Genomic DNA, 45069 nt, shown 5'->3' with positions numbered 1-45069 from the left:
CCCAGGCCCCCGTTGCCTCCCAGGCACCCGCAACGCCCGTCCGCAAATGGACGCGTGGCATCAACCGCGCCGCTGCTGCGGCTACCGCCTGAGGCCATGGAAACGGCAGCGCCAGTCCGCCGGAGCCTTTTCTCCCAGCCTGTGGGGGCTTCGGCTGACGGTGCTCCTCCCGCCCCTCCCGCCCCCCCCGCGCCTCCTTCGCAGGTGCGCAGTGCTCCTGCTGCAGCGCCTCCCCAGAAGCGGGCCGGTGGCCCTGGTGGCTCGGGTCGTGGGGCTGCAAAGGCTTCCGATGTGCGTGGCGATGAACTCGGCCGACTCAAGCGGCTCGGATTCAGCACGCTGGCTGAATGCTTGCTCAGCGCACCCAAGGAATACCGTGACTTCACGTCTTCGGTCCTTGAGATCAATGATTCGCACGTGGGCGCCACCGCCTACTTCGAACTCAAAAGCCAGTCGATGGCCCTCTTCGACAACGACAGCAAGCCCGTCAAGAGCTGGCAGAACTGCTTCCGCCTTGAGATCACCTGCACCGACTTGGCCGGTGTTGAGGTCAGGGTGGTGGTTTTCGGCAATGTGTGGCCATACCGAGAGATGGAGCTGGGTGAGACCTTGCATCTTTTCGGCACGCTGGACTATTTCCGGGACCGCCTCTGCCTGCAGCGAGTAAGCCCGGTTCCCCGTGAGCAGCGCGGAACCATTGCGACCATCTACCGAGGCAAGGCCGGCCAGGTGTCGGCTGAGTCACTTGCCGCCGGCGTCGCGCGCGCCCTTCACCGGCTGGATGAGGCCGCAGTCCTCATGCTCGCGCAAGCTGGGCTGCGTGACAGCGAGTTCAGGGAGACGTACAAGGTGCTGGACCCAAAGGGCCTCCTGTACGCATTGCATCGCCCGAAATCGCTCACCCAAGGCAAGCGCGCGCGTCAGATTGCCCGTCAGATGTCCTTGGACACGGTGGTGCGGCGCGCGGTGGCCGCCAAATCCAGGCCGGCAGTCGCCGGGTCGGCGGTGACCATCGACAAGAAGTTCCTGGCCGGACTGGTCGCGGATCTTCCCTACCCTCTCACGGATGACCAGCGTCAGGCGGTCAACGAGATCGTTGACGACTTGCGCAGCGCCTTCCCAATGCGCCGCCTGCTCTCTGGCGATGTGGGCACGGGCAAATCGATCACATTCATGCTTCCGGCGGCTGCGGCGTATGAAGCTGGTGCCGAGGTGGCCATCCTGGCGCCGTCGCAGCTGGTTGCCGAGCAGATCGCGAGCGAGTTCGGTGAGCTTTTCCCGGGTCTGCCCGTGTGTCTGGTCCTGGCTGGCGGGAAGATCGGCGAAGGCATCTGCGTGGGCACCACCGCCCTGCTCTCCGCAGCCAAACGAGCCAAGAAGGTGTTTGACATCGCCATTGTGGATGAGCAGCACAAATTCAGCGTCGACCAGAAACTGGCGCTGGTGGGCAAAAAGACGAATCTACTGGAGGCAACGGCCACCGCCATTCCTCGGACGCTTGCCCTGGTGAACTTCGGCGGCATGGACGTCTCTCTCCTGCGCCAGTCGCCCGTCAAGAAAAAGATTGAAACCGTGCTCGTTGACGATGAAGCCATGGGCGATGTTCATGACTTCATCAAGAATGACATTGTGTCCGGCGGCGGCCAACTGGCCGTGATCTACCCGCTGGTGTCTGATGACGGTGGTGATGGCGAGGGCGGAAGCCGCACGGTCAAGAAATCGAACGAAGGACTGGAATCAGTCATTGGTGCCGCCCAGCAATGGGAAAGGCGGTACCCAGGACGCGTTGGCGTTCTCCACGGTCGGATGACCAGCGACGAAAAGACCGAAGTCATCAAGGCTATGCATGCCAAGAAGCTCTCCGTCCTGGTGTCGAGCTCGGTGATCGAGGTCGGGGTGACGCTGCCCAGTCTGCAGGCGCTTTTGATCGAGTCGCCTGACCGCTATGGCCTCTCCCAGCTTCACCAGCTGCGCGGCCGGCTTGCGCGAAAAGGCGGAGAGGGCACGTTTTTCCTTCGCGTGAACAAGAACACCCCTGCAGATGCCATGGAGCGGCTGCGGGTGCTTGAGCAAGTCGACGATGGATTTACCCTGGCCGAGCGCGACATGAGCCTTCGAGGCTTCGGCGACGTTGAAGATGACTCGCAGTCGCAGACGGGGTCCGCTCGCACCCTCTTCCATGGCGTCGGTCTCACCCACAAGGAGATCCGCGACACCGCCAAGTCCATGGGGCTGGTGGTCTGATCGCCTGCGCTAAGGCGATGCCGCCGATGGATAGAGGTGGTTTGGTTTCGCGGCCCACATTGGGTATCTTGTGTATCACTTACACCGCAAAAATCATTCGACATGAACGACAACACTCCCCCCCGCCACATGCAACCCGATGACATCAGCGGAAAAAGCAATGAGTTGATCGTTGTCGAGGCGACCAATGCCCATGGTGCCGGGCGCTCTGTCCAGATTGAGGTGCTCGATGCCGACGAAGGCGATGACGGTGTACAGCGTGTCGAGCGCCACGACGTTCTGGAGCCTGGTTGCTACTGGCGCGTGAGGGCCGAATTCAAGATTCAGGACAAACGGTGGTCGCACCACCATGTCGTATTCCCGGTGGGCGATGTACATCTGCTGCTCAGCCTCAACCACTTTGAGGATGAACTCCACTCCATCGAGTTGCTGGAGCACCCTCGCGACGGAGCGCGCGACAGCTACACCATCCTGATTCACGACTTCCTCGATCACTTCGATCCGATCTCGGATCAGGAGGCCGAAGATGTTCGCCGCGGCGAACAGAACGCCATCATGGCCAATGTGTCTCAGATGCAGGAGGAGATGGCTCAGGCCCAGATCAACCCGCTGGCATTGCCTGAGGTGCGGGAGGCCGCCGAGAAGGCTGTGGAGGACTACGAACAGGCCGAAGTCAACCGCGCGCAGGCCGACTCTCAATCTGCCGAGAAGCGAGCGCAGGACATCCGGCGCATTCATCGCCGTGCTGGCCGGCGTTCCGCGGCGAAGGGAAACCCCTTGGCCGTTCGCAAGACCACCATTTCCGATCGCCTGGACGTGATGATCTCCGAGGGGATCACCTCCGATGGCGTTCGCGAACTCAGCCTGGAGGCGGGCAGACGCATTGCCATTGCGCAGGCGGCTTCGACCTGGCTCTCCAAGCGCGCCGAGCATATGGGGCAGTACCTGAAGACGCTCGCTCCCTACTACGCGGAAAAGCCCCAGGTTGCGCTGGCCAAGTCGCGTGAAGCGATCACGCTGGTCAAGACCCTTTCCGAGGGCATCGAGAGCCTGAAGCTCTACACCGGCGACTCGGTGACGGTTGTGACTCTTGCCACCGGCGCAGGGGCCGTAACGAGCGAGCCCCTGACTCTGGTTCAGGGAAAGCGGTTCATGGATTCTGAACTCGCGGTGTGGGCACACGTCGAAGACAGCTTTGACTGGAGCAGCCGCCCGGTGTTCTTCGAGCAGCTGCTCAAGAACAAGGATCTGCAGGATCAGTTGCTGCCCACTCAGCGATGTGTTGTCTCCATGGCGGTGACTGAGCGCGAGGTGGGGTACGGCGAGAAGATGAACCCGTACGAACGGCTGATGAACAAGCTGGAGAATCAGCGGGTGTTTCTGCTGGTGAGGGACGGCGAGAACATCCACGTCGTCTACTCTCAAGAGCCATCCCACGAGGCCGCGCCTCGCCTCTTCCCCACCCGGGGTGATCTCAAGACGCCTTTCAACGGGTTGGACGGCACCGAGATCGGTCTGAAAGACGTTCGCTTCGCCAAGTCATCGGCTCGATTCGATGACATGGCGCTGCTGTACAAGCGCTTCCTGATCCTCCTGTGTGGGCTGGATCACCGCGAGCAGCTCTTTGGCGACTTCTACCCTCGCGAATTGGGCCTCAAGTTCATGTCGCTGGACTTCCAGCAGCAGTATTTCCGGTTCCTCGAAGACGATGACAGCGGGCGAATGATCGACAGCGGGAAAGTCGTGCCGGTCATGGACTGGATTGATGAGCGAAACAGCTTCCTTCGCTCAGGCTCGCAGATCGTCGTGGCACCTGGCGCCTCCATGCGAGCGGTGACGGCCGCCATTTCCGGGCGCCGCAGGATGCGCCTGGATACAGGGAGCCTGCCTTCAACTTTCATCGCCACCGTCTCCAAAGGGTTCCACCGCATCCAGGTGCCCTATTTCGATGTCGACGATACTGACCACAAAGTCATGGCCACGGCCTGGCTGGATGGCCCAGACCACAAAAAGGACGAAGGCAGCTGGTTCCTTTGTGTTGACCGGGTCCGCCTGGCCGATGTCCGCTACTACCTGTACAGCCGCCGCCACCGCACCTCGGATCTTTCCTGGCTGCGGACACTGCGCCGTGTCGAGCAGGTGCTTGAGGATGACCAGAAGAGCCAGGCAGAACTGCGCGCCTACCTTCGCAAGTCCGCTCTCGATGCGAAGGTCCTGACCGAGGTAAATGCCGACGACGCCATTGACCAGGCGGTCGCCACCTGGCGAGCTGATCGCCGCGGCGCACCGGCCCCTCAGCTCACCGAGGTCAAGTCAGTCAACGAGATCCTGACCCTGATGTTTCCCAAGGGGTCGCTGGCAAACACCCTGGAGGGGATGGCCCAGGCTCTGGCCGCGAAACTCAATCAGGTACCGCTTCGCTTCGCTCGCAACGGAAAGGCACGCTTTGCGCTGTACACCGAGGTGCCCGAACAAGAACGACAGTCCTATGGCACCGGGATTGGCTGGAGCTGGGTGTACCGCCATTCGGTCGCGGAAAAGCGCGGGGCCCTGGTGTCGACCTCCAAAGCCCTGGTTTGGCTCAATGCGGCAGCACAAAGCGCGGCTGAAGAAGTAATCGTCGACTGGCCAGAGCTTCAGCCTTGGCTCAATGAGTGCGTGGAACCCGTTCGCCCGAGCGACGTGGCTGGCTTCGTTGCGGCCATGGAAGCCGCGACCTCACAGGGCGAGCTTCTCGCGGCGTCCCGGACTGCTCGGCATGAAGGCAGCTCCATTGATCCGGACTTCTTCGCCACCATGACCAATGAATGGCTTCAGAAGGTCAAAAAGCTCACCTATTACGCGAGCGGTTGCATTGCAATCCCGGTGGGCATGTACCAGCGGCGAAAGGATCTTCCACCGGTCTACGTGTACATGCGCGTTCCCGTGACTCAGTACGTGCGTCGTTACGGCAGTGCTGAGCAGGCTGCTGCCTTTGCGCGGCTTCTGCACTCTTCACGAGCATGTCAAGAGGAGGCTCGAATGAGCCCGACCTGGAGGCTCTTTGGCATGAAGAAGCCTATCAACCAGACGGTATTCACCATGAATGCTTTGAATGACACACGCACGCTGAAATGGACGCAACAGGAGGCAAGACGGCCGGGTGGGCTCAAGCGAAATGAGTTGAGATCCGAATACTTCCATCGCACGAAGAAGCCCACGCGCCGCCAGCGCCGTGAAGAAGGCGGACAACCGCTCCTTGCTCACAAGAGCGAAGTCACGGTCTCGTTCAATCGGGCCTTCGACAACCTCATGGCGGTCAACCCGGCACTCAAACGCGCCTTCTACAAGTCGGTCGAAGAGCGGGTTCGCCGTGAATCCCCCTTCGGTGACGACGCCAAAGAGCGGCGTGCCGAGCAGCGCGTTGCACGCTACGTGCCTAACGTGCCTGATTTCAGCATGCTCTCACCGCTGGTGTGGGATGCAAAGCGCAATCGTGGGCTGGCAAACCGGATCTTCTCCAGCGCAACATAGGTGATGGGCGTCCATGGGTAGATGGAGATCGACTCTGGAAAGATGGAATACTCAGAAAAGGAACGACCCATCGCCCGCCATGGGCACAACGACTGAGCCCGCCCATGACCTTCATTGCCTCGCTGGAGCTTCTCAACGCCATCAAGAACGCTCTTTGGGCTCCAGAGCGGCGCAAGCCTATAGCGAGCCCAAGTTGGGCGAATCGCGTTGTTGAAGAAGGTTGGCTTACGCTGACGGAATTCGGCGATCGAATGGAGTTTGAAGACCCCCGTTTGTACGGCCTCGATCGACACTGGAATGAGGCTTGCGCCGCCTTTGGGTTGCCCGTGCGATTCGCGACTTCCAAGCCTCGCAGCCATCGCAGTGATGCCATGCTGCTGGAGAGCATTTCAGCTCTTGACGCGGCCGCAATGATGATCCGGCTTCAAGGCCTTGGCTTCACGGTCGATCCCAGCGCTTTGGCCGGCATTCTCGCCAAGAAGCTGGTTTCGCAGAGACGCCTCTCAGAATCCGAGTGTCTGGTGTACTTTGAAGCCAAGACACGGGGCCGTGATCTGCTGCGAATCAGAACGGATCCCCCCAATCTTCTGTCGGCCACCGAGTCCTTGATAAATCAATCTGGCTACAGGATCAAGTGGTGTTCAACCGGCGACAGCGCCGAAATTGAGGTGCGCGGGCCCAAATTCCAGCCGCAGAAGACTCGCGCCAATATCACCTGCGATTACTGCGGCTACGAGAGAACTTCTGGGGACCTCGAGTCTTCGCTCGCGCATCGCGCGTACCACCACCGCATCCAACGCTGCAGAGATCCGAAACCCCTTGCGGCCTTTGCGCACCGACTTGCCACATCAGCCACGGCGGACGTCGTGACGAACATGTCCCCAAAATGGGCGCACAAGGAGATGTATGAGCGCGCGGTGATGTTCAAACGTGAGATGGGGTTCGACTTTCCCCAGTGGACCGATCCGCCGGCGAAAGGCAGGACCACCGAAGAAGGCGTTGGCTACCTTCTGGCCGACTCAAGGGAGCCGGCGACCATTGCGGGTGCATGCGCATTCCGTCAGCGCGATGGAACTTGGACCCTGGATTGGGCCTGGCTCGCGCCAAAATATCGACGCACAGGCGTCTTGCAACGGTACTGGACTCGATTTGTCGCGGCCTACGGCGACTTCGACCTCGAGTACCCGCTTTCCGATGCGATGAGGGATTTTGTTCTCAAGCATGGGACAGCAGTTCAACAGACCAGGCTACGCAACGCAATGGCCGGGCGCTGAACACCGAACTGGAGTGTTCGGCCGTAAAGTTGGCGAACGCGCGTTGAGTGTGTATCCTTTTTATTAGATACATCATACGCAGCACGGAACTCCAAGTGAACGCCTACCGCTCAATCATGCCCCTGATCCTGGAAGACGCGGACCGTTTTCGCCAAGGTGATGTCTGGACGTCACCCCAGGGCGCCGACTACCGCGTGCAGGAAGTTGGCCGCTCTGGTGATGGCGAAGTTGCTGTCCTCGAGGAGCTGCGAAACGGCCGGTTTTTGTCGAACTACGTGATGCGGATCGCCACGGATACAGGGCGCGATGGCGCGGCCTGGCGTCGCAAGGTGGCCAACGACCAGGCCGGGCGCCGCAAACGCGGCCGCATGGAGATCGAGTTCATGGCGATTTCAGGCGCTCTTGAGTGGGAGGCCGAAATGTTCGCCGAGCGGCGACACGGCGCCATCAACCAGCGCATGAAGTACACGGACGAGCCCTACATGGCGCATTTGCGCGCCGTGGTGTTGGAGCTGGAGACTGTTGAGCACACGCCCTACATGAAGGCTGCCACATGGCTTCACGATACGATTGAGGACACGGGCACTCGAATTGAAGAGATCCTGAGTGACTTTGGCATCGAGGTCTGCGCTCTGGTGTCCGAGGTGACCAATGTCAGCAAGCCTGAAGATGGAAACCGCGCAGCGCGCAAGGCAAAGGATCTCGCGCATCTGAAAAAGGCTACTGCACGAGGTCAGACCCTCAAGGTCTGTGACGTCCTGGTCAATACCCGAACACTCGTGGATCTCGACCCTGCCTTCGCCGCAATCCGTCTGCCCGAGTGCCTGGAACTTGTCACCGCCCTCGTGAAGGCAGATCCCGTTCTTCGCGCTCGCGCCTTGAAGCAGATCAATGCCGGCCTGGACCGCCTTGCCCGACTTGCCCAAAATTCCACTGTCGCCTGAAAGACTGAAGATGAGCGTTACCTGCACCGGCACCGAATTCGCCAAGTTCTACTCGGACCCGAAGTATTGGATCAGCGGAAGCACCGACGATTCAACGTGGCACGACGACGCTGTTGTCTACGTCAACGGCGTGCAGGACGATGACATCGACCTGGCCAACGTCAAGCCCGAGGACATTCTGAAGATCGAGGGCGGCGTGGTTTTCGGACCCGTTGTGGGCGGCGCCGAGCCGTCGCTGGAAACCTACTTCAAGCGCTGGCGCAAGGAGCAGTCCACTGCAGTCTTGATGGCCGAGGTGCCCAAAGACCTGGTGGACGCCGTCAAGGCTGCCATCATTGCCGCCGGCGGCAAAGTCATTGGCTGACGACGGTTCTTCAGCATTCGCGACCCAATATCACCATGGCAGCAACATCAAAGCCCCGGCGCGATCGAAAGCCCATTCAGGTCATCGACATCCGCCCTGCTGGTCCTGGAGACCAGGTTGTAACGCTCGAAGGCGGCTCATTCAGCTACCGTCGAAAGCCCTGCGGCGGGTGCCCCTGGGTTGTGGAAAACGCCGGCACGTTCCCAGCTGAGGCCTTCAGGCACTCCGCTTCCACGGCGTTTGACATGAGCACGCGGTGCTTTGCCTGTCACGAGTCCGGAGTGAAGAGCCCTGCAACATGCGCCGGCTTCCTGCTTCGAGGCGCCGACCACAATTTGCGCGTCCGCCTCGGCCGAATGAAAGGCGAAATCGCTGAAGATGTGACCGACGGCGGTCGACTGCTCTTTGATGGCTACAAAGAGATGGCGATCGCCAACGGCGTACCCGAAGATGACGCGGCAATCGCAGACTGCAGGTAACCACCTGCCCCTCAGCAGATTCCTGAAGAATTCGCCATGCATGACCCTTTCCGACCCCACGGCGGCCCCGCACAGGCCATCTACGACGCATTCCAGAATGAGGCGGCCAAACGCAAGTCGAGGCCCGGCCTCACCTGGATCGAGCTTGAGCGCGCAACCGTTCATTCCGCAGCCACTGAGCAGGCGATGGCGAACGGTTGGTCGGCGCCCTCTATTGCCGATGTCGAGCGGTTTGAGGCCTGCGCCTCGGGTCACACCGACTACGGATCGAAATGGGCGCTCTACTTGGTCGAGTTCATGCGCAAAAATGCGCAGCAAGCCGTCGCGTCCTGATTTCCGATGAGCGATGACTCTCTTTTCGACCCCGATGACCAGGTCCAGGTGTCCGAGGACGGACGAACCGTCTGGGTGCATGGCAATGACGGGTCTTCCGTGGGCAGGTTCTCCAAGGTTTTTGGCCTTGACGTTCACACCACGGTCACTCAGCAGATGGAGGGTGCGCACCAGTGCCTGCATTGCACTCACGAGGCAGCCGGCCCAGAAGACTGGGCCAAGTTCGTTGAGCTCATGCGCGAGCACCATGGGATCAACGTCCCGCCCGAGCTCATCACCTTCGATCCCCCGCCACCGAAGAGGACCCGCCCACGGGGAATGTGAACGTTTTGTCGAGTGGTTTTCGATGTGCTTATTGGATATCTTATATCCATACAGACTGCACATCGAAGCATGGAACACGCTGCAACTCTCAACCAGATCGAACTCTTCGAGCCCTTGCTCAGCGGCGTAACGCAGGTTCACTCTGCTGTCATTCCGGTTGCAAAAGAGGCCCCTGTCGACGCTGCAAAACGTCGAATCCGTCAGATCATTCTTGACGGTCACGGTACTGTATGCGCATACAGTGGTGGCAAGGATTCTTCAGCGCTGGCAAGCCTTCTGCTCGATGTTGCTACAGAAATGTTGCAGGAAGGGTTATTCGTCACGCCGATCATCATGGTGCACTCCAACACCGGTGTCGAGAATCCAGAAACATCGGCGCTGGCGATCGATGAACTCAAGAAAATGAAGGCATATGCCATCGCGCGCGGCATCGATCTGGACGTTCGCGTTGGCAAGCCAACGCTTAACTCAGCCTTCCCCGCACGGGTCATCGGCGGGCGCGGCCTCCCGAGTTTCCCTGACAACGGCAGTTCATGTAGCACCGACTGGAAGGTCGCCGTTAACACGCGCCTCGTAAAGCAAGCCTTCAAAGCCTTGGGGAACAGTCCTGATTTGAAGGCGCCAGTCATCATGACCGGCGTGCGCCAAAGCGAATCCGGCGTGCGCGATCGGCGCATCGCAACGCGAGGCGAGGTGGCCGAAGGGCTCTGGACCAACGACCACGGGCATCTGCGCGCTTCGCCCATTCTGGACTGGTCGACAGACGACGTCTGGGAATACCTTGGGCTGTGTTCGGCCGGCGTCTATGACTCCTACTCTGATTTTTCCGATGTCATGCAGATCTACAGGTCTGCGGGTGGATCGAGTTGCGTCGTCGTGGCGGACATGAAGCTGGCACAGCGCTCGACAGGCTGCTCGGCCAGGACCGGCTGCTGGACGTGCGTGAAGATGAAGAACGACAAGTCCATGGAGTCGATGATCGAGACGGAGCCAGAGCGCTACGGCTACATGCGACCGTTGTCTGCGGTGCGAGATTTCATCTCGCTCACTCAGTACGACTGGAGCCGACGCCAGTTTGTCGGCCGCACCATCGATGAGAACGGAACGCTGGCCATCCAGGCCGACACGTACTCACCGAACATGCTCATGGAGCTGCTTGGCTACTGCCTGACCGCCCAGATCGAATCCGGCGTCCAGATCATCGACTACCAGTCATTGGTCGCGATTGACGCCAGGTGGTCGCTTTACGGGTTCCATCCTCCATTTTCGGCGTTGAAGTTGTTCTTTCAGATCGAGGATGAAGGCCTGCGCATGCATCCGCCTAAACTGGCGCGATTTCCGAAGACAGATGTGCCGCGTTTGGGGCGACTCTTTGTCGGCGCCCAATGGTCCGAACAAGGTGGCCCGCTGCACGGCCTGAGAAACGTGGCCCGTGAAATGCATGCGGAGTCATGCGGCCTGGAGATGAAGGTGCTCACCAGCGGCAACATCGTGATCGATGACGAAGCCGATGATGGCGTCGACGTGGATCTTGAAGGTGCGACGGACTTCGTTGAGTTCTTCGGCCGCGAGATGGTGGGCAAGTATTGCAATGCGACCAGTTCTGACTGGACCCATGGGTACATGACCTACCTCACATACGGGACCATCTCGGTCTCAAAGGGAAAATCTCGACAGGTGGATGAGATCCTGCGCCGCACACAGTGGCGCCAGGAGAATGGACTTCATGGCCAGGTTGACATCGAGGCGCTGAAGTCTCGCCTGGATTCCCAGGCCTGTGCAGCTCCTCATTTTGAAGCTCCCGAGCTGGAGGTCGCATGATCCCGCTCCACTGGCCAGCCTTCGTCCCCAAATCCGTCCTACACGTAGGGCGCCTCGATCCAGGCGCAAAGGGGGCGACACACAACACCATGAGCCTTGAAGGCAATGGGCTGTCGGTGTCGGAGGTCCCGGATGCCTGGCGTGAAATCGCGCGTCTTGGCGATGCCCCAACCTGGTTGCTTCGGCCCCCTGGCTCTGCAGCCCAATTCCTTGCCGTCAATGCGCTTGAGGCAGCCCACAGGGATGTTGTCACATCATGGGCTGAACTCCGGGGCTACCTATGTGACTCGCGTCTGGCTGCAGTTTCCTGGAACGATGCGGATGATGGTGCCAGGCGCGAAATGACCTTCGATCTTGGGGCAGAAGATGGACTTGGCCATTCGATTCAGGATGCAGAGGCCGAGCTGGAAGAGGTGCTTGACCAGGATGGTCGCATTGAGCTCAGGCAAGGGTGCGCCGCTACGGCATTGTTGAACCAGCGAATTGGCTACAAGGTTCCTCCCGCCCTGGCATTCGACATGGCGCTCACCACCTTTGTCGAAGACCTTCTCTTTCCTGAACTCGGATTTCAAGGGGCGTGGTGGCTCGACGCCTTGGATATCCCGAAGCTCTCCGCGCCACGCGGGGTGTTGCACCTGTCCGCGCTACCCTTCTGGTCCAGGGAGAAGCAGGAAGAGATCAAGCGGCCACGGCCGCGGCGTTGACGAACTCGGTCGCACCCGAAAAGTTGGCGAAGATGGACCGATTGGGTATCTTGTACTCATGAAAATGAGAACGAGCATCTCCTCTGCAGCAGCGCTTCACATTGCCGTGTTTACGCTGGCACTTGCCTGGTTTGCGTCTGGTGGCGTTTCCCCTGCGTCTGAGCAGAATTCGGGTGCCACCTCAAAGCGCGCCGAGGTCACCGGCCCTGTCGCTGCCGCCCAGTTGAATGAGAACCTGGTCTACAGCCTCGCAGGCCTCATTTCCGAGGATTGGCGCATCCCCTTGGACCAGTCAGCGAACCTTGTGCGCAAATCGTTCAAGGCCGCAGCCGAGCACTCTCTGGACCCGCTGCTCGTGTTAGCCGTCATCGCCCAGGAATCTTCCTTCCGCAACTTTGGGAATGCCCACGCCTGGTTGCGTGACAAGGATGGCCAGAACGCCATCAACCCGCTGGCCGCACATGGGCCCATGCAGGTCGCCGGCCGATGGCATCTTGAGAAGATGCCGCGCGACGAACAGGGCAATGTGCGCATCACTTCAGTCGAAGAAAATGTGCGTGTTGGTGCTTGGATCCTCAAGGAGTATCTGCAGCGCGATCGCGGTGATCTGCCGGCGGCTCTTCAGCGCTACAACGGAAACCGCGCCGATCCCGAGAAACGTTACGCCAATGGCGTTCTGACCAAGCTCGGCCGCCTGGAGCAGGCGCTGCACTGACCGACTTCAAGCAACACGAAGGGAGCCATGCCATGAGCGGCATTCACCAAATTCTCTCGGCTCTGCAAGAGTTCGAAATCAGCAAGTCGCGTGCCGTTGAGTGCCTTGAGGCGCTGGCCGCTGGGCGCTTTGATGGGTCGATGCTGCCTGAAATCCAGGCCAATTTTGGACTCGACGAGATTCCCATGGAGACGATTCAGTCATTGAGGTCGGAGTTGGCGAGCACCAAGCTTCAGCTTGAAGAGGCTGAGATTTCCTGGGTGCCTTACAAACCTGGCGTCGAAGCGCAGCTGGCAAAATCGGCGAAGCCTCGCGGCGACGGGACATTGGCTGATCAGGTTTTCTGGCTTGCGCTGGACAACGGCAGCGTCGCCTCTGGAATCTACGAGTGGCAGCAAGGCTGGAGCTCCGAGGGTTTCAACACCGTTTCGATGGGCCGCATCGCAGCACAACGCGTGCACCACATTGCCTTGCATGTGACGCCTGTACACCCGGCCAAGCGATCATCTAATCGTGCCGCCATCGACTCTTCGTTGCAGCCCTGATCCACGGCCATGTCAAAAAATCGTTCGCGTGCCGCGCGACTCTTGACCTCGATGCCCAGAAGGCATCTCCCGCGAGGCGTGCACCCTGCCTCGGCGTTAAATCTCGCTGGCGCCAGTAGGACCACCAAGTCAGAACAGCTTGTTCCCACCATGGGCATTGCTGTCGGAAGGGCCTCAAGAATTCCTGAGTCCACGATCACCTCTTTCCAACTCATTCTCGACCGTGCTCTTGCTGGCTTGGGCGATCCAGCTTTATCTGAGCAGAGCCTGCACGATCTGCGCTTTGCTTGTGTGGTGTCCTCTCAAATTGAGCTCATTGGCATTGTCAAGGGCCTCGGCCATGTGTTCAAGGCAGCGTCCACGGCGATTGAAGGACTCTTCGATCGCTGCAGCATCACGGGCGACTGGCTTCACCAGACACCGACACCCGAGGAAATGACCATTTTTCGAGAGTTGGTCGAGATGAACGTTTTCCAACTCAGCCAGCTCAGCAGGGCCGAGTTTGAACGGGTGTTCCAGAGGTCTAAAAACTCATTTCAAATGCGTTCGGCCAGCACGCCAGCGGCGGCTCGCATGAATCCATCTGGCAAGTCTTGAGTCCCATTTACGGTGGGCGTGGATGGGCGGAAACCCGGTGAGTTTGCTGAAATAGGTGTTTAGGATATCCTTTACGCATCGCCAGCACGCTTGCGGCGTCCATTTTGGAGCGTAGAGATGATGTTCAGATGCCCGGATTGCCGCACCCGTCGCAAGGACTACGGTCTTTTCACCCAGCACCTCAAATCCAGTGGCCACCGCAAATGCGGATGTGGCGGGTATCCGTATGCTCATCGGCCGTGCTCACGGTACTGCCACAAGAGTCAAGCGTCTGTGTACCACGAAGCAGCACGCCGCGGCGAGTCGCACGAAGTCTTGCATGAAATCGCCATCGAGTTGATGTTGGACGCGACGTTTTCAACGGAGCGGCGAAAGCCGGCCCTGGCCATCCGCGTCGAGGCCGAATTGGGCGAACTGGCGGACTGCCCATTCTGAGAGCCCGTCATGACCGTATACGTTGACGACATGCAGGCGGATTTTCGCGGCATGAAGATGTCGCACATGCTGGCATCCACCGACGAAGAGCTTCACAAAATGGCTCAAGCCATTGGTGTGGCCCGCAGACACTGGCAAAGCCCCGAGAAGACGTCGGGCAGCCACTACGACATCTGCCAGTCCATGAAGAAGCGCGCCATCAGCCTGGGCGCAGTCCCCATCACCTTGCGGCAGGCGGCACTCATGAACTGGCATCGAAAGCAGCACGGCAACCTCTGCACGCCCGAGGAGGCGGCCGCGGCCTACGAAGACCGCACGGGGCGAAAGCTCGATTGCGCCAGGCCTGCCCAAGCCCAGCACACCCTTTTCTGACACACCTTCCCCCCAGCTCGAAAGTCCCACGAATGAACCTCAGCATCACCAACGACATCGCACACTTGCCGGACGGCCAGCGAATTTCCCTCGCCCAGATCCGGGCGGCATGCGCCAGCATCCCCGCCGCGGCCGCAGCGTTCAGCCAACTGACCGGCGCCATGGCGGCTGGGGCGAGCTCCACCCAGGTTGCAGCCGCTCCACGGGTGTTGATCACGGTCTCCGGAGGGGTCGCCGACTACATCGCCGATCAAGGTGTCGAGGTCCGGATCTATGACCGCGACAACGCATTGGAGGGCGCCGTTGATCCCGTGCCCGCCACCTGGGCCGATCTGGCGCGTCCCAGCGAAATTCCGGTCGAGGGTGACGATGTGGATGCAGACGTCGACGGCAATGGAGACGATCTGGTTGCCGATCCAGTGGTCGATGTTCCCCGCGCACGCTCACCTCGAATGCGATAGAGGGGTCGAGTGGTTTTGAAGTCCTTGATCGGGTATCTTTTATGTGTAAGAGATATACCGTTTAAGGACACACCATGGCCCATCTGACCATCACGCACATTGAAGAACTTCTTGCCAATTTGCCGGCCGATCGCGATCACATCCGAGTCGAAACCGGACGCTACAAGCCGTTCATGCCGGCGAGCGTTGAGGCCGCACGACGCCGTGGCATGAAGGTGGAGAGCCCTTGTGGTGGCGTCTACCTGATTCGCCGGGCGCCGGCGGCAGCTGTGGCCCAGGCGTAATCACCAAGCCAGATCGAACACCACAGAACAGGAATGCCTCGTGAGCCTCATCGTATCTGCCAAAACCCTCAGGATCACCAAGTCCGAGGCCCTCAAAGAGCATCGTGAACGCCTCGATCGCTTTCAGGACTCGGATCGTGAGGTGGTGATTCCCGCGTCAGATCTGACTGATGACGTCCTGGCAGACCTCGCACTGGCATCCGATGAATCCAAGGACAACAAGCTTGCGCGCGCGGTAGCGGTAATCGTCTCTGCGCGCACGGGAGACTTCAGGCACCCGATCCCGAACTTTTCCGCCTTCCATTCCGCACTCATCTCCTACCTCCAGTCGGCCTTGATCGACGGCTGGATCTATGTCGAGGGCGAAGACGGATCGATGCTGCCAGAGTTGATTGTGTCGGTCACTTTCAACGAGAGCGAATATCGCCGAGAAAAGAACCCGCGCGTGCTGATTTCGACCATGGCCTATGGCCAGGACTCTTCACGCAACGAAGCGGGTGTCGGCGCTCGCGGCCGGAGCTTTTCCTTCTTCCCGGCCAGCGTGGTGAGGAGACGTCTTCCTGACATTCTTGCGGCCGCCGGTCTGTACAAGGAAACCGAAGAGCTCAAGAATGAGTATCAGGAATCCATGACCCGCTTCGGCGATCTGGTTCGTCCAGGCTTCGCCAAGCAGTTCCGAACCAAGGGCAAGGCCTTTGCATTTGATCGGTACGATGGACGCAACAAAGGGGACTCCATCAACGGTCGACGGGTCATCCACGATCTCTCCGACGATCTGTACGGCGCTCTTCACGCGAGCATCGAATCGCCGTTTCTCGATGACGTCGAGTCTTTCAATGGGATCGGCAGCATCCCCGAGCACGCTGTTGTTCGTGTTTTCGACCTGAAAAGCCATGACTTCATGTGGGTCCACGCTGACAACATGGAGCCCTACGTCTACGACAAGAACTTGCGCGACAAGCTCGTTCTGCCGGACACCCACCGCGATCTGCTCGACGTGATGACCACGGACATCGATGCCTTCGTCGGTGACTTCGTTGAGGGCAAGAGTGCCGGGAATGTGATCCTGTGCACGGGAGAGCCTGGCGTTGGGAAAACGCTGACCGCCGAGGTGTACGCAGAGCTGATCGAGTCCCCGCTGTACGCCGTGCACTCTGGAACATTGGGCACCACGCCGCAAGAAATCCAGCGCAGCCTGCAGGAGATCTTTGCCAGGGCGCGCCGATGGAGTGCCACGACGCTAATCGATGAGTGCGATGTCTACGTCGCAACCCGCGGCAGCGACATTGAGCAGCGTGCCATCGTGGCTGAGTTCCTGCGAACCCTCGAATACTTCGAGGGCTTGCTCTTCATGACCACGAACTCGACGGAAATTGATGATGCATTCATCAATCGATGTGCGGCCATCATCAAGTACGAGGCCCCAAGCAAAGAGCTCGCCGGCGAAATCTGGCGCGTCATGTCCAAGCATTTCGACGCCGGCCTCAAGCCAGAACTGATCGCGGAGCTGATCGAGACGTTTCCGGCCATCCGCCCTCGCGACATCAAGATGCTTCTGCGCCTTGCGTTGCGCGTGTCCCTTGCGAAAAAGACAGCTCTCGACATCGGCGTATTCCGGCAGTGCGCCATGTTCCGTGCCATCTCGATCAGCGCACCCGAGGCGAAGGCGGCGTGATCGGGAGCATCGAGTGACAGCACATTCTACGAATTGGAGCGAAGGCCAGATTGTCCGCTCGGTCGCCCGTCAAACCTTCAACAGGAATGCCCTGGTCATGGTTGACCGGTGCCGCTGGACTGGCAACGAATGCGATGCCCTGGTGGTCACCATGGACCTGAGGATCATCGACCTCGAGGTCAAGATCAGCCGGTCTGACCTCAAGGCGGACGCGAAGAAGGACAAGTGGTGGAAGACCAGCCCCAAGGACTGGGCGCTCCGGCCTGACGGGACCATGGGGGCAGTCGATACCCCAGACAAAAAGCTGACGTGGCCACCCAAGGTCTGGAAGCACTACTACGTGATGCCCCGAGACATCTGGCGGCCAGAACTTGAGGGTTCGCTACCCTCGGAGGCAAGTGGCATTCTGCTGGTGTCAGAGCAGCAGGTTGGAGACACGCCATATGGCATCAGCCTGTACCGGCGCGCAAAGCCCAACCGTGATGCCGAGAAGCTCCTGCCTCAGCAGGTGATGGACATCGCTCGCCTGGCCAACATCCGCATGTGGGATGCCTACGACATGAAGGCGAGCGCTCAGGAGACTCAAGCATGCTCCTGACGATTTACGGGCATCTGCCGGGGTACCTACACCGCTGGCGCATTTGTGGCCTTGGAAGGGTAATGGTTCGGCTGCACAGGATCCTGGACATTGATCGCACCCCCTTCCTGCACTCACACCCCTTCCACTACATCTCGCTGGTGCTTCGCGGTGGATACGATGAGCGGGTGCTTGGGCAAGACGGGGCCCTCAAGCTGGTGAAGAGGAAGGCTGGGTCGATCGTTTTTCGCCGGGCCGGTCAGCTGCATCGGATTGATGCGGTGCAGGGCCGGTGCACGACGCTGTTCTTCACCTGGTCGCTTCCTGGCGGCACCAGGTCACAGAACTGGACCCTGCGGCGTCACGCCGACGTGGCGGCGCCCGTGGGCTACCTAGATGCCCCCGATGGCGTCTACGCGGTCCCTGATGGCTTCCGAAAGCGATTCGAGGGGGTTTGGTATGCCCTGAGGGCTTCAGCCCTCGACGCGCAGGCATGCTCTCGCGTTTCCATCCACCAGCACCTCACCGATTTTTTCACTATCCCCGAAGCCTCACATGAACAGCATCGAACTGCCTGCCAATGAATTGACCGGTCCCGCTCTTGACTGGGCGACGGCCATCGCACTTGGATGGGCCGATGTCCAGATCACCGCCTACTATGACCCGGACAGCCTGGATGAACCCTTTTTTCGTCCGGCCAAGGTGGTCGACGGCATCGAAGTCTGCGGCTCTGGCAGCCGCTGGCGGCCTTCAAGTGATGCCGCTCAAGGTCATTTCATCCTGAGCAAGCTCATCGAACTCGGCTACATCATCGAGAAAGCCGACCTCGATCTCGGCGTGAAGATCTGGCGGCACCAGGACGATGTGCTTCAGGTTTGCCACGGGCCCACGCTGCTGATCGCCGCGGCTCGTGCGCTCTCCTCGCACTGCCTGGGAAAGAACATTGCGGTCCCGACCATCACCACAAGCAGCGAATCCTCGGCCGCTGCGCTGGCCCCGAAAGCCCCTAGACCATAACGCTGAAACGGCAGTTACAACGGTAGTGATGGCGAGCCGGGTCATGAGTTGTTTACAGCTCCTGCATTGGGTATCTTGTACTCACAGGAATACGACATGAACTCAACCCCACGCTCATCCAAGCCCGACGTCCGCAACCCCCTTCTCGCCATCCCCGAGGTGCAAGAAGAGTTCGCCCGCCTCACACCCGAATCTCGCCGCGCTCTTGAGAATGCGCTGCGCGCGCTGAGCCGCGTGTTCCACAAGAAGGGCGATGAGGCCTGGGCAAAGCGAAAACCCCCTATTGCGGCGTACTGGCGCGCCAGTGGTGTCAATGCCCGGCACCTCGCCCTCGCCGCACGAGCTACATCCCTTCAACTGGACCAGGCATGATCACGGCGAAATCTGCGCTCCCTGAGCCCATCTTGAGTGGCATGAGGCACGAAGCCATTCTGGAGTTCGCCCTGGGACAGCCTATGGGTACGAACGACGATCGAGAGCGAAGCCTGCTGGCCTTTGTTTTGCCGCCTTGGCAGCGCCCTGAAGTCTGGGAGGTGGACCGCAAGCGCCGCTTCATCGAGGGGATCTTCCTTGGGCTGGGCACCGGCACCTACGTGCTTCACCAGTTGGACTGGGATAGCGAAGGCAAGCCCAAGCCGATGGCCGGCTGGCTCATTGATGGCCAGCAACGAATGTCCGCCATCCGCGATTTTGTTCACGGCGGCATGACGATCTTCGATGGCGTGTCGTACGCCGATCTCGATGACGCCACCCGCAAGCGCAGGTTTCTGCGCCAGGTCTTCCCGTACCACGAGATCAAGTACACCCCGGATGAAGCCCGCTTGAAAACGCTTTATGAGCGCCTGAACTTTGGCGGCATCCCGCACACGCAGGCTGATCTTGAACACCTGAACTCGACGCCGGCCACGGCGCAGAACACTCGAAAAGGACCCCGTCCATGAGCAGCCTCGATGCACTCCCTCCATTGGCTGACCGGTGCGCAGAAATCATCCACTGGCACCGCACTGGCGTTCTCGAGGGTGATGCCCTTCGAACCATGGCCGCGGCCCAAAAGGGCGACCTTATGGGCGATCTGCGCATCGCTGAAGGCAAAACTGCACTCGAAGCCATGGCCCTTGTCGTGGCTCATGCTGCAACAGCTGCCGCCACTGTGAGCTCAGTCGCATGAGTCTGAACCCCATCTTCCCGGGCGACCTGTTCGCCACGACTTTAGTGGCACCCGAGCCCACCTCGGCCGCGACGGCGCTCAACCCGGATCTTCACCAGTGGTTCACGCCGGCCTGGGCGGCAGAGGCGATCGTCGAGCAGGAGTTCGGCTGGCTGCGCCCTGGCCATCGAGTTCTTGAGCCATCCTGTGGCGATGGCGCATTCTTGGTTGCCTTCCCGCAAGAGGTGGATGCCATCGGCGTGGAGATCGACCCGAACATGGCAGCGCGCGCCGCGAAGAACTCCGGCCGCGAGGTCGTTGTCGGTGATTTTCTGAGCCTGCCGGCGGAGCGGATCGGCAAGGTGGATGCGATTGTCGGAAATCCGCCGTTTTCTTCTGAGTGGGTGGGCGCCTTTGTTGAGCGCGCGGCCGGCCTTCTCGATGAGGGAGGGCAGGTTGGCTTGATCCTTCCGAGCTATGTCTTCCAGACCAGCTCCCGTATCGAGGTGCTCAGCCGCGATTTCAGCATCCATCAGCAGATGCTGCCGCGCAACCTGTTTCCCGGCATCAAGCTGCCCCTCATCTTCGCCAAGTTCATCAAGGAGCAGCACCGCCGCCTGTTCGGCTTCCTTCTGTACCGTGAAGCCCAGGACATCCGTGAGTTGGAGAAGGGCTGCATCAAGGCTGTCACCCTGGCGCGCGACCCGCGTGGGACCTGGCGGCAGGTCGTTCTCTCCACCCTCGCTGCCCTGGGCGGCGAAGCCGATCTGAAATCGATCTATGAGGCCATGGCCACCCGGCGGCCCACCGAGAACGCCTTCTGGAAGGAGAAGGTTCGCCAGGCGCTGCAGCGATCCTCGGATTTCGTGCGCACAGGACCCGGCCGGTATGCGCTGGCCAGCGCCTAAACTCTCGGTCCCATCATGAAATCACAACTCGACCCCATGAACCCAGCCGACATTGAGCAGGCCTTGCGCACGCTCACTGGGGGCGTGGAGATCCATGGCGACCCCAAGTTTTCAGACGAAATCAATGAGCGGCTGTTGACGGCTGGCGAGACAGCGCAGGCAAACGCCGGGCGCGCTGACCCCGCTACATCGCTGCATGTTCGCCGGCTTTTGTCGGTCGCCATCAAGGCGCCCACGAATGCCAAGAAGGTGGCCTGGTTGCACAAGGCTGCTGACACGCATGCCGCGGCCATCGGCCCTCATGCGGCATGCCATGACGGGTGCAGTCATTGCTGCCACGTTCCAGTTGCGATCTCCCGGCTGGAGGCTTTGGCCATGGGGCGCGCGATCGGTCGCTCGATCATTGAGCCCGAGTATCACGAGCCCCTTGCTTTCCGGGGGTATGAGGCGCCCTGCCCCTTTCTCGTGGACAACCGCTGCAGCGTCTACAACGCTCGCCCGGCAGTCTGCCGAACCCACTTCAATCTGGACGCCGACGATCTCCTGTGCCGCCTGACACCTGGCCAGGACGTTCCCGTGCCCTACTCCGACACCAGGCTCTTTGTCTTTGCGGCCACCGAGATGGAGCCCAATCCCGGGAACTGGGCGGACATCCGGCAGTGGTTTGGGTCGCCGGCCCGCGCCGAATCCGTGTGAATGGTCATCGAGGTGAATGACGCGGCAGTGACCTCAAAAAGTGCGGACGTGGCCTTGTATCTGGACCTGGACGGTGTTGTGCACCATGAGGCCGTCTACATCCACCCCAAAGCTGGCATCTACATGAGCCCGAAAGAGGCACCTGGCAGAGTCCTCTTCGAGTGGCTTCCCATCCTCATCGATCTCTTGGAGCCGTATCCCGACCTCAAGCTCGTACTCAGCAGCACCTGGTGCATCCGCCCGGGCTATCGCAAAACCCTTGATCGACTGCCGCTGACGCTGCGCGAGCGCTTTGTCGGTGGCACCTTCCACAAACGCATCCATGGATCCGATCCTGGCTTGACGCAAGCGTTCCAGTCCATGCCTCGCGGTGAGCAGGTGTGCGCAGACGTGGGGCGAAGAATGCCTCGGAAATGGCTTGCCCTTGATGACGATGTTGCCGGCTGGCCAGAGCGCGCGCTGGTGAACCTTGTGGCCTGCGATGGAAGCACTGGAATTTCGGATCTACGCGTACAAGAGGCTCTGAAACTGAAGCTTCAAGACCTTCACATCCCAACTGCTTCAAACTACTCTCTGCAGCCAATTCCCGCAATCAAGCCTACTGAATAGTTCTTGGGGTAACGGAAGTGCACTTCCCGCCAACACACGACTGGACATACGGCTCACGTTGCACGAGCACCTGACCATTGGCCTTCATCCCTTCGCACTGAGCAACTGTCATTTTTTTGTAAACAGGAACTGTTAAAGCCTCAACCAGATCGGAGTTATCCACCACGCCGGCAAAATCGAATACACGATCTGCCGAAGATGGGAAAACTGCTGACAGGTTCCGAATTCCTTCTGCATTCGAAGAAATTGCAGTATCAAGCTCCACGGTTCCACTGAATTTAACTGGAACGGTGCGATGCACCCACCAGTGGTTCGTTTCGGTGACTCCCATCGCCTCGGCCTTCACGGGATTCGAGTATCGAATGGTCTCTGTAAATTCATAGTTTTGCTCTTCTGCCGAGTTCAAACCGACAGTTTGGCTAAAACTTATCGTTGAGTCACCCTTAACAATGAAGTCAAAACCAATTTTTGCATTGACTGAAGTATTGGTTTGCAAGGTTTTGGTTTTGGTGACTTTTGAGCCCAGTCGAACTTGGCGGGTATGCTCAAAAGTGAAGCTTTGCTCAAGCGGCGTACAATTAACGTACGTCACCTTGAATCCAAGTATTCTCGAAGGGATATCCGCCCAATTTGGAAATGCGATGGTTACTTTAGGGTCACCAAGAACCGACACTGGGTCCGAAGCAGTCAGCTTTCCCATTATTGGATTGCATTCAGTTCTAGTGCGCGGGACACAAATGTCACACCATTCAGGACCACATCTCCTGATCCTGCAATATTCACCTATCACGACTTTAGAGCACGATTGACCCAAGGCGTAATCACGAAGTGTTGCCAGCTTCAAATTTACATTGGCCAAAACGTTAGTTTGTGATATCGAAGAGCTTGAAAAAGCTGAAAGCCCAGCCGGACTGACTTTTGGAGTTGAAAAAAATCGCTCCAGTAAATTCTCGTCAGCATATCCCCGGCACTCACAACTCGGGGTTGAACTGCCCGTCCCATTCGCGCAGCTGGCGGATTGACCGGGTCGACAAGTTATCGAGCAATTCTGATCACCATTGTCATTCGTCGCTGTGCAGGAGGACTGCGCATGAGCAACGCCAACCAATGACAGGAAAAGTACGACGAGCAAGAACAAGGATTTCACATGACCCCCCTTCATGCGCTCGCAACGGACTTGGCAGAGCGTCAAAATATTCTCGGACTAGATAGGGGATAAGTAAAGTCTCTTATGACGATCAATGAAGCAATTCATGCAAGGGTATACCCGGACTCAATGCGTCTGAATTCGGGCTTAGGGACTGCCCGTTGCACCTTGCACTGATCTGGATCCAAGGTGGTTGCGGCTTGTCGATCGCATGTGTATGAGATATCTTAAAGGCATACAACCGCGAGGCATCCATGACTACCCTGATCGTCCACTCCACCCCCCAAGCTCACCAGGCAGGTGACTTCACCTTAGCGCTCGAGGAGGCGCTGCAATCCGCAGGAATCGAGTGCGTCATCACCGCAGTAGGGGCGGAGCACCGGGTGCACATTTCCGACGCCTACAGGCCCCGACTTGAGGCGCAAGGCAAGGGCGCATTCGAGGACGTGGTTGAGGCGCTGAGTCAGACGGGTCTTGCTGCGGAGGTGTCTGTGTCATCGAAAGAGCCGGCGCATGTCGTTCCGCGCGGTCTGCAGAACATCACCAGCATGGGAATCCCGCCCGGCGGCATCTTTGGCGGCATTTTTGCGCAGGTCGACACCGCGGCAAATGACCCTTTCTCCGAGCCGCCGGCAGCCCCCGTGAAAGCGACGCCGGTAGCGCGACCGCGACCCCACTGAATGAACGCTGCTGAGCTTGGAGAAACGAGTTGCTATACGGATGAGTCTCTCCCTTCGTTCAACTCCTTTTCACATGAAAACCAAACTCCCCCTGGCCATCTTCCTCGCCCTGTGCACAGCATTCATCCTGGTTCAAATCAGCGTAAATGCCATCGCGCAGAACTACACCGCCGTCCACTTCTTCTTCGGCTTCGCTGCCCCATTGGCATTCGGCTGTGTGCCGTTCCAGGTCTTCAAGTGGAGGGGCTGGACGAAACTGCCGGTGAACTATGAGTGGGCCGGCTGGTCTTGGTCGCCATTGGTCGGCATCGTCACCACGCTTTTTGTGAGCGCCTTCAACGAGGTCTACACGGACCCCATGGAGAACGGAATCCCCTTCCTTCAGGCCTGGCACCACCTCGCGGCAGATGTGGCCGGAGTCGTGTTGTTCTGGGCCGTGTATGTGCTCTTCCTGAGGCCTCGATTCACCCGGCATCCGGCTCCCAAATTCATCGGCTCCACACAATGACCACCAATCCCTTCTACTTCGGCGCACCCAAGGCGTCAGCTGTTTTCACCGATGCCCAGATTCTGGAATTCCAGCGCGAGGCGGCCATGTCGGCGAAGGGGCGTGATGACCTGACGCTGCGGACGGTGCGTATGGCGCTGGATGCGCTGAACATGCGCCCCGACGAAATCCGCAAAGCCAAGGCCTATCTGTGCCCGGACCCTATCGAAGGCGACCGGTTGCCCGCCATTGGCTCGCGTGTCCTGATTCACCTGGCCAGCCAGGACGAATGGGTCGAGCACACGGTCACCGGCTTCTACGTCTGGGGCCCGCTGGCTGGCGTCAGTCCAGCCTACTCCCGTGTCTTCGTGACCGTGATCTCAGACGACGGCTACCCGAACTCTCGGTTGCTGGCTGATGTCCGACCCACCACGGGCGCCGCCAGTCCAGATTCTTGTGGCCCAAATACCACCGATGGTGAGTCACAAGCCGCGTTGACGCTCACGGATGAGGCTCGAGTGGCCGTTGCACAACTCACCATGCCGCCTTCGGGAACGGGGATTTCCACGATGAGCTTGCCCGGAGCCCATGACTTGCCTCCCGGTGATCACTTGCTGTTCGCGGACCCCATCTGCGCGGCGTCTGCAAATGCCATGGTGCACGCGAGCTCGCAATCAATCCTCCCATTGGCGATCATTTGCGTGTCTGCGGGCTCCCTCCGGCACCAGTTGAATGTGATCAACCAGGCGTTCCGCATGCCCGAGGGGACGTACCAACTGTTCACGACGCCAGCTCCCGGCGCGGCACCACGAGTCCAGTCAGTGGTTCCGATGACAGTTCCGGAATTCGAACGCTTGACCAAGAACGGTGTTCGCTTTGCACGCGAGCACGTGGCCAACGCTTCGACCGCAGCAGGTGGCATCGTCTCGCCGGTGCTGATGAGTGCACCGATCGCACACATCGACGTCGAAGCCTGGGGCAATGGAGCGGACACCGCGCACTGCTTCTCCAGCATGCCGTTCCCGGGATCTGAGCCCGTGTTCCTTGAGATCGCCCAGGTCGCTCAACCCATCTTGGACCTCTGAAAAATGCACATCATCCTGCAGTCACCATCAACGGGGGAGACCATGGCCGTACGAACGGCTGTGATGCTCCAGGATTCGGGGGCCGCCACGGTGCACGCCGCCACCACTGAGACCCTCGAGGCCAAGGAGACGATTCTGCGTGCCGGCGCAATGCCTGTCGGTAGCGTGGAATTTGTGCGCCTGGCGATGAAGCTGGCCGGCATCAAAGAGCCCCAGAACCTGTCCTACCCCCCTGGCTCCGCCCGCTTCCTCGGCCGCTGGCTGCAGGTGCACGGCATTGGTGAGGCCCTGGCATCGACGGAGCCGATCTTCATCAAGCCTTTGACCACCAAGATGTTCAACGGATTCGTCTACCAACCCTTGGCGCCCAGCCATCTGCTCTCCGAGCACGATCAAGAGCAACTCACCGTGGCGCGCGGCCTGAAGCCGGAAACCCTGGTCTACGTCAGCCCCCAGGTGCAATTCCTGAGCGAGTGGCGGTTTTACATCCAGGGCGGGACCGTCGTCGGTCAGGCTCGGTATGACGCCGACGGGCGCGACGATGCGCCTGAGCCCGATTTCTTCGTCGTTCTCGACTGCATTCAATCGCTGGCGATCGATCACCCATACGCCTTGGACATGGGCGTCCTTGCGGATGGCACAACGGCGTTGATCGAGACCAACGATTTTTGGGCCCTGGGTTTTTACCGCGGCGCCATGAAGCCCAAGCAGTACCTCGATTGTCTTGTTGATCGCTGGAAATCTCTTGTAGGCGCTCGAGCCATGGAAAGCGCAGCAGCATGAAAATCCTTCCCGTCCTGCACTATCTTGACACCGAAACCACCATCGCCCAGGTCCACCTGGCGCGCAAATGCGGCGCCGACGGCATCTTCCTGATCGATCACAACGGTGATGACGACAACCTATTGACGGTGGCGTCGCTGGTTAAGCTGACTTTCACCGGATTTCCAGTTGGCATCAACCTCCTGTCGCGCTCCGCGGCATACGCAGCCCGAAGCGCCAAGGATCTGGGGCTGGACATGGTCTGGGCCGATTCCATGGGCGTGAGCAGCGCCGGCCTGACGAGTTCTGGCCTGCAGCTGCGGGACATGGCCGCACAGGCGCCTGAACTCACCTTTTTTGCATCCGTCGCTTTCAAGTACCAGCCAGTTGAGTCGGATCCAGCCGAGGCCGCTCGGCAGGCGCGCTCGGCAGGCTTCGTGGCCACCACCAGTGGTACGCAGACCGGCGTGCCGCCTTCACTGGAAAAGATTCGGCAGATGTCGGAGGCCGCCGGCGGCAAACTGGCGATCGCCAGCGGCATGACGCCAGAAAACATAGCGCAGTACGCCCCCTTCCTGTCCCACGTGCTCGTGTCCACCGGCATTTCGGTGGACGACTCCCATTTCGACGAACTCAAACTCAAGGCCCTCATTCGGGCCGCGCGGGATAATGCGCAAGCTCCACTCACCCCTTGAAGTCATCATGGCCAACTCTGATCTCACGCCTTCCGCCCCCACGCCTCAGGAGCTGTTCGAGGCCGATGTGGTTCAGTGGGAAAAGGATCCTGAATCTGTGTCCATGGAAAACGAGGTTCATGTGTATTTCGGCCGCATGAATCTCCTCAACTGCTTTGATGTTGGCGAAGAGGGACTTCGGATCTATAACCGCATCGTTCACGCCGACGGAAACGGCCCCGCAGAGGACGGCTCCGCGATCGATGCCGTGATAAGTGGCGTTGCCGCGGCATCTGCAAACGGCGTCTTCTGCGCACTCTCCCGCGCGCTTGGCGTCAGTCAGCGTGCATTGGAAATTGTTCTGGAGACCTACATCGACGATGGCGACGCCACCCGCCTTGGCTTCCAGGAGTTCGAAAAGCGGGTGGCCAGCGCTGAGGCCGAATACGCCGCTCGAGAACCAGCCACTCCTGCGCGGCGTCCACGCGTCTGATTCCAGAGGGTTTCCTCATGACTTCATTCATCGTCGACTCTCGCGAGACCAACAGCCGAATTCCCGTGCACCTGCGTGAGCTGGGTGTCGAGTTCGAGATGCAGGAAATGGCTGCAGGCGACTTCCACGTCGGCGAGTTCCTCATCGAGCGCAAGAGCATCACCGATCTCGCCAAGTCGATCTTGGACGGCCGCCTATTCGAGCAGGCTGAACTCATCGCCCAGGCCAGCGAGCGCCCTGCGATCCTCATCGAGGGCAATCTGCTCGATCTCCCCAACGACATGCACCCCGATGCCATGCCCGGTGCGATCTCGGCCTTGTCCGTGTTCTGGGGGCTCTCCGTCTTCTCCAGCCCCAACCAGCTCGGCACCGCTCGGCTGCTCGCCCGGCTTCACCACCACCAGGTCAACGGACTGGGCTACGAGGTCGCAACACGCGTTTTGAAGCCCAAGGACAAGCCTGATGGTGCCCAGGCTCAGTACCTGGTCAGCGGCCTACCTGGCGTGGGCCCGGAGATGGCCAGGAAGCTCTTGGGGCACTTCGGGAGCGCGCGAGCTGTGTTTGCAGCGTCCATCCACGAGCTCGCCCAATGCAATGGCGTGGGGCCGAAGACGGCGGTAGCTATTGCCACGGCTCTAGATCAGTCGCCGACCAAGTTCCGGGTGACCAAAAAAGCGACTATCTGAAATATCGCCTTTAGCCTGTTAACAGATGGTGATCCCCCAAATACTGGTTTGCAAGCTAAGTGCGGCCAAATTCGAACCTTCACCCATCCCCTTGCGAACGGGGCCGCCCAGCATTAAAGAGCTTCATAGCCTTCTCAGGGATCAATCCCTGGTCAATGGCGTCATCCATGGTTGAGAGTGAATCAAGAAGCATGCGAAAAGGTTGAAAGTTATGCTCCAGAATTGAGTCTTCCCTGTCTCCTCCCGTGTGTAACCTTGCTGATAGAAACGGAATATCAAGAAAAAATATCGTCCAGTCCCCGACCCCCTTCCAACCACTACTTGGAAAGAGACTTCTAGATCCCAAACGTCCTTGTATCGAGTCCCTTTCAGCTCTCTCAAGCGCTTTGATATGCTTGGATCCATCCCTACTTTCGCGAACATGGAAGTAAAGTCTCGTACCCATACCCTCATCATTTACCGAGACAAACGCAAAGGTCGACGAGTCCAAAAGTTGCCGAAGTCTTTCATTGCACTTGGCGGCAACCAATGGCGCATTGACTACAAGCTTCTTGATCCGATGTTCTTCGGCATGTAATTTCTGCTCAGCACGTGCGGCTCGCCGCTTCTCTTTCTCTATTAGCTTTTCCTGACGTTCGTCTTTCTTGTTCTTGAGATCTGGCGGCACAATCTGAAGATCACGAAGAATTCTCAACCCCAAGAGATCAAGATTGCTTTCAATGAATCCCTCAAGTCTGGAACGACAAGCCTCATCAAACCACTCTGTTGCACCGCCCTGATCAGCGGATACCAGCTCACTCTTCAAGCGCCATTTGACAAAAAGTCGATGAAGTGATTTTTCAATATCGAGCGCCGCCTTCTCGGTGGCTGCCTCAATAGCAATCGAGGCTTTCAAGTCAAATTCATCTAGCCCTATGCTGCGAGCTCGATGGAAGATATTGTTGGCTTTCCCAATCTTGAATCTAGGCTCTGATTTGTGCGCAAGAATATAGATGTGCGATGTCATCGGAGGCGCCTTTTTCGGGATGAGAAAGGTGACGACTAGATCTCACTGATGACCTGGGCGTTGGCGATGACCAGCCCAGGTTGAGCTGGGCCTCGAATCATGTGCTGCCTCGTTCCATCGGGGAGATGGCGATCCGCGATGACAAAAGCGCCAGCAGCTGTCCACCAGTGCGGCGGATTCATCGGCACCCAATCCATGACTTCATGCGGTTCGAACGTGACTTCAGTCGTCATGGCTTTGCCTTCGGATTGCAGATTGGGATGTGTCTGAAGAGGTGGAGCAAACGAGGCCGTCTCGATCGCAGGTAGCGTCTGCGAGTTGATGCGAGCAGGCGGCTTGTTTTGATGCTGCGTATTCTATATCTTGTAGGCATCTGACGATATACCGCAAAGGAGCCAAAACCATGAGCAACAAACCTGAATTCATCACCTTCACCGGCGTGGATGACGACACCGATCCGGCCGCTATGGAGCGGCTTTCCAACGACTACGAAGGGCGCATCGAGTGGGGGTTCCTCTTCTCGCCGAAGCGCCAGGGCCTGGATCCGCGCTACCCTTCAGTCCAGACGATCCAGCGGCACGCCGAAGAATTGCTGCCGAAGCTTAGGTATGCCGCACACCTTTGCGGAGACGATGCGCGCGAGGTCATCGACACCGGCAAGTCTCGGCACGAACACCTTCTTCGAGGATTCCAGCGAGCGCAGATCAACACGGCCGACCCGAAAGTCCAGCCCTCACAGATAGGCGACTGGGCAGCCAGGCGAAACCTGCGCGCCATCTTGCAATGCCGCGGTGAATTCCCTCAAGTGGCATCCGTCGACGTGCTGTTTGATGCCAGCGGTGGGCGCGGCGTCGTGCCGAGCGATTGGCCTGTTGCCGTGCACACCACCTTCTGCGGTTTCGCTGGCGGCTTGCGGCCGGAGAACGTGGCTGACGCAGTTGCCGTCATCGGCCAGCGTGCCGCTCGATACTGGATCGACATGGAAACCGGGATCCGCGATGACAAAGACCGGTTCGACGTCAGCATGTGCCGCGCCGTGTGTGAGGCGGTCTACGGGAAAGCCTAGGCCATCCAGAATCAGTCCGAGCGCCCTGATGGTGAATGGCACACCGCAACTTCACATCGACGGACTCGAAGTACCCGATCCAGCCTGAGGTCCGGCCGACCCCAGGCCAGCAGTCTTCGCCGGCTGCCAAGTCTTTCCGGTGTAGTGATTTCCGAGTCCGGACATCACCCAGTCCTCGACCTTGGCGGCGTCTGCGGCATTGAGGCCAGCTTCTTCGAAGTAGCGGGCCCTGTGCTGGAGCACCTGCATGATCGAATCCTCGACGTCTTGCGCGGCCCCCTTGGCAATGCCCAGTCCACGTGCGCTGCCCATGGCCTCATGGAGCGTGTAAACCTGTCCACGGTCAAGGCAATTCAGGTAATGCCGCTGCGCACCTTGGGGACTGACATCGAACACCGGTGCGATCTCGTAGTGCATCGGGGAACCGGGGCTTTTCAGGAAGCCGAAGTTCTTCAGGTGGTCATCGGTGTTCTGCAGCGCGGCGTTCAGGCACAGGCGACCGAACATCTGGACCCTTGACGCCGCAGGGCTTGTGCAAATGCGCGAGGTGATATCGAGCAGCTTGCTCCAGCTCAGGATGGCCTTGTCCATCGTCGAGTTCAGGAACTTGCTCTGGGGCTCATACGAGGCAAGGGACATCGCGCTCACGTAGTGCCGGCGGCGCATCTTCCCGTCAACGGCGTGTCGATCGAACCGATCAAGCACCAGCACCGTCTGGCCGTTGGCCAGCTCCTCGAGGCGGTGGCCAGGGGTTGTGAAGCCCATGTCGGCGGCCATGCGCAGCGTGGCGATCTCCAGCCGGTTGCGCTCAATGGTGTCGTTTCGCGACTGGAACTTGGCGATCACGGAGCACCCGGGCAAGGCGCCTGGCGACTCATCTCGCAGGATGGCCTTGGGGCGGGCGCCACCGATCGTCCAGCTGCCCCCCAGCATGTCCTTCATCTCATCGGTGAGCTCAGCCCCCTCCTCGAACTTCAAAGCGGCCCTGGAGGCCTTTTCGAGCTGGGACGTGCCGGGGCGTTCTGCCAGGCTCTGGGCCACGATCTCATCGAGGTCGATCTCGCCTGTCGCAGCGTTTGGGGTGAGCACCAGGCCGCCGATGCCGTCGGCGCCGCGCAGGAAGGCGCCGCGAAAGACACGCTGGCGCGCCTCCTCGGGGAGCTGCGCCTGCACCACCCTGCGACCCCAGGCATCAGGTGCCGCGTCAAAGATGGCGCCCACGCGCACGAACTGGGAAGTGCTCGCGAAAAGCGTCTTGCCCAGCGGCATGTTGATCGGGTCGAGCGGAAAGCTGCGCGGGTCCGTCAGGTAGCCAGGGTCGTAGGCAAAAGAGGCCGAGATGCTCTCCCCATCCTCTTCCAGCTCGAGAACCCCGGCCGTGATGAAACCCGATGGCGTCCAGGCGTGCACCCGAAGCTTGCTGTCAATCTCCTTCTCGCGGCGCTCAATGGCTGTGGTTCTCATTCGGATCCTTTTGGCGTTCGCGTCGCGGCTCCGCGCTTGGGAAGATGGCGACGCATCAAGATGTCGGTTGCCTCGTCGCTCTTGGACAGCTCGAACAGCCTGGCCCCCATGTCATAGAGCGTCATCAGGGTGAAGACCTTGGCAATGCTCACTGCCGGGTCCCCTTGCTCAATGCGGGCTACAGTCTGTGAGTGAAGCCCACATCGCTCACCGGCCACCGCCTGTGTGTCCCCACGTGCACGGCGGGCACGCGAGATCTGCTCACCAAGCGCTCGAAGGGCGGCGGTGACCTCGAATGGGATCAAATGGGAATCCGAGCCTTTAGCCATGGCCAAATGTCGCATATAAACGTGATAGAGTCAATTTTCATCGGTTTTATAAGAGTTTCATGAGCGCTGAAAATCAACCCACCATCGAGGATCTTGAAGTTGCCCGCACAAAACTCAAGGAGGTCCTGGAGCGCTGGGATAACTACGATGGCAACAACCCCGACAAGTACAAGGCAGCGATCGCCGACGCAAAAGTCCTCGTGCACGATCTCGAAACGAAGTTGAAGGCCGCGGGAGTTCTGGAGCTCACCGAGGAGGAAAAGCTATTCAAGGTGCTCGATCGACAGTTCCCGAATGCAGGCAGCCGCGACGTGGTTGAGTACGACGGACGCAAGTTCCAGCGCAGATTCACGCCAGTTGCGACCAGCGTCTCTGGAAAAACCGTGAGAGCCTGGCGGCCGTACTGGGTCGAAGTACCCGCATAAGGGTTTTGGCCGCGGCCCTGGCGGGATCAGGACATCAAGCAGCCAGCCGGTGCTCGTAGAAGGGTCGAACCGGGTCCGCCAGAATGCTCAGCTGCTCCTCAAGCCGCGCGGGATCGGGATTCAGCCAAGCCTCCACGTGTTCCGGCTTGATAGAGACGATGCACCGGTCATGGCCGGCGGCCGCCACCTCTTCGGGCGGCTCATCGGTGATGGCAGCAAAGGACAGCAGATCCGGCTCCCCTGGCCCTTTCCAGTGCGACCACAGGCATGCGATCAACATCGGATGCGCAGGCTCAGGGTGGAACTCAAGGACGACACTGCCGCCAGGCCGGTCAACGTTCTCGTAGAACATGTCCACAACCATCAGCCCGTGGGTGACACCAAACTGGCCGCGCCAGAACTTCTGGAGGTTGTCGAGCCTTGCGTTGTAGAGTCCGGGGAACTTCTGATCGTAGAAGGCCGGCTTTCCAGCAGGCCGGCATTGGTAGCGCATGGGTTTGATGACGCGCTTGCCCTCTTCCATCACCATGACTGGCGCCCACACGCCTGGGAAGATCCTGCTGTCCCGATCCCGTGCGTCAGTCCGCGTCAAATCGCGCAGACGCCTCAGGCCCTTGTCGATTTTGTCGGTCGAGATGCGCTGGTCTTCTGTGGCCTTTTTCGTGACCTTCGTCAGCAGCGCGCGTTCCGCGTCGGCCAGCCGCTTCTTCTGCTTGAACAGGTCTTCCTCGATGACTTTGGCCTGGGCAGCATTGAACTCATCGATCGCAGACTTGATGCGAACTTCGCCATCACCATGGGGATGCCGGAACGCATCATCCATCCCCTTGGGCACTTTGATTTTGGGATTCCCCAGTCGGCGAACGTAGAGATCGACGAATTCGCGGATGTCCAGGTGAGCTCCGAATTCACGGACGTATCGTTTGTAGTCTGACCAGACCAGAGCGGAATAGCACATTCGGGCCCCCAGGAAAATGGATGCTGTTCAACCGCCAGCATCAGCCATTTTCATCGCCCACGTCTGGCCTGTCACCCCAGGATTTCTGCGACCAGAATCTTCCCAACAACGTCGCGCTCAGCGCGCAGCTGGCGAACAGCCTGTGCGAGCATTTCCGGGGTGGTCGAGGCTTCGCGAAGCAGCACGAAGCGCATTCCCGAACTGTTGGCAAGGCCCTCTTCGTAGACCACACCGGATTCGGTCACAAAGCCCATTCGCCTGTTTCGCTCCAATGTGGCGGAGGAGAACGTTTCGTCGGTTGGAAGTGGCTCAGGTCGCTTGCTCATCTTTTGGTCTCGGCACATGAAGTTCAAAGCATAGAGCAGCCTGGCCACGAGCGCAGCAATCGCTGGGCATTCTCACGAGGGTCTTCAAGAGAGGACCTGGAGTTCGTGACAATGCAGCCAGCACGCGCCTGGTTGTCCGCGGCCCTTCAAGCTCCCACTGGAGCATTTTGGCGACCTGGTGGGCAAGCCACTCATCGCCGTACATGATCGAGGGCTGCTCGTGCTCGCGCAGAACCGCCTCGGCGGCATCACAAACCCTCATGGCGCATGCTCAGGCAGGCATCGCCACGCATTCGTGGCCACCGCGTTCAATCGGCAGCAACTTGTCCCGGACCCACCTGGCAATGCCTGCTCGGATCAACGGAAGTGATGCCCCGCGCACCTGGCGCCAGGACACATCGAGCTCAAATGCGGCGTCCATCTCGGTCGTTGGAAGCAGCCTGGCCAGCTTTTGGGACATGGTCTCGATGGGCACCAGGCCGATCGACCTCACGTGGTAGTTCACATTCATCTCATCGGCCAAGGCCATCAACTCATTGGCGTCATACCCGGCATGTCGAACCAGCAATCCGATGAGGATCCCAACAAATCGTGGCCCGTGCGCTTCGTCAACGGGGCCGAGCCGGTGTGCGGCCTCATGCAGCACAACCCATCGGCCGCGAGACCATCGAGGGAGCGTGATCCGATGATCATCATGGGCAAGCGCACTGCGCTGACCTCGGTTGGGGCGGGCGATTTCAGGCGCCGGGACTCGGGCTCGTCCATACCGGCCGCGTTCAGCAGACCAGATCGGATTCAGAAAAGCCTGACATTGATCGAGCGTGTCAAATTCGGGAACGTCCAGCCGGCGAACACCGCGCTCGCCGTTCAGCATCCGGACAAGGGTTTTTGATGCCAGTCGTTCCCAGGCGTAGACCTTCGAGCGCTGGTTGTCCCGAGGTCGCGAATAGCTCTTCCTTCGTGTTTTCATGCAGACCTCAGAGTAGCTCAATTTTGCTGACGTGCGGCCTGCTCGCGTTGCCCATGCCACGGAATTCCTTCGATCTCCGAGCTTCCAGGGCTCGCTTCATGGACATGGTCCACGAGAAATTCGATCGCCAGATACCCAGAATGCTCGTGCCGGTGAAGCCGATCTGCTGGACCAGAAGCCCATTGGCGCCCGTCACGTAGGCATAGCTGCCGATGAAAAGGTTGGCGCCGAGAAAGCCGAACCAGCCCCATTTGGAGATGGAGGCATTCAGGGCAAGTAGGTAGGCGCCTGCAAGGCCTGTGACGGCACCCGCCCACTGCAGCGTATCGCTGAACGTCCAGGTTTGGAGCTTCAACAGCGCAAATGCGTGCAAAAGGTCGAGCTGCTCCATCACCACCACGTAGAGGCCCCAGAAATGATGGAGCGAGTTCATCAAGCGCTCGCCCGAAAGCTCGAGGTCGCGGACGCATCCAGCACCACGGGCTTGGTCGACGCCCTCAGGTTCAGATCAGCGCTCGCCAACTGAGGCATCGTCACGGTGCGGTAGGTGGGGACCTCCAGGATCGAGGCCGAAAGCACAAGCTGGCTTTCCACATCGCGAGGCGCCACGTTCGGCGCGCCGGTGCCGAACTTGGCCACTACGGCAGAGAACGCCTTTCGATCGGCCTCGAACGACGCACGGGCGGCATTCACCGCATCGGCGCTACCGTGACCCTCAGCACTTGCAATCACCGCATCAGAGAATGCTTTCTTTTTGCTCAGGACACCGTTGCCCCAGGCGTCCAGCTTGTTTTTTTCAACGACAGACAGCGCCACCATTTCTGCGCGATGGCTCTTTCCGGCTTCATCGAACTGAGAAATCAAACGGCCTTTGAAATCACCAATCGGCATCGATCGCACCGCGCCGGCAGGCTGCACGCCAACGGGCGTGTGGGCAGAGCCTTGGTGCGGCTGCAGGATCACCTGCGGGTAACCGAGATTGCCCTGGTTGGTGGGTTGAGGCTGGACTTGAACCGGCGGGTTCTTGGCTTTCTCGGCCTTCTCGGCAGCGGCATTGCAGATACCGTAGCCGATCGCACCGCCGCCAAATGCGCCAACAGCGGCGCCCAGCGCGCGCTTGTCCCAGGAGTCGCCACCAGCGATGCCGCCCAGAAGGCCGCCGATCGCGCTGCCAAAGCTCGTGCAGTTGCCGGGCGAGACCGGGCTGTTCTGAGCATGAGCGGAACCGGGGGCAGCCATGATGGCGGCAACAACCAGCGCAGCACCCGCAGCGAGCCTGCGCGCGCCATCGCTGACCTGGCTCTTCAGGGCTTCATCGCCTGCAACCTGAAAGAGGATGCTGGATTGGAGTTGGGCAAGTTTGCTCATGGAATTTCCTTCTATGCGGGAGCGTGGGTTTCGATCAAGGGGTCAGTTCAGCGCGGCCAACTCAAGGCGTCCAGCCGCGATTCGCACGAAAGCGTGCAGTGTTTGCAGGCGCCGCTTGGTGACGTCGTAGGGCACGAGGTCATACAGCAACGCATTGGCGCCAGAACGGCCTTCCTTGGCGTCTTGCGCATTGCGCATGTCCGTCTCGATCAGCAGGAGGGCGAAATCGGCGACCTTGGTGTTGTGCGCCTTGAAATCGATGTCGTGAAGCAGGCCGGCTGCATCGATGAAGGCGTCGTCGTCTTCGAACGTCTTTGCAAGAGAGAGAACGACGCCGATATCGACAGTGGCGCGCTTGATAGCCTCGGGGAAGCCGGGTGTCGAGTGCAGAGCTCGACGGAACACCTCTGCATGATGGGCATCCAGCCCGACAACAGCCTCATTCACACACTCCACGATCACCATCTCATCCAGAGTGAGGGTGTCTCGAACACGCTGAGCGATCGTGCCGGCACTGCCCAGTGAAGCCTGGACAAGTAGCTCGATTGACGAACGTGCTGCAGGGGAAGGCTGGAGGCTTTGCAGAATGTCTTTGGTCGCGGTATTCATTGGGTTCCCGGTTGCGTTGTAGACCGATAGCGCAGGTTAAGCGTGAACTATGCGTATAGTGTATCTCTTCCACCTATTTTCGCAACACTCTACCGATTCGACCCGCTGCGCACTCAGGGCGCGCCCATTTCAGATTGAGATCCAAGCTGGGAGGGCGGTGTGCCGGGCGGGGAACTGTAGTCAGTAGGCACTACGTTTTGGCATGCCAATTGGTGGCCCATGGGCTCAGAGTGGGCTTTGGTCTTGAATGGAGATGGTGGATAGGATATGCTTTACGCATACATAGGCCACTGTTTTCAATGCCCGTGCCGCTGACTTCAGGGTCCAACGAGGCAGCCGGCACTCTGATCTGCACAACCACTTCACCCAAGGATTTCTCATGCTGAGCGCAACCCAAGCCCCTGCTTCTCCTTCCCAATCCGTCGCTCCCATTTTGGCCCGAGATGCTGGCGCTGGCGGCGTGAGCACCTCGTACATGATCATTCGCCGAAACGGCTCGGTGGTGCCGTTCGAGCCCGGCAAGATCGCTGTGGCCATGATGAAGGCGTTCCTGGCTGTTCATGGCTCCAGCAGCGCCGCCTCGGCCAGTGTTCGCCAGACTGTGGATGCATTGACCGAGAGCGTCACGAAGGCGCTGATGCGTTCGCGACCAGCAGGTGGCACCTTCCACATTGAGGATGTCCAGGATCAGGTGGAGCTGGGCATGATGCGCGCCGGGCACCAAGAGGTGGCTCGCTCCTATGTGCTGTACCGTGAGCGCCGCGCACAAGAGCGTGCGGCCAAGGGTGAAGTGGCGGTTGCAGCCGAGCCAGTGATCCATGTGGTCGATGGTGGCGTGCGCTCCCCTTTGGACATGGCCCTTCTCAAGGGCCTCATTGAAGCGGCCTGCACCGATCTTGGCAATGACATCAAGCCTGAACCGATCCTGGCGGAGACGAAGCGAAACCTCTATGACGGCGTGCCCCTTCAGGAGGTCTACAAGGCTTCGATCCTGGCAGCACGCACGCTGATCGAGAAGGATCCCGGCTACACGTACGCTACCGCTCGTCTGCTGCACCACACCATCGTCAAGGAAGTTCTGGGTGAAGAGGTTCCCGCGTGGCAACTGCGTGAGCGCTATGCGACCAGCTTCCCTGTGTTCATCAAGAAGGGGGTGGAAAACGGCCTGCTGGACGACAAGATGCTTGAGTTTGACCTTGTTCGCCTGGGTGAGGCCCTCAAGCCTGAACGCGACATGCAGTTCGACTACCTGGGTCTGCAGACGCTGTATGACCGCTACTTCCTGCACGTGCGCAAGACCCGTATCGAGCTGCCGCAATCCTTCTTCATGCGCGTGGCCATGGGCCTCTCGCTCAACGAAGTCGACCGCGAAGCGCGCGCCATCGAGTTCTATGAGCTCCTGTCCTCTTTCGACTTCATGTCCTCGACCCCGACGCTCTTCAACAGCGGCTCGCGTCGCTCCCAGCTCTCCAGCTGCTACCTGACCACGGTCCCGGACGATCTGGACGGCATCTACGAGTCGATCAAGGAAAACGCTCTTCTCTCCAAGTTCGCCGGCGGCCTGGGCAATGACTGGACCCGCGTTCGCGCCATGGGCTCGCACATCAAGGGCACCAATGGTGAGTCGCAGGGCGTGGTGCCCTTCCTGAAGGTGGTCAACGATACGGCAGTGGCCGTCAACCAGGGTGGCAAGCGCAAGGGCGCTGTCTGCGCCTACCTGGAAACCTGGCACTTGGACATTGAAGAGTTCCTGGACCTGCGCAAGAACACGGGTGATGACCGTCGTCGCACTCACGACATGAACACGGCCAACTGGATCCCAGACCTGTTCATGAAGCGTGTGATGGAAAAGGGCCACTGGACCCTGTTCTCCCCCAGCAGCGTTCCCGACCTGCATGACAAGTTCGGCTCCGACTTCGAAACAGCCTACGTTGCCTACGAAGCACGCGCCGAGCGCGGTGAGATCACGCCCTCCCTGAAGATTCAGGCATCCGATCTGTGGCGAAAGATGCTCACGATGCTGTTCGAAACCGGGCACCCCTGGATCACCTTCAAGGATGCCTGCAACGTGCGAAGCCCGCAGCAGCATGCCGGCGTCGTGCACAGCTCCAACCTGTGCACCGAGATCACGCTCAACACCAGCGACACCGAAACCGCGGTCTGCAACCTGGGGTCGGTCAACCTCAAGCAGCACGTGATCGGTGGCGTTCTCGACCACGAGAAGCTGAAGCGGACCATCAAAACGGCCATGCGGATGCTCGACAACGTGATCGACATCAACTTCTACGCCGTCAAGAAGGCGCGCGACTCCAACCTGCGCCACCGCCCCGTTGGCCTGGGCATCATGGGCTTCCAGGACGCTCTGTACGAAATGCGCATGCCCTACGCCTCCAGCGCGGCAGTGGAGTTTGCAGATCGCTCCATGGAGGCCGTCTGCTACTACGCCTACTGGGCGTCGACCGAACTGGCGCGTGAACGCGGTCGCTACGGCAGCTACAAGGGCTCGCTGTGGGACCAGGGCATCCTGCCTCCCGACACCCTGGACATGCTGGCCCGCGAGCGTGGCGGCTACGTCGATGTGGATCGCTCCAGCCGATTGGATTGGGATGCCCTGCGTCAGAAGATCGCTGCCGACGGCATGCGCAACTCCAACTGCGTGGCCATCGCCCCGACCGCGACCATCTCCAACATCGTGGGCGTGGATGCGTCCATCGAGCCCAGCTTCGGCAACCTCTCCGTCAAGTCCAACCTGTCGGGCGAATTCACCATCATCAACGGCTACCTGGTCGAGGATCTCAAGGGCCTGGGCTTGTGGGATGACGTGATGGTCATGGACCTCAAGCACTTCGACGGCTCCCTGCGTTCGATCGATCGTGTTCCGACTGAAATCAAGGACCTGTACGCAACCGCCTTCGAGGTTGAGCCGGTGTGGCTGGTGGAGGCCGCGGCACGCCGCCAGAAGTGGATCGACCAGGCGCAGAGCCTGAACATCTACATGGCCGGCGCCTCGGGCAAGAAGCTCGACGACACGTACAAGCTTGCCTGGGTGCGCGGTCTGAAGACCACCTACTACCTGCGCACCACCTCAGCCACACAAGCGGAGAAGTCGACTGGTCGCACGGGTCAGCTCAATGCGGTCTCTGCAGCTGCTCCGGCCCCTGCTCCCGCCACCAAGGCCCCTGTCGCCACCGCTTCGGACATGACTCCGGCCACGGATGTGAAGTTCTGCGCACTCGATGACCCGGGTTGCGAGGCGTGTCAATAGCATGCCGTCAGGCCGAAGAAATCCGTACCTTTTGTGATTGGAGTCAGAAATGCTTTCCTGGGACGATGAACCCAATGCCGCCGGCGTCAACGCTGTCGAGCGACCTGCCGCAGCGCCCCAGGTGAGCGCTCCTGAAGCAGCGCCGAAGAATGTGGTGGCTTCTGCCGCCGCGCATGCCACCAACGTCGCCCGGCGCATCAACGCGGCCGACAAGCGCATCATCAACGGCCAGACCGACGTCAACCAACTGGTGCCGTTCAAGTACAAGTGGGCCTGGGAGAAGTACCTGTCCACCTGCGCCAACCACTGGATGCCGCAGGAAGTGAACATGAGCCGCGACATCGCGCTCTGGAAAGACCCCAACGGCCTCACAGAAGACGAACGCCGCATCGTCAAGCGCAACCTCGGCTTCTTCGTCACCGCCGACTCGCTGGCCGCCAACAACATCGTGCTGGGCACCTACCGCCACATCACGGCGCCCGAATGCCGCCAGTTCCTGCTGCGCCAGGCTTTCGAGGAAGCCATCCACACGCACGCCTACCAGTACATCGTGGAGTCCCTCGGCCTGGATGAGTCCGAGATCTTCAACGCCTACAACGAAGTCCAGTCGATCCGCGACAAGGACCAGTTCCTGATCCCCTTCATCGAGGCGATCATGGACCCGAACTTCCACACCGGCACGCCCGAAACCGACCAGCGCCTGCTCAAGAGCCTGATCGTCTTCGCCTGCCTGATGGAAGGCCTGTTCTTCTATGTGGGCTTCACGCAGATCCTGGCGCTGGGTCGCCAGAACAAGATGACCGGTGCCGCCGAGCAGTACCAGTACATCCTGCGCGACGAGTCCATGCACTGCAACTTCGGCATCGATCTGATCAATGCTCTGAAGTCGGAAAACCCGGGGCTGTGGACCGAATCCTTCAAGGATGAGATCAAGGGGCTTTTCCACAAGGCCGTCGATCTCGAGTACCGCTACGCCGAAGACACCATGCCGCGCGGCGTGCTCGGCATGAACGCCTCGATGTTCAAAGGCTACCTGCGCTTCATCGCCAACCGCCGCGCGCAGCAGATCGGCCTGGAGCCGATGTTTCCCGCCGAAGAGAACCCGTTCCCCTGGATGAGCGAAATGATCGACCTCAAGAAGGAGCGCAATTTCTTCGAGACCCGAGTGATCGAGTACCAAACGGGCGGCGCCCTCAACTGGGAGTGAGAACGATGAGCAACGTGCTTTTTGACGACGAGAACACCGTCAGTGACCTCATCCTGTGTGCAACGGCGCACGGCAACGAATCCGGCAACGACCACGAAATTGGTGACCTGCAGGGTCTTTTGGAGAAGGCGTGGTCGCTCATGAGCCCCGAGATGCGCCGGGACATGATTTCCTCGCTCGAGGTGAGTGAAATTGTCGAGCTTGGCACCGGCCACGTTCTTCTCACCTCGGTCGACGGGATTGAGCAGGGCGAGTGGGAGTCCGCGTGCGAGGCCTACGGCCTGGACACCTCCTTCCAGTACAGCGACGTCCAGATGCTCGATGCCATCAACCATGCGCGCCTCGCGAATGCCTGCGAGAGCCAGGAAGCCGTCTCGAGCGCCGTCTTGGCTGAAGCCACCACACCTCCTCCCGCTCCCGATCTGGCAAAGCCGCGTCGGATGCGCCCGTAACAAACACCCGAAACATCATGCTCAGCGAAATCGAATTCCGACCCGAGGGCCCTCGTAATGACCCGGTTGCGCTGATTGGCGCCAACGACGTCGTGTCCATCGGACGATCGCTTGCAAGCACCTGTCATTCACCGGCCCATTTGACGATGTTCTACAGCGTGGCCCAGCACAATGTCTTGCTCTCGCGCATCGTTCATCCTCACCTTGCCCTGCAAGCACTGATTGCGCCGCCGCCCTCCTACGCGCGAAAATTCGGGCATCCTGATGTTCATCGTGCGGACCAAATCCTGCAGGCCGCCATTCAGCGCGACCTGATGCCGGCTTCCGTGCGCCGGCTGGACCTCGACAATGACATCACGATCGCCCAGATGCCCTCAAAGATCGTGCCAGCGGATCCTGAAGATGCCTTCCAGATGTTTCTTGCACGGTATCGACTGCTTGCGTACCAACAGACGCAGTTGATCCAGGTGCCGCCGGTGCGAAAAGCGCGAATGGCGGCATAACCCCCGGAATCCCCGGCAACAGTCAAAACTCTTCACGGCACAAATGAGTTTCGTCCTCAAAGGCATGCTTCGCACCATGTGGCGCCGGCGTCTCACGATTTTGGGGACGTTCGGATGCGTCATCGTTTTTTTCGCATGCGCCTTTGTCCTGCTGTTTGCAAGGGTTCCACTGGGCTATTCACTGGCCATTCCCTGGTTCTTGGCCATGTTCCTGTGGCTTGTGGTCATCTATTTCGACGGGATTGAGAATCCTGCCGCGTGACAGCGTTGGTCGGTGGGCGAAAGGTGGCCCATGGGGTATCTTATAAACATGCACACCCGATCAAACACCGTCTCGCGCTCGTATGCGCTGATCACTGCCGTCGCAGTCGTCTCTTTATCGCTGCTGAGCACCCCGGCCTACTCGTTGTCATTGGGTGGTTTTGCCGGCGCGGCAAAGAAGGCGGCAAAAGTTGGCGTTGTAGCCGCAGCTGCAGGCGGTGTTGGCACCGTTGTTGCCCAAGCCGCTGCGGCTCAAGTCACTTCGGCCGCCAACACGCCGCCCATGCCGCAATCAACGGGCAACTTCGGCGCGTGTGCAGACCAGTTCTACGGCGCCACCCTTCCTTCGTACCCTGCCCTTGAGAGGCTCCAGGCCAGGGCGCTGTGCTTCGACGGCTTCGCGGTGCTTCATTCTGGTGTCACCAAGACCCCCCTTTACGTCGCCGAGGTGCTCACCCGCTCTCGGATTCAGCAGGCGAAGTCCGAGGCTCGCACGGACGTGTTTTTTGCCGATGCGCGTCTTCCTTCTCGCGAGCGAGCAAGCCTTGATGACTACCGCGGCTCTGGCTACGACCGTGGGCACATGGCCCCGGCCGCTGACATGGACAACGCTCAATCGATGGCGCAGTCGTTCTCCCTGGCCAACACCGCTCCCCAGGCCGCTGAACTCAACCGCAATGCGTGGGCGAAAGTCGAGATCGACACCCGACGGTACGTGATGCGCGCCTCCGGTCCCGTCTATGTGCTCACCGGCCCTGTGTTCGCCGATGCGCAGCCCAAAACTGTGGGAAAGGGCCGAGTCTTCGTCCCCACCCATTTCTTCAAACTCGTTTACGACCCGGCAGCCGGCCGCGCATGGGCCCATTGGGCTGAAAACACGGATGCCGCGCGCATTGGGGCGCCGATTTCCTATGGCGAACTGGTCAAGCGCACCGGTGTGAGCTGGCTCCCGAGCTTTCAGTGACCGCGTCCTTGCCATGATCCTCACGCTTTCCCGTCGGAGCCTCGCTTCGGGCAACGAGCTCGTGCTTTTTGATGATGGGCGCGGAGCCCTGACCGTCGACTCTGTTCCCGATTTTCTGGGTGCCGTCATCGGCGAGGGATTCGTCGCCTTCTTCAACCCTCCAGCCATCGATCTTGAGGATGGGAAGACGGGGCGCCCAGCAGACACGGCGCCAGTTCACTTTTCACCAGCGGCTGGGCTTCACCCCGACCGCAGGGCTGCCATGGTCCGTCGCGCATTTCAGGCATTGGACCTGAGCCCGGCAGAGCATCAGGACGTGTACTTTGTCTGCCTTCAGGAATCGGCGCTTGGCCCGCTGGATGCAGATTCCTACGCCATGTGCAAAGCTGCAAGTCTCGATGAGGAGGTCTTCAGCGCCCCCATGGAGCGTCTTTGGGGTAACCCTCCGACCACGGACAATCCGGTGACTGCGAGAGAGGACTTCTCTTGGGAGGGGTTGCACGCAGTTTCCGATGCCCTGGCCCTGCAGTTCCCCTCTGAAAAGTCTGGTGCGAGCATCGCCGGCAACGTCCAACACGTCGGCTCACTCACCCTATTCCCGTACCGATCCCAGCTCTTTGGCTCCATCGCATTGCCCGGCGTGCCTGGCGCAACGAATGGGAGATCTGTTGAATTCGGATCGGTCGAGACTTTGCACAAGCTCGGCAAGATTGAGGGAAACAAGAAGGACCGCCAAGGGCGAATCAGGTTTGCCGCGGCCAAAGGCGGTGTGACCCAGGTGATGAATCCGAAAGCTGCCAAAGCATATGCGTCTGACGCCGCTGAGGCCCTGGCAAAAGTCGAATCCAGAGTTCAGGCGCTCAGTCCATTTGCCGCGAACAAACTGGAGTTTGTCGAGATGGTGGCGTGGCTCTCTGAGGGCTACAACACTGCTCACAAGCAGATCAACGACGGTCGGATGTCCGTTGCCTGCCATGCATCCTTGATGCGGCTTGCGCAGGTCTCAGCTTTGTTCGCTGAACTCCTGGGTGGTCCAGACAACGCGCCGGGCTCGAACGGTCTCACTGGAGTCATCGCATCATCTGGCCCACCGGAATTGGCCGTATTTGCCTTTGCCGTCGGCCAAGTCGCCCAAAAAGTGCGCGATGCCGTGACTTCAGAGTTCATCCGGGCTGCCGAAATGCAGGCGAATGAAGCCGGCAGAACAGTGCGAAGCCCAAGGCGGTGAGAGTGCATGCTCCCGAGTGAAGAAATGAACGCACGTGCAACTCCAGCGGCACTCGACCATGAACTGGTCAATCTTGCCGCGCGCATGGCCAGTGAACGAGTCTTCAGCGGCTTCAAGATTCCTGCCGAAGGAGTTGAGCTTGCATTGAGGCATGGCGCCAAGTCTTCGGTTCGGCCAGAGGATCTGGTGGCTATCCTGTCTGAGGCTCGGAACTGCCATTGGTGCAACAAGTCGCTGGGTTCCAAGCAGAACGCATGCTTCACGCACACCCATCTCCTCTCTCTTGGCCATGGCCATGAGTTGGCGAACATTTGCGTCTCATGTCAGGCTTGCGCGAGCCATCGAGTCAAATGCATGGTCCATGATCCCTTGTCCTTTCGGGACTTCCGCATGCGCAGGACAGACGCACTGGATCCTGATGCCTGCGGTCTGCTCCCCGCTATGGGCGACAGCCTCAGCGTGATTCACGGCAATCGGGTCTACGTTCTGTGTGGCGAGAATGATTCCGCCTGGGCATTCTTGACCTACGGCATCTCTGCGTACGAAGATCGCCTGCGGCACCTCAAACTGGGCCACCACGATCCCGGCCTCTTGTTGCGCTCTTCTGGTGGCCTCG

The 45069-nt window shown here is 59.8% G+C and carries 54 protein-coding genes (1 of these 54 running past the window's edge); 43 read left to right on the top strand and 11 right to left on the bottom strand.

From position 1 onward, the window contains the following. The first annotated feature begins 291 nt into the window (after positions 1-291). The 26 genes from FFS09_RS02170 to FFS09_RS02045 all read left to right on the top strand — a co-directional run bounded on the left by FFS09_RS02170 (position 292) and on the right by FFS09_RS02045 (position 22038). Positions 292-2244, top strand: a complete 1953-nt coding sequence (locus tag FFS09_RS02170; protein ID WP_252374193.1) for a helicase-related protein — start codon at positions 292-294, stop codon at positions 2242-2244. 102 nt (positions 2245-2346) lie between these two features. Beyond that, a complete protein-coding gene (locus FFS09_RS02165) occupies positions 2347-5757 on the top strand; it encodes a hypothetical protein (RefSeq protein WP_137917226.1) in 3411 nt (1136 codons plus the stop codon). 104 nt (positions 5758-5861) lie between these two features. Beyond that, positions 5862-7031 carry a hypothetical protein gene (locus FFS09_RS02160; protein WP_137917225.1) on the top strand — a complete coding sequence of 390 codons (1170 nt, stop codon included), beginning with the start codon at positions 5862-5864 and terminating at the stop codon, positions 7029-7031. Between the two features lie 116 nt (positions 7032-7147). Next, a complete protein-coding gene (locus tag FFS09_RS02155) occupies positions 7148-7975 on the top strand; it encodes an HD domain-containing protein (RefSeq protein ID WP_212745037.1) in 828 nt (275 codons plus the stop codon). 10 nt (positions 7976-7985) lie between these two features. After that, complete coding sequence (locus tag FFS09_RS02150; RefSeq protein WP_137917223.1) at positions 7986-8339, top strand: hypothetical protein; 354 nt, start codon at positions 7986-7988, stop codon at positions 8337-8339. Between the two features lie 35 nt (positions 8340-8374). Then, positions 8375-8818 (top strand): DUF6283 family protein, encoded by a 444-nt coding sequence (locus tag FFS09_RS31010; protein WP_137917222.1) that lies wholly within the window; start codon positions 8375-8377, stop codon positions 8816-8818. Positions 8819-8854: 36 nt separating this feature from the next. Continuing rightward, the gene (locus FFS09_RS31005) at positions 8855-9151 is read left to right on the top strand and encodes a hypothetical protein (RefSeq protein WP_137917221.1); all 297 of its coding nucleotides are present in this window, start codon (positions 8855-8857) and stop codon (positions 9149-9151) included. Between the two features lie 393 nt (positions 9152-9544). Further along, positions 9545-11296: a phosphoadenosine phosphosulfate reductase domain-containing protein gene (locus FFS09_RS02130; protein WP_137917219.1), complete on the top strand. Its 1752-nt coding sequence runs from the start codon at positions 9545-9547 to the stop codon at positions 11294-11296. An 89-nt stretch (positions 11297-11385) separates the two neighbouring features. After that, on the top strand, positions 11386-12000 hold the full coding sequence (locus FFS09_RS02125) for a hypothetical protein (RefSeq protein WP_137917218.1): 615 nt from the start codon (positions 11386-11388) through the stop codon (positions 11998-12000). Positions 12001-12058: 58 nt separating this feature from the next. Beyond that, positions 12059-12715 carry a transglycosylase SLT domain-containing protein gene (locus tag FFS09_RS02120; protein WP_137917217.1) on the top strand — a complete coding sequence of 219 codons (657 nt, stop codon included), beginning with the start codon at positions 12059-12061 and terminating at the stop codon, positions 12713-12715. A gap of 32 nt (positions 12716-12747) precedes the next feature. Further along, positions 12748-13260, top strand: a complete 513-nt coding sequence (locus tag FFS09_RS02115) for a hypothetical protein (RefSeq protein ID WP_137917216.1) — start codon at positions 12748-12750, stop codon at positions 13258-13260. Positions 13261-13410: 150 nt separating this feature from the next. Beyond that, a complete protein-coding gene (locus FFS09_RS02110; RefSeq protein ID WP_137917215.1) occupies positions 13411-13857 on the top strand; it encodes a hypothetical protein in 447 nt (148 codons plus the stop codon). A gap of 273 nt (positions 13858-14130) precedes the next feature. After that, entirely contained in the window at positions 14131-14292 is a 162-nt protein-coding gene (locus FFS09_RS30845) for a hypothetical protein (protein ID WP_212745036.1), read from the top strand. 9 nt (positions 14293-14301) lie between these two features. Then, on the top strand, positions 14302-14664 hold the full coding sequence (locus FFS09_RS02105) for a DUF4031 domain-containing protein (RefSeq protein ID WP_137917214.1): 363 nt from the start codon (positions 14302-14304) through the stop codon (positions 14662-14664). Positions 14665-14696: 32 nt separating this feature from the next. Then, a complete protein-coding gene (locus FFS09_RS02100) occupies positions 14697-15125 on the top strand; it encodes a hypothetical protein (protein ID WP_137917213.1) in 429 nt (142 codons plus the stop codon). A gap of 74 nt (positions 15126-15199) precedes the next feature. Then, on the top strand, positions 15200-15409 hold the full coding sequence (locus FFS09_RS02095; protein WP_137917212.1) for a hypothetical protein: 210 nt from the start codon (positions 15200-15202) through the stop codon (positions 15407-15409). 40 nt (positions 15410-15449) lie between these two features. After that, positions 15450-17084 carry an AAA family ATPase gene (locus tag FFS09_RS02090; protein WP_137917211.1) on the top strand — a complete coding sequence of 545 codons (1635 nt, stop codon included), beginning with the start codon at positions 15450-15452 and terminating at the stop codon, positions 17082-17084. 13 nt (positions 17085-17097) lie between these two features. Then, positions 17098-17682: a hypothetical protein gene (locus tag FFS09_RS02085; protein ID WP_137917210.1), complete on the top strand. Its 585-nt coding sequence runs from the start codon at positions 17098-17100 to the stop codon at positions 17680-17682. Continuing rightward, the gene (locus tag FFS09_RS02080; RefSeq protein WP_137917209.1) at positions 17673-18245 is read left to right on the top strand and encodes a hypothetical protein; all 573 of its coding nucleotides are present in this window, start codon (positions 17673-17675) and stop codon (positions 18243-18245) included. Before FFS09_RS02085 ends, FFS09_RS02080 begins: the two co-directional genes overlap by 10 nt. Continuing rightward, positions 18217-18678 (top strand): DUF2591 family protein, encoded by a 462-nt coding sequence (locus FFS09_RS02075; RefSeq protein WP_137917208.1) that lies wholly within the window; start codon positions 18217-18219, stop codon positions 18676-18678. Before FFS09_RS02080 ends, FFS09_RS02075 begins: the two co-directional genes overlap by 29 nt. A gap of 96 nt (positions 18679-18774) precedes the next feature. Further along, entirely contained in the window at positions 18775-19050 is a 276-nt protein-coding gene (locus tag FFS09_RS02070) for a hypothetical protein (RefSeq protein ID WP_137917207.1), read from the top strand. After that, the gene (locus FFS09_RS02065) at positions 19047-19619 is read left to right on the top strand and encodes a DUF262 domain-containing protein (protein WP_137917206.1); all 573 of its coding nucleotides are present in this window, start codon (positions 19047-19049) and stop codon (positions 19617-19619) included. Before FFS09_RS02070 ends, FFS09_RS02065 begins: the two co-directional genes overlap by 4 nt. Next, positions 19616-19846, top strand: a complete 231-nt coding sequence (locus FFS09_RS02060; protein ID WP_137917205.1) for a hypothetical protein — start codon at positions 19616-19618, stop codon at positions 19844-19846. The genes FFS09_RS02065 and FFS09_RS02060 overlap by 4 nt, the downstream gene beginning before the upstream one ends. Next, complete coding sequence (locus FFS09_RS02055) at positions 19843-20733, top strand: N-6 DNA methylase (RefSeq protein ID WP_252374192.1); 891 nt, start codon at positions 19843-19845, stop codon at positions 20731-20733. The genes FFS09_RS02060 and FFS09_RS02055 overlap by 4 nt, the downstream gene beginning before the upstream one ends. Positions 20734-20769: 36 nt before the next feature. Beyond that, positions 20770-21429, top strand: a complete 660-nt coding sequence (locus tag FFS09_RS02050; protein WP_137917204.1) for a YkgJ family cysteine cluster protein — start codon at positions 20770-20772, stop codon at positions 21427-21429. Then, the gene (locus FFS09_RS02045) at positions 21430-22038 is read left to right on the top strand and encodes an HAD domain-containing protein (RefSeq protein WP_137917203.1); all 609 of its coding nucleotides are present in this window, start codon (positions 21430-21432) and stop codon (positions 22036-22038) included. On the opposite strand, the gene FFS09_RS02040 is transcribed toward FFS09_RS02045, so the two are convergent. After that, positions 22028-22738 (bottom strand): hypothetical protein, encoded by a 711-nt coding sequence (locus FFS09_RS02040; protein WP_137917202.1) that lies wholly within the window; start codon positions 22736-22738, stop codon positions 22028-22030. The genes FFS09_RS02045 and FFS09_RS02040 overlap by 11 nt on opposite strands. Positions 22739-23439: 701 nt before the next feature. Here FFS09_RS02040 and FFS09_RS02035 point away from each other — a divergent pair. From FFS09_RS02035 to FFS09_RS02005, 7 genes are all read left to right on the top strand, one after another. Next, positions 23440-23865 carry a hypothetical protein gene (locus tag FFS09_RS02035; RefSeq protein WP_137917201.1) on the top strand — a complete coding sequence of 142 codons (426 nt, stop codon included), beginning with the start codon at positions 23440-23442 and terminating at the stop codon, positions 23863-23865. Positions 23866-23938: 73 nt separating this feature from the next. Further along, a complete protein-coding gene (locus FFS09_RS02030) occupies positions 23939-24373 on the top strand; it encodes a hypothetical protein (protein WP_137917200.1) in 435 nt (144 codons plus the stop codon). Then, the gene (locus FFS09_RS02025; RefSeq protein ID WP_137917199.1) at positions 24370-25437 is read left to right on the top strand and encodes a hypothetical protein; all 1068 of its coding nucleotides are present in this window, start codon (positions 24370-24372) and stop codon (positions 25435-25437) included. The genes FFS09_RS02030 and FFS09_RS02025 overlap by 4 nt, the downstream gene beginning before the upstream one ends. A gap of 3 nt (positions 25438-25440) precedes the next feature. After that, positions 25441-26220, top strand: a complete 780-nt coding sequence (locus tag FFS09_RS02020) for an ATP-grasp domain-containing protein (RefSeq protein WP_137917198.1) — start codon at positions 25441-25443, stop codon at positions 26218-26220. Further along, the gene (locus tag FFS09_RS02015; protein WP_137917197.1) at positions 26217-26894 is read left to right on the top strand and encodes a BtpA/SgcQ family protein; all 678 of its coding nucleotides are present in this window, start codon (positions 26217-26219) and stop codon (positions 26892-26894) included. Before FFS09_RS02020 ends, FFS09_RS02015 begins: the two co-directional genes overlap by 4 nt. 7 nt (positions 26895-26901) lie before the next feature. Continuing rightward, positions 26902-27366, top strand: a complete 465-nt coding sequence (locus FFS09_RS02010) for a hypothetical protein (RefSeq protein ID WP_137917196.1) — start codon at positions 26902-26904, stop codon at positions 27364-27366. A 17-nt stretch (positions 27367-27383) separates the two neighbouring features. After that, positions 27384-28052, top strand: a complete 669-nt coding sequence (locus FFS09_RS02005) for an ERCC4 domain-containing protein (RefSeq protein ID WP_137917195.1) — start codon at positions 27384-27386, stop codon at positions 28050-28052. Positions 28053-28131: 79 nt separating this feature from the next. Here FFS09_RS02005 and FFS09_RS02000 read toward each other — a convergent pair whose 3' ends face one another. Then, positions 28132-29058 (bottom strand): GIY-YIG nuclease family protein, encoded by a 927-nt coding sequence (locus tag FFS09_RS02000; RefSeq protein ID WP_137917194.1) that lies wholly within the window; start codon positions 29056-29058, stop codon positions 28132-28134. Between the two features lie 35 nt (positions 29059-29093). Next, positions 29094-29291, bottom strand: a complete 198-nt coding sequence (locus FFS09_RS01995) for a hypothetical protein (protein ID WP_137917193.1) — start codon at positions 29289-29291, stop codon at positions 29094-29096. A gap of 170 nt (positions 29292-29461) precedes the next feature. Between FFS09_RS01995 and FFS09_RS01990 the strand changes: the two genes are divergently transcribed. After that, positions 29462-30124: a beta/alpha barrel domain-containing protein gene (locus FFS09_RS01990; protein WP_137917192.1), complete on the top strand. Its 663-nt coding sequence runs from the start codon at positions 29462-29464 to the stop codon at positions 30122-30124. A gap of 51 nt (positions 30125-30175) precedes the next feature. Here the strand turns inward: FFS09_RS01990 and FFS09_RS01985 are convergent, their stop codons facing one another. Next, positions 30176-31588 carry a type II toxin-antitoxin system HipA family toxin gene (locus FFS09_RS01985; protein ID WP_137917191.1) on the bottom strand — a complete coding sequence of 471 codons (1413 nt, stop codon included), beginning with the start codon at positions 31586-31588 and terminating at the stop codon, positions 30176-30178. Beyond that, complete coding sequence (locus FFS09_RS31370; protein WP_171019832.1) at positions 31585-31917, bottom strand: helix-turn-helix domain-containing protein; 333 nt, start codon at positions 31915-31917, stop codon at positions 31585-31587. The genes FFS09_RS01985 and FFS09_RS31370 overlap by 4 nt, the downstream gene beginning before the upstream one ends. Positions 31918-31976: 59 nt before the next feature. Here FFS09_RS31370 and FFS09_RS01975 point away from each other — a divergent pair, with 59 nt between their 5' ends. After that, the gene (locus FFS09_RS01975) at positions 31977-32342 is read left to right on the top strand and encodes a hypothetical protein (RefSeq protein WP_137917189.1); all 366 of its coding nucleotides are present in this window, start codon (positions 31977-31979) and stop codon (positions 32340-32342) included. Positions 32343-32376: 34 nt separating this feature from the next. Here the strand turns inward: FFS09_RS01975 and FFS09_RS01970 are convergent, their stop codons facing one another. The 6 genes from FFS09_RS01970 to FFS09_RS01945 all read right to left on the bottom strand — a co-directional run bounded on the left by FFS09_RS01970 (position 32377) and on the right by FFS09_RS01945 (position 36573). Then, complete coding sequence (locus FFS09_RS01970) at positions 32377-33300, bottom strand: SOS response-associated peptidase family protein (RefSeq protein WP_137917188.1); 924 nt, start codon at positions 33298-33300, stop codon at positions 32377-32379. Positions 33301-33371: 71 nt separating this feature from the next. Continuing rightward, positions 33372-33626, bottom strand: coding sequence for a hypothetical protein (locus FFS09_RS01965; protein ID WP_137917187.1), 255 nt, complete (start codon positions 33624-33626; stop codon positions 33372-33374). 271 nt (positions 33627-33897) lie between these two features. Further along, complete coding sequence (locus FFS09_RS01960; protein ID WP_137917186.1) at positions 33898-34596, bottom strand: hypothetical protein; 699 nt, start codon at positions 34594-34596, stop codon at positions 33898-33900. Positions 34597-34603: 7 nt separating this feature from the next. Continuing rightward, the gene (locus tag FFS09_RS30840) at positions 34604-35029 is read right to left on the bottom strand and encodes a hypothetical protein (protein ID WP_212745035.1); all 426 of its coding nucleotides are present in this window, start codon (positions 35027-35029) and stop codon (positions 34604-34606) included. Continuing rightward, a complete protein-coding gene (locus FFS09_RS01950) occupies positions 35029-35964 on the bottom strand; it encodes a hypothetical protein (protein ID WP_137917185.1) in 936 nt (311 codons plus the stop codon). The genes FFS09_RS30840 and FFS09_RS01950 overlap by 1 nt, the downstream gene beginning before the upstream one ends. A 42-nt stretch (positions 35965-36006) precedes the next feature. Continuing rightward, positions 36007-36573, bottom strand: a complete 567-nt coding sequence (locus tag FFS09_RS01945; protein ID WP_137917184.1) for a hypothetical protein — start codon at positions 36571-36573, stop codon at positions 36007-36009. A 379-nt stretch (positions 36574-36952) separates the two neighbouring features. Here FFS09_RS01945 and FFS09_RS01940 point away from each other — a divergent pair, with 379 nt between their 5' ends. The 8 genes in view from FFS09_RS01940 to FFS09_RS01905 are tightly spaced (at most 49 nt apart) and all read left to right on the top strand, a layout consistent with a single transcriptional unit that may run on beyond the window. Continuing rightward, positions 36953-39838, top strand: a complete 2886-nt coding sequence (locus tag FFS09_RS01940; RefSeq protein ID WP_137917183.1) for a ribonucleoside-diphosphate reductase subunit alpha — start codon at positions 36953-36955, stop codon at positions 39836-39838. Between the two features lie 49 nt (positions 39839-39887). Next, on the top strand, positions 39888-41045 hold the full coding sequence (locus FFS09_RS01935; protein ID WP_137917182.1) for a ribonucleotide-diphosphate reductase subunit beta: 1158 nt from the start codon (positions 39888-39890) through the stop codon (positions 41043-41045). A gap of 5 nt (positions 41046-41050) precedes the next feature. Further along, a complete protein-coding gene (locus FFS09_RS01930; RefSeq protein ID WP_137917181.1) occupies positions 41051-41497 on the top strand; it encodes a hypothetical protein in 447 nt (148 codons plus the stop codon). Between the two features lie 17 nt (positions 41498-41514). Further along, positions 41515-42000: a hypothetical protein gene (locus FFS09_RS01925; RefSeq protein ID WP_137917180.1), complete on the top strand. Its 486-nt coding sequence runs from the start codon at positions 41515-41517 to the stop codon at positions 41998-42000. Positions 42001-42043: 43 nt separating this feature from the next. Further along, positions 42044-42262, top strand: coding sequence for a hypothetical protein (locus tag FFS09_RS01920; protein ID WP_137917179.1), 219 nt, complete (start codon positions 42044-42046; stop codon positions 42260-42262). 48 nt (positions 42263-42310) lie between these two features. Beyond that, complete coding sequence (locus FFS09_RS01915; protein ID WP_137917178.1) at positions 42311-43225, top strand: DNA/RNA non-specific endonuclease; 915 nt, start codon at positions 42311-42313, stop codon at positions 43223-43225. 13 nt (positions 43226-43238) lie between these two features. Then, complete coding sequence (locus FFS09_RS01910; protein ID WP_137917177.1) at positions 43239-44453, top strand: hypothetical protein; 1215 nt, start codon at positions 43239-43241, stop codon at positions 44451-44453. Positions 44454-44477: 24 nt separating this feature from the next. After that, positions 44478-45069 carry the 5' portion of a hypothetical protein gene (locus tag FFS09_RS01905; protein WP_137917176.1) on the top strand. The gene runs 101 nt beyond the window's last position, so 592 of the gene's 693 nt are visible here — the first part of the coding sequence; the start codon lies at positions 44478-44480; the stop codon falls past the right edge of the window.

This window comes from Hydrogenophaga sp. 2FB (assembly GCF_005503365.1).
Lineage (GTDB): Bacteria > Pseudomonadota > Gammaproteobacteria > Burkholderiales > Burkholderiaceae_C > Hydrogenophaga.
This window is presented reverse-complemented; position numbering and strand designations above follow the sequence as displayed.

What these genes read in the sequence shown, in the direction of transcription:
- FFS09_RS02165 (WP_137917226.1), top strand. Translation starts at nt 2,347, where the DNA reads ATGAACGACAACACTCCCCCCCGCCACATGCAACCCGATGACATCAGC.
- FFS09_RS02160 (WP_137917225.1), top strand. Translation starts at nt 5,862, where the DNA reads ATGACCTTCATTGCCTCGCTGGAGCTTCTCAACGCCATCAAGAACGCT.
- FFS09_RS02155 (WP_212745037.1), top strand. Translation starts at nt 7,148, where the DNA reads ATGCCCCTGATCCTGGAAGACGCGGACCGTTTTCGCCAAGGTGATGTC.
- FFS09_RS02150 (WP_137917223.1), top strand. Translation starts at nt 7,986, where the DNA reads ATGAGCGTTACCTGCACCGGCACCGAATTCGCCAAGTTCTACTCGGAC.
- FFS09_RS31010 (WP_137917222.1), top strand. Translation starts at nt 8,375, where the DNA reads ATGGCAGCAACATCAAAGCCCCGGCGCGATCGAAAGCCCATTCAGGTC.
- FFS09_RS31005 (WP_137917221.1), top strand. Translation starts at nt 8,855, where the DNA reads ATGCATGACCCTTTCCGACCCCACGGCGGCCCCGCACAGGCCATCTAC.
- FFS09_RS02130 (WP_137917219.1), top strand. Translation starts at nt 9,545, where the DNA reads ATGGAACACGCTGCAACTCTCAACCAGATCGAACTCTTCGAGCCCTTG.
- FFS09_RS02125 (WP_137917218.1), top strand. Translation starts at nt 11,386, where the DNA reads ATGAGCCTTGAAGGCAATGGGCTGTCGGTGTCGGAGGTCCCGGATGCC.
- FFS09_RS02120 (WP_137917217.1), top strand. Translation starts at nt 12,059, where the DNA reads ATGAAAATGAGAACGAGCATCTCCTCTGCAGCAGCGCTTCACATTGCC.
- FFS09_RS02115 (WP_137917216.1), top strand. Translation starts at nt 12,748, where the DNA reads ATGAGCGGCATTCACCAAATTCTCTCGGCTCTGCAAGAGTTCGAAATC.
- FFS09_RS02110 (WP_137917215.1), top strand. Translation starts at nt 13,411, where the DNA reads ATGGGCATTGCTGTCGGAAGGGCCTCAAGAATTCCTGAGTCCACGATC.
- FFS09_RS02105 (WP_137917214.1), top strand. Translation starts at nt 14,302, where the DNA reads ATGACCGTATACGTTGACGACATGCAGGCGGATTTTCGCGGCATGAAG.
- FFS09_RS02100 (WP_137917213.1), top strand. Translation starts at nt 14,697, where the DNA reads ATGAACCTCAGCATCACCAACGACATCGCACACTTGCCGGACGGCCAG.
- FFS09_RS02095 (WP_137917212.1), top strand. Translation starts at nt 15,200, where the DNA reads ATGGCCCATCTGACCATCACGCACATTGAAGAACTTCTTGCCAATTTG.
- FFS09_RS02080 (WP_137917209.1), top strand. Translation starts at nt 17,673, where the DNA reads ATGCTCCTGACGATTTACGGGCATCTGCCGGGGTACCTACACCGCTGG.
- FFS09_RS02075 (WP_137917208.1), top strand. Translation starts at nt 18,217, where the DNA reads ATGAACAGCATCGAACTGCCTGCCAATGAATTGACCGGTCCCGCTCTT.
- FFS09_RS02070 (WP_137917207.1), top strand. Translation starts at nt 18,775, where the DNA reads ATGAACTCAACCCCACGCTCATCCAAGCCCGACGTCCGCAACCCCCTT.
- FFS09_RS02065 (WP_137917206.1), top strand. Translation starts at nt 19,047, where the DNA reads ATGATCACGGCGAAATCTGCGCTCCCTGAGCCCATCTTGAGTGGCATG.
- FFS09_RS02060 (WP_137917205.1), top strand. Translation starts at nt 19,616, where the DNA reads ATGAGCAGCCTCGATGCACTCCCTCCATTGGCTGACCGGTGCGCAGAA.
- FFS09_RS02055 (WP_252374192.1), top strand. Translation starts at nt 19,843, where the DNA reads ATGAGTCTGAACCCCATCTTCCCGGGCGACCTGTTCGCCACGACTTTA.
- FFS09_RS02050 (WP_137917204.1), top strand. Translation starts at nt 20,770, where the DNA reads ATGAACCCAGCCGACATTGAGCAGGCCTTGCGCACGCTCACTGGGGGC.
- FFS09_RS02045 (WP_137917203.1), top strand. Translation starts at nt 21,430, where the DNA reads ATGGTCATCGAGGTGAATGACGCGGCAGTGACCTCAAAAAGTGCGGAC.
- FFS09_RS02040 (WP_137917202.1), bottom strand. Translation starts at nt 22,738, where the DNA reads ATGGGAAAGCTGACTGCTTCGGACCCAGTGTCGGTTCTTGGTGACCCT.
- FFS09_RS02035 (WP_137917201.1), top strand. Translation starts at nt 23,440, where the DNA reads ATGACTACCCTGATCGTCCACTCCACCCCCCAAGCTCACCAGGCAGGT.
- FFS09_RS02030 (WP_137917200.1), top strand. Translation starts at nt 23,939, where the DNA reads ATGAAAACCAAACTCCCCCTGGCCATCTTCCTCGCCCTGTGCACAGCA.
- FFS09_RS02025 (WP_137917199.1), top strand. Translation starts at nt 24,370, where the DNA reads ATGACCACCAATCCCTTCTACTTCGGCGCACCCAAGGCGTCAGCTGTT.
- FFS09_RS02020 (WP_137917198.1), top strand. Translation starts at nt 25,441, where the DNA reads ATGCACATCATCCTGCAGTCACCATCAACGGGGGAGACCATGGCCGTA.
- FFS09_RS02015 (WP_137917197.1), top strand. Translation starts at nt 26,217, where the DNA reads ATGAAAATCCTTCCCGTCCTGCACTATCTTGACACCGAAACCACCATC.
- FFS09_RS02010 (WP_137917196.1), top strand. Translation starts at nt 26,902, where the DNA reads ATGGCCAACTCTGATCTCACGCCTTCCGCCCCCACGCCTCAGGAGCTG.
- FFS09_RS02005 (WP_137917195.1), top strand. Translation starts at nt 27,384, where the DNA reads ATGACTTCATTCATCGTCGACTCTCGCGAGACCAACAGCCGAATTCCC.
- FFS09_RS02000 (WP_137917194.1), bottom strand. Translation starts at nt 29,058, where the DNA reads ATGACATCGCACATCTATATTCTTGCGCACAAATCAGAGCCTAGATTC.
- FFS09_RS01995 (WP_137917193.1), bottom strand. Translation starts at nt 29,291, where the DNA reads ATGACGACTGAAGTCACGTTCGAACCGCATGAAGTCATGGATTGGGTG.
- FFS09_RS01990 (WP_137917192.1), top strand. Translation starts at nt 29,462, where the DNA reads ATGAGCAACAAACCTGAATTCATCACCTTCACCGGCGTGGATGACGAC.
- FFS09_RS01985 (WP_137917191.1), bottom strand. Translation starts at nt 31,588, where the DNA reads ATGAGAACCACAGCCATTGAGCGCCGCGAGAAGGAGATTGACAGCAAG.
- FFS09_RS31370 (WP_171019832.1), bottom strand. Translation starts at nt 31,917, where the DNA reads ATGGCTAAAGGCTCGGATTCCCATTTGATCCCATTCGAGGTCACCGCC.
- FFS09_RS01975 (WP_137917189.1), top strand. Translation starts at nt 31,977, where the DNA reads ATGAGCGCTGAAAATCAACCCACCATCGAGGATCTTGAAGTTGCCCGC.
- FFS09_RS01970 (WP_137917188.1), bottom strand. Translation starts at nt 33,300, where the DNA reads ATGTGCTATTCCGCTCTGGTCTGGTCAGACTACAAACGATACGTCCGT.
- FFS09_RS01965 (WP_137917187.1), bottom strand. Translation starts at nt 33,626, where the DNA reads ATGAGCAAGCGACCTGAGCCACTTCCAACCGACGAAACGTTCTCCTCC.
- FFS09_RS01960 (WP_137917186.1), bottom strand. Translation starts at nt 34,596, where the DNA reads ATGAAAACACGAAGGAAGAGCTATTCGCGACCTCGGGACAACCAGCGC.
- FFS09_RS30840 (WP_212745035.1), bottom strand. Translation starts at nt 35,029, where the DNA reads ATGAACTCGCTCCATCATTTCTGGGGCCTCTACGTGGTGGTGATGGAG.
- FFS09_RS01950 (WP_137917185.1), bottom strand. Translation starts at nt 35,964, where the DNA reads ATGAGCAAACTTGCCCAACTCCAATCCAGCATCCTCTTTCAGGTTGCA.
- FFS09_RS01945 (WP_137917184.1), bottom strand. Translation starts at nt 36,573, where the DNA reads ATGAATACCGCGACCAAAGACATTCTGCAAAGCCTCCAGCCTTCCCCT.
- FFS09_RS01940 (WP_137917183.1), top strand. Translation starts at nt 36,953, where the DNA reads ATGCTGAGCGCAACCCAAGCCCCTGCTTCTCCTTCCCAATCCGTCGCT.
- FFS09_RS01935 (WP_137917182.1), top strand. Translation starts at nt 39,888, where the DNA reads ATGCTTTCCTGGGACGATGAACCCAATGCCGCCGGCGTCAACGCTGTC.
- FFS09_RS01930 (WP_137917181.1), top strand. Translation starts at nt 41,051, where the DNA reads ATGAGCAACGTGCTTTTTGACGACGAGAACACCGTCAGTGACCTCATC.
- FFS09_RS01925 (WP_137917180.1), top strand. Translation starts at nt 41,515, where the DNA reads ATGCTCAGCGAAATCGAATTCCGACCCGAGGGCCCTCGTAATGACCCG.
- FFS09_RS01920 (WP_137917179.1), top strand. Translation starts at nt 42,044, where the DNA reads ATGAGTTTCGTCCTCAAAGGCATGCTTCGCACCATGTGGCGCCGGCGT.
- FFS09_RS01915 (WP_137917178.1), top strand. Translation starts at nt 42,311, where the DNA reads ATGCACACCCGATCAAACACCGTCTCGCGCTCGTATGCGCTGATCACT.
- FFS09_RS01910 (WP_137917177.1), top strand. Translation starts at nt 43,239, where the DNA reads ATGATCCTCACGCTTTCCCGTCGGAGCCTCGCTTCGGGCAACGAGCTC.